Annotated in this window: 54 protein-coding genes (2 of these 54 running past the window's edge); 10 read left to right on the forward strand and 44 right to left on the reverse strand. The window is 62.3% G+C overall.

Going from position 1 to position 56,579, the window contains the following annotated elements:
- A protein-coding gene (gene tsaA, locus ONG87_RS15300; protein ID WP_264381572.1) for a tRNA (N6-threonylcarbamoyladenosine(37)-N6)-methyltransferase TrmO crosses the window boundary here: on the forward strand, window positions 1-691 show its 3' portion. It extends 2 nt beyond the left edge of the window; the window shows 691 of its 693 coding nt (coding positions 3-693); only part of the start codon is in view: it crosses the left edge, with 1 base visible at window position 1; its stop codon occupies window positions 689-691.
- Between the two features lie 63 nt (window positions 692-754).
- Here tsaA and fpr read toward each other — a convergent pair whose 3' ends face one another.
- Complete coding sequence (fpr, locus tag ONG87_RS15305) at window positions 755-1,534, reverse strand: ferredoxin-NADP reductase (protein ID WP_122476516.1); 780 nt, start codon at window positions 1,532-1,534, stop codon at window positions 755-757.
- A 118-nt stretch (window positions 1,535-1,652) separates the two neighbouring features.
- Between fpr and ONG87_RS15310 the strand changes: the two genes are divergently transcribed.
- Window positions 1,653-2,579, forward strand: coding sequence for a LysR family transcriptional regulator (locus tag ONG87_RS15310; RefSeq protein ID WP_122476517.1), 927 nt, complete (start codon window positions 1,653-1,655; stop codon window positions 2,577-2,579).
- A gap of 12 nt (window positions 2,580-2,591) precedes the next feature.
- On the opposite strand, the gene ONG87_RS15315 is transcribed toward ONG87_RS15310, so the two are convergent.
- The 3 genes from ONG87_RS15315 to ONG87_RS15325 form a co-directional block, all read right to left on the reverse strand.
- Window positions 2,592-2,954, reverse strand: coding sequence for a diacylglycerol kinase (locus ONG87_RS15315; protein WP_122476519.1), 363 nt, complete (start codon window positions 2,952-2,954; stop codon window positions 2,592-2,594).
- Window positions 2,955-3,025: 71 nt separating this feature from the next.
- Window positions 3,026-3,676 (reverse strand): response regulator transcription factor ErdR, encoded by a 651-nt coding sequence (gene erdR / locus ONG87_RS15320; RefSeq protein WP_122476520.1) that lies wholly within the window; start codon window positions 3,674-3,676, stop codon window positions 3,026-3,028.
- A 124-nt stretch (window positions 3,677-3,800) separates the two neighbouring features.
- A complete protein-coding gene (locus ONG87_RS15325; RefSeq protein WP_122476522.1) occupies window positions 3,801-4,511 on the reverse strand; it encodes a tRNA-uridine aminocarboxypropyltransferase in 711 nt (236 codons plus the stop codon).
- 181 nt (window positions 4,512-4,692) lie between these two features.
- Between ONG87_RS15325 and ONG87_RS15330 the strand changes: the two genes are divergently transcribed.
- Entirely contained in the window at window positions 4,693-5,097 is a 405-nt protein-coding gene (locus tag ONG87_RS15330) for a PA3611 family quorum-sensing-regulated virulence factor (RefSeq protein WP_122476523.1), read from the forward strand.
- Window positions 5,098-5,157: 60 nt separating this feature from the next.
- On the opposite strand, the gene recX is transcribed toward ONG87_RS15330, so the two are convergent.
- The 3 genes from recX to ONG87_RS15345 all read right to left on the reverse strand — a co-directional run bounded on the left by recX (window position 5,158) and on the right by ONG87_RS15345 (window position 7,287).
- Complete coding sequence (gene recX / locus ONG87_RS15335; protein ID WP_122476525.1) at window positions 5,158-5,625, reverse strand: recombination regulator RecX; 468 nt, start codon at window positions 5,623-5,625, stop codon at window positions 5,158-5,160.
- An 8-nt stretch (window positions 5,626-5,633) separates the two neighbouring features.
- Window positions 5,634-6,701, reverse strand: a complete 1,068-nt coding sequence (gene recA / locus ONG87_RS15340; protein WP_122476527.1) for a recombinase RecA — start codon at window positions 6,699-6,701, stop codon at window positions 5,634-5,636.
- 85 nt (window positions 6,702-6,786) lie between these two features.
- Window positions 6,787-7,287 carry a CinA family protein gene (locus ONG87_RS15345; RefSeq protein WP_122476529.1) on the reverse strand — a complete coding sequence of 167 codons (501 nt, stop codon included), beginning with the start codon at window positions 7,285-7,287 and terminating at the stop codon, window positions 6,787-6,789.
- A 204-nt stretch (window positions 7,288-7,491) separates the two neighbouring features.
- Here ONG87_RS15345 and mutS point away from each other — a divergent pair, with 204 nt between their 5' ends.
- Both mutS and fdxA read left to right on the forward strand, forming a co-directional pair.
- Window positions 7,492-10,059, forward strand: a complete 2,568-nt coding sequence (mutS, locus tag ONG87_RS15350; protein ID WP_264381573.1) for a DNA mismatch repair protein MutS — start codon at window positions 7,492-7,494, stop codon at window positions 10,057-10,059.
- 138 nt (window positions 10,060-10,197) lie between these two features.
- Window positions 10,198-10,521 (forward strand): ferredoxin FdxA, encoded by a 324-nt coding sequence (gene fdxA, locus ONG87_RS15355; RefSeq protein ID WP_122476533.1) that lies wholly within the window; start codon window positions 10,198-10,200, stop codon window positions 10,519-10,521.
- 519 nt (window positions 10,522-11,040) lie between these two features.
- On the opposite strand, the gene rpoS is transcribed toward fdxA, so the two are convergent.
- The 8 genes from rpoS to ONG87_RS15395 form a co-directional block, all read right to left on the reverse strand.
- Window positions 11,041-12,045: an RNA polymerase sigma factor RpoS gene (rpoS, locus tag ONG87_RS15360; RefSeq protein WP_122476535.1), complete on the reverse strand. Its 1,005-nt coding sequence runs from the start codon at window positions 12,043-12,045 to the stop codon at window positions 11,041-11,043.
- 107 nt (window positions 12,046-12,152) lie between these two features.
- A complete protein-coding gene (locus ONG87_RS15365; protein WP_122476536.1) occupies window positions 12,153-13,007 on the reverse strand; it encodes a peptidoglycan DD-metalloendopeptidase family protein in 855 nt (284 codons plus the stop codon).
- Window positions 13,008-13,157: 150 nt separating this feature from the next.
- Window positions 13,158-13,793, reverse strand: a complete 636-nt coding sequence (locus ONG87_RS15370) for a protein-L-isoaspartate(D-aspartate) O-methyltransferase (RefSeq protein WP_163007435.1) — start codon at window positions 13,791-13,793, stop codon at window positions 13,158-13,160.
- Window positions 13,794-13,828: 35 nt separating this feature from the next.
- Entirely contained in the window at window positions 13,829-14,578 is a 750-nt protein-coding gene (surE, locus tag ONG87_RS15375) for a 5'/3'-nucleotidase SurE (protein WP_122476538.1), read from the reverse strand.
- Complete coding sequence (gene truD / locus ONG87_RS15380; RefSeq protein ID WP_122476540.1) at window positions 14,566-15,624, reverse strand: tRNA pseudouridine(13) synthase TruD; 1,059 nt, start codon at window positions 15,622-15,624, stop codon at window positions 14,566-14,568. The genes surE and truD overlap by 13 nt, the downstream gene beginning before the upstream one ends.
- On the reverse strand, window positions 15,621-16,094 hold the full coding sequence (gene ispF, locus ONG87_RS15385) for a 2-C-methyl-D-erythritol 2,4-cyclodiphosphate synthase (protein WP_122476541.1): 474 nt from the start codon (window positions 16,092-16,094) through the stop codon (window positions 15,621-15,623). The genes truD and ispF overlap by 4 nt, the downstream gene beginning before the upstream one ends.
- A 121-nt stretch (window positions 16,095-16,215) precedes the next feature.
- Window positions 16,216-17,058: an S-formylglutathione hydrolase gene (gene fghA, locus ONG87_RS15390; protein ID WP_122476543.1), complete on the reverse strand. Its 843-nt coding sequence runs from the start codon at window positions 17,056-17,058 to the stop codon at window positions 16,216-16,218.
- An 8-nt stretch (window positions 17,059-17,066) separates the two neighbouring features.
- Window positions 17,067-18,179, reverse strand: a complete 1,113-nt coding sequence (locus ONG87_RS15395) for an S-(hydroxymethyl)glutathione dehydrogenase/class III alcohol dehydrogenase (protein ID WP_122476544.1) — start codon at window positions 18,177-18,179, stop codon at window positions 17,067-17,069.
- A gap of 107 nt (window positions 18,180-18,286) precedes the next feature.
- On the opposite strand from ONG87_RS15395, the gene ONG87_RS15400 reads away from it, so the two are divergent.
- Window positions 18,287-19,180 carry a LysR family transcriptional regulator gene (locus ONG87_RS15400; RefSeq protein ID WP_122476546.1) on the forward strand — a complete coding sequence of 298 codons (894 nt, stop codon included), beginning with the start codon at window positions 18,287-18,289 and terminating at the stop codon, window positions 19,178-19,180.
- A gap of 37 nt (window positions 19,181-19,217) precedes the next feature.
- On the opposite strand, the gene ispD is transcribed toward ONG87_RS15400, so the two are convergent.
- The 23 genes from ispD to rpsB all read right to left on the reverse strand — a co-directional run bounded on the left by ispD (window position 19,218) and on the right by rpsB (window position 45,195).
- Window positions 19,218-19,925 (reverse strand): 2-C-methyl-D-erythritol 4-phosphate cytidylyltransferase, encoded by a 708-nt coding sequence (ispD, locus tag ONG87_RS15405; protein ID WP_122476547.1) that lies wholly within the window; start codon window positions 19,923-19,925, stop codon window positions 19,218-19,220.
- Window positions 19,922-20,200 (reverse strand): cell division protein FtsB, encoded by a 279-nt coding sequence (gene ftsB / locus ONG87_RS15410; protein WP_043185120.1) that lies wholly within the window; start codon window positions 20,198-20,200, stop codon window positions 19,922-19,924. The genes ispD and ftsB overlap by 4 nt, the downstream gene beginning before the upstream one ends.
- A gap of 98 nt (window positions 20,201-20,298) precedes the next feature.
- Entirely contained in the window at window positions 20,299-21,588 is a 1,290-nt protein-coding gene (gene eno, locus ONG87_RS15415; RefSeq protein ID WP_185794270.1) for a phosphopyruvate hydratase, read from the reverse strand.
- Between the two features lie 153 nt (window positions 21,589-21,741).
- Window positions 21,742-22,587, reverse strand: a complete 846-nt coding sequence (kdsA, locus tag ONG87_RS15420; protein WP_122476550.1) for a 3-deoxy-8-phosphooctulonate synthase — start codon at window positions 22,585-22,587, stop codon at window positions 21,742-21,744.
- Window positions 22,588-22,592: 5 nt separating this feature from the next.
- Window positions 22,593-24,224, reverse strand: coding sequence for a CTP synthase (locus ONG87_RS15425; RefSeq protein WP_122476552.1), 1,632 nt, complete (start codon window positions 24,222-24,224; stop codon window positions 22,593-22,595).
- Between the two features lie 169 nt (window positions 24,225-24,393).
- Window positions 24,394-25,698, reverse strand: coding sequence for a tRNA lysidine(34) synthetase TilS (tilS, locus tag ONG87_RS15430; RefSeq protein WP_264381574.1), 1,305 nt, complete (start codon window positions 25,696-25,698; stop codon window positions 24,394-24,396).
- A gap of 210 nt (window positions 25,699-25,908) precedes the next feature.
- Complete coding sequence (locus tag ONG87_RS15435; protein ID WP_122476555.1) at window positions 25,909-26,856, reverse strand: acetyl-CoA carboxylase carboxyltransferase subunit alpha; 948 nt, start codon at window positions 26,854-26,856, stop codon at window positions 25,909-25,911.
- A gap of 127 nt (window positions 26,857-26,983) precedes the next feature.
- Window positions 26,984-30,505, reverse strand: a complete 3,522-nt coding sequence (gene dnaE / locus ONG87_RS15440) for a DNA polymerase III subunit alpha (protein ID WP_122476557.1) — start codon at window positions 30,503-30,505, stop codon at window positions 26,984-26,986.
- A gap of 71 nt (window positions 30,506-30,576) precedes the next feature.
- On the reverse strand, window positions 30,577-31,206 hold the full coding sequence (rnhB, locus tag ONG87_RS15445) for a ribonuclease HII (RefSeq protein WP_163007437.1): 630 nt from the start codon (window positions 31,204-31,206) through the stop codon (window positions 30,577-30,579).
- Window positions 31,207-31,228: 22 nt separating this feature from the next.
- A complete protein-coding gene (gene lpxB / locus ONG87_RS15450) occupies window positions 31,229-32,374 on the reverse strand; it encodes a lipid-A-disaccharide synthase (protein WP_264381575.1) in 1,146 nt (381 codons plus the stop codon).
- The gene (gene lpxA, locus ONG87_RS15455; RefSeq protein ID WP_122476561.1) at window positions 32,374-33,150 is read right to left on the reverse strand and encodes an acyl-ACP--UDP-N-acetylglucosamine O-acyltransferase; all 777 of its coding nucleotides are present in this window, start codon (window positions 33,148-33,150) and stop codon (window positions 32,374-32,376) included. Before lpxA ends, lpxB begins: the two co-directional genes overlap by 1 nt.
- On the reverse strand, window positions 33,147-33,587 hold the full coding sequence (gene fabZ, locus ONG87_RS15460; RefSeq protein WP_043185101.1) for a 3-hydroxyacyl-ACP dehydratase FabZ: 441 nt from the start codon (window positions 33,585-33,587) through the stop codon (window positions 33,147-33,149). The genes lpxA and fabZ overlap by 4 nt, the downstream gene beginning before the upstream one ends.
- Before the next feature lie 111 nt (window positions 33,588-33,698).
- Complete coding sequence (gene lpxD / locus ONG87_RS15465) at window positions 33,699-34,754, reverse strand: UDP-3-O-(3-hydroxymyristoyl)glucosamine N-acyltransferase (RefSeq protein WP_122476563.1); 1,056 nt, start codon at window positions 34,752-34,754, stop codon at window positions 33,699-33,701.
- A 1-nt stretch (window position 34,755) separates the two neighbouring features.
- On the reverse strand, window positions 34,756-35,271 hold the full coding sequence (locus ONG87_RS15470) for an OmpH family outer membrane protein (RefSeq protein WP_043185097.1): 516 nt from the start codon (window positions 35,269-35,271) through the stop codon (window positions 34,756-34,758).
- A 44-nt stretch (window positions 35,272-35,315) separates the two neighbouring features.
- A complete protein-coding gene (gene bamA / locus ONG87_RS15475; RefSeq protein ID WP_192057851.1) occupies window positions 35,316-37,685 on the reverse strand; it encodes an outer membrane protein assembly factor BamA in 2,370 nt (789 codons plus the stop codon).
- 73 nt (window positions 37,686-37,758) lie between these two features.
- Window positions 37,759-39,108: a sigma E protease regulator RseP gene (gene rseP / locus ONG87_RS15480; protein WP_264381576.1), complete on the reverse strand. Its 1,350-nt coding sequence runs from the start codon at window positions 39,106-39,108 to the stop codon at window positions 37,759-37,761.
- 30 nt (window positions 39,109-39,138) lie between these two features.
- Window positions 39,139-40,329, reverse strand: coding sequence for a 1-deoxy-D-xylulose-5-phosphate reductoisomerase (gene ispC / locus ONG87_RS15485; protein ID WP_264381577.1), 1,191 nt, complete (start codon window positions 40,327-40,329; stop codon window positions 39,139-39,141).
- Entirely contained in the window at window positions 40,326-41,141 is an 816-nt protein-coding gene (locus tag ONG87_RS15490) for a phosphatidate cytidylyltransferase (protein ID WP_264381578.1), read from the reverse strand. The genes ispC and ONG87_RS15490 overlap by 4 nt, the downstream gene beginning before the upstream one ends.
- The gene (gene uppS / locus ONG87_RS15495) at window positions 41,141-41,896 is read right to left on the reverse strand and encodes a polyprenyl diphosphate synthase (RefSeq protein ID WP_122476571.1); all 756 of its coding nucleotides are present in this window, start codon (window positions 41,894-41,896) and stop codon (window positions 41,141-41,143) included. Before uppS ends, ONG87_RS15490 begins: the two co-directional genes overlap by 1 nt.
- A 16-nt stretch (window positions 41,897-41,912) precedes the next feature.
- Complete coding sequence (frr, locus tag ONG87_RS15500) at window positions 41,913-42,470, reverse strand: ribosome recycling factor (protein ID WP_122476572.1); 558 nt, start codon at window positions 42,468-42,470, stop codon at window positions 41,913-41,915.
- A complete protein-coding gene (gene pyrH, locus ONG87_RS15505) occupies window positions 42,467-43,210 on the reverse strand; it encodes a UMP kinase (RefSeq protein ID WP_049862287.1) in 744 nt (247 codons plus the stop codon). The genes frr and pyrH overlap by 4 nt, the downstream gene beginning before the upstream one ends.
- A gap of 192 nt (window positions 43,211-43,402) precedes the next feature.
- The gene (gene tsf / locus ONG87_RS15510; protein WP_122476588.1) at window positions 43,403-44,275 is read right to left on the reverse strand and encodes a translation elongation factor Ts; all 873 of its coding nucleotides are present in this window, start codon (window positions 44,273-44,275) and stop codon (window positions 43,403-43,405) included.
- 179 nt (window positions 44,276-44,454) lie between these two features.
- Window positions 44,455-45,195, reverse strand: a complete 741-nt coding sequence (gene rpsB, locus ONG87_RS15515; RefSeq protein ID WP_049862289.1) for a 30S ribosomal protein S2 — start codon at window positions 45,193-45,195, stop codon at window positions 44,455-44,457.
- A gap of 346 nt (window positions 45,196-45,541) precedes the next feature.
- Between rpsB and map the strand changes: the two genes are divergently transcribed.
- The 4 genes from map (at window position 45,542) to ONG87_RS15535 (ending at window position 51,079) form a co-directional block, all read left to right on the forward strand.
- Window positions 45,542-46,324 (forward strand): type I methionyl aminopeptidase, encoded by a 783-nt coding sequence (map, locus tag ONG87_RS15520; protein ID WP_122476589.1) that lies wholly within the window; start codon window positions 45,542-45,544, stop codon window positions 46,322-46,324.
- Between the two features lie 53 nt (window positions 46,325-46,377).
- Window positions 46,378-49,080, forward strand: a complete 2,703-nt coding sequence (locus ONG87_RS15525; RefSeq protein ID WP_122476591.1) for a [protein-PII] uridylyltransferase — start codon at window positions 46,378-46,380, stop codon at window positions 49,078-49,080.
- 1 nt (window position 49,081) lies between these two features.
- Entirely contained in the window at window positions 49,082-50,278 is a 1,197-nt protein-coding gene (gene dapC, locus ONG87_RS15530) for a succinyldiaminopimelate transaminase (RefSeq protein WP_192057848.1), read from the forward strand.
- A 66-nt stretch (window positions 50,279-50,344) separates the two neighbouring features.
- Complete coding sequence (locus ONG87_RS15535) at window positions 50,345-51,079, forward strand: M12 family metallopeptidase (RefSeq protein ID WP_122476594.1); 735 nt, start codon at window positions 50,345-50,347, stop codon at window positions 51,077-51,079.
- Here the strand turns inward: ONG87_RS15535 and ONG87_RS15540 are convergent.
- From ONG87_RS15540 to ONG87_RS15565, 6 genes are all read right to left on the reverse strand, one after another.
- Window positions 51,076-51,405 (reverse strand): hypothetical protein, encoded by a 330-nt coding sequence (locus ONG87_RS15540; RefSeq protein ID WP_163007429.1) that lies wholly within the window; start codon window positions 51,403-51,405, stop codon window positions 51,076-51,078. The two genes, ONG87_RS15535 and ONG87_RS15540, sit on opposite strands and share 4 nt — an antisense overlap.
- 107 nt (window positions 51,406-51,512) lie before the next feature.
- Window positions 51,513-52,652 carry a TIGR03364 family FAD-dependent oxidoreductase gene (locus tag ONG87_RS15545; protein ID WP_264381579.1) on the reverse strand — a complete coding sequence of 380 codons (1,140 nt, stop codon included), beginning with the start codon at window positions 52,650-52,652 and terminating at the stop codon, window positions 51,513-51,515.
- A gap of 13 nt (window positions 52,653-52,665) precedes the next feature.
- Window positions 52,666-53,676 (reverse strand): putative 2-aminoethylphosphonate ABC transporter substrate-binding protein, encoded by a 1,011-nt coding sequence (locus ONG87_RS15550; protein ID WP_122476599.1) that lies wholly within the window; start codon window positions 53,674-53,676, stop codon window positions 52,666-52,668.
- Between the two features lie 55 nt (window positions 53,677-53,731).
- A complete protein-coding gene (phnX, locus tag ONG87_RS15555) occupies window positions 53,732-54,559 on the reverse strand; it encodes a phosphonoacetaldehyde hydrolase (protein WP_264381580.1) in 828 nt (275 codons plus the stop codon).
- 15 nt (window positions 54,560-54,574) lie between these two features.
- Window positions 54,575-56,299, reverse strand: coding sequence for a putative 2-aminoethylphosphonate ABC transporter permease subunit (locus ONG87_RS15560; protein WP_264381581.1), 1,725 nt, complete (start codon window positions 56,297-56,299; stop codon window positions 54,575-54,577).
- A gap of 1 nt (window position 56,300) precedes the next feature.
- Window positions 56,301-56,579, reverse strand: partial view of a putative 2-aminoethylphosphonate ABC transporter ATP-binding protein gene (locus ONG87_RS15565; RefSeq protein WP_192057842.1) — the 3' end only. 798 nt of this gene lie beyond the right edge of the window; only the last 279 of its 1,077 coding nucleotides appear in the window; the start codon falls outside the window, past its right edge; its stop codon occupies window positions 56,301-56,303.

Below are 56,579 nucleotides of genomic sequence, written 5' to 3' on the forward strand. Positions count from 1 at the left end.
GGCCTATAGCGTCGAACCCATCGGTTTTATCCGCTCCTGCTTCAAGGAAAAATTCGCCATTCCGCGCCAGCCGCAACTGGCGCCGGCCGCGCGCGGCGTGCTGGAGCTGCTGCCACCGTTCGATCAGGGCGAGGCCGTGCAGGGCCTGGAACAGGTCAGCCATGTGTGGCTGCTGTTCCTGTTCCATGAGGCACTGGAAGACAAGCCGCGTCTGAAGGTCCGTCCGCCGCGCCTGGGCGGTAACAAGTCGATCGGCGTTTTCGCCACGCGGGCCACCCATCGGCCCAATGGCATCGGTCAATCGGTGGTCCGCCTGGACAAGGTCGAAGGCGCGCGCCTGCACCTCTCCGGCATCGATTTGCTCGACGGCACGCCGGTGCTGGACATCAAACCCTACGTGCCCTATGCCGACAACGTGCCTGCTGCCGTCAACGCCATCGCCAGCGCCGCGCCTGAGCCCATTGCCGTGCAGTGGCTGGACGCGGGACTGGCGCAAGCCAGCGCGCACGCCATGCGCCTGGGTGAGCCGTTGGTGTCGTTGATCGAGCAATGCCTGGCCCAGGATCCGCGCCCGGCCTACCAGAAGCCTGCACCCGAGCGCGAATACGGCGCCCGGTTCTGGGATGTGGACGTACGCTGGCATTACCCGCGCCCCGACTGCATTTGCGTGCTGGAAGTGGTGCTCTCCTGAGCCTGCGCATCGCTCACAAAAAAACCGCCCGAGGGCGGTTTTTTCATGGTGCTGGCCAGCCGCTTACTTTTCGACGAAGGCGCGCTCGATCAGGTAGTCACCCGGCTCGCGCATGCGCGGCGAGACGGTCAGGCCGAAGCTGTTGAGCACTTCGCTGGTTTCGTCGAGCATGCTCGGGCTGCCGCACAGCATGGCACGGTCGTCCTGCGGGTTGATCGGCGGCAGGCCGATGTCGCTGAACAGCTTGCCGCTGCGCATCAGATCGGTCAGGCGGCCTTCGTTCTCGAACGGCTCGCGCGTCACGGTGGGGTAGTAGATCAGCTTGTCGCGCAGTGCCTCGCCGAAGAATTCGTTCTGCGGCAGGTGCTCGGTGATGAACTCGCGGTAGGCGACCTCGTTCACGTAGCGCACGCCATGGCAAAGAATGACCTTTTCGAAACGCTCGTAGGTTTCCGGGTCCTGGATAACGCTCATGAACGGCGCCAGGCCGGTGCCGGTGCTCAGCAGGTACAGGTGCTTGCCCGGCTTGAGGTCATCGAGAACCAGCGTGCCGGTGGGCTTCTTGCTGATGATGATCTCGTCGCCTTCCTTCAGGTGCTGCAGCTGCGAGGTCAGCGGGCCATCGGGCACCTTGATGCTGAAGAACTCCAGATGCTCTTCCCAGTTCGGGCTGGCGATCGAATAGGCGCGCATAAGCGGGCGGCCGGTGGGTTGTTGCAGGCCGATCATCACGAACTGCCCGTTCTCGAAGCGCAGGCCCGGATCGCGGGTGCACTTGAAGCTGAACAGGGTGTCATTCCAGTGATGAACACTGAGTACACGTTCGTGGTTCATGTTGCTCATGTACGGGGCTCCTAGAAAAAGCGTACGCCTGACAGGGGCGCGATTGCGCAATAGTTTACGGGGCTCAACAATATCTGTTAAATGGATTATTAAGATATGGGTAATCGGTTATATAGATATGCGATTCACACTTCGTCAATTGCAGGTATTTGTCGCCGTGGCCCAGCAGGAAAGCGTGTCACGCGCCGCCAACCTGCTGTCGCTGTCGCAGTCGGCGACCAGCACCTCGATCACCGAGCTCGAACGGCAATCGAGCTGTCAGTTGTTCGACCGCGCCGGCAAGCGCCTGAGTCTCAACGCCCTGGGTCATCAACTGCTGCCCCAGGCCGTGGCCCTGCTCGACCAGGCCAAGGAAATCGAAGACCTGCTCAACGGCAAGTCAGGATTCGGTTCATTGGCAGTAGGCGCGACTTTGACCATCGGCAACTATCTGGCCACTCTGCTGATCGGCCGTTTCATGCAGGTGCATCCGGAAAGCCAGGTCAAGCTGCATGTCCAGAACACTGCGAACATCGTTCAGCAGGTGGCGCACTATGAAATCGACCTGGGGCTGATCGAGGGTGACTGCAGCCATCCAGACATCGAGGTGCAACCCTGGGTCGAAGACGAGTTGGTGGTGTTCTGTGCGCCACGGCATCCATTGGCTTCGGTGCCCAGTGCCAGCCTGGCCTTGCTGACCCAGGAGGCGTGGATTCTGCGCGAACAGGGCTCGGGCACGCGCCTGACATTCGACCAGGCCATGCGTCACCATCGTCTGGCACTCAACATCCGCCTGGAACTGGAACACACCGAAGCGATCAAGCGCGCCGTGGAGTCCGGGCTGGGCATCGGGTGCATTTCCCGGCTGGCACTGCGCGATGCCTTTCGGCGCGGCAGCCTGGTGCCGGTGCACACGCCCGAGCTGGATCTGGCGCGGCAGTTCTATTTCATTTGGCACAAACGCAAGTACCAGACCTCGGCCATGCGCGAGTTTCTCGACCTGTGCCGCGCCTTCACCGCCGGCGCGCAGCGCAGTGACGAGATCGTCCTGCCCGACATCGCCTGAGCCAGGCATCGGTCAAAGCAGAATCACCGCCCACACCAGCACGATCATGCTCAAGGCAACGAACTGAGCTGCGCTGCCCATGTCCTTGGCATTCTTCGACAATGGGTGACGCTCCAGCGAGATGCGATCGATAGCCGCCTCGATCGCCGAGTTGAGCAATTCAACGATCAACGCCAGCAGGCACACCGCGATGAGCACCGCGCGCTCCACGCGGCTGACCTGCAACAAAAAGCTCAGCGGCACCAGCACGACGTTGAGCAACACCAACTGGCGAAACGCCGCTTCGCCAGTGAAGGCTGCACGCAGACCATCGAAGGAGTAACCCGTAGCATTGAGAATACGTTTGAGGCCGGTCTGGCCCTTGAAAGGTGACATGCGCGACGATCCAGGAAAGGAAGACGGCCGACGATGAAACGTTCGGCGTGAAAAAGGCGTGACGGTGCAGCTCAGTTGGCGGAGGTTGACTCTAATTGTTGCAACAGCAGGGCAGCCTGGGTGCGAGTACGCACGCCGAGCTTGCGAAAGATCGCTGTTACATGGGCCTTGATGGTGGCTTCCGACACGCTCAACTCGTAGGCGATCTGCTTGTTCAACAAACCTTCGCACACCATGGTCAGTACCCTGAACTGTTGGGGCGTCAGGCTGGCAAGCCCTTCGCTGGCCGCCTTGGCTTCCGCCGAAACGCTGACCGCCTCGAATGCCTGCGGCGGCCACCAGACTTCCCCATCCAGCACCTCGCGTACGGCCGCTTGAATGGTTTCGAGCGAACTGGACTTGGGAATGAAGCCACTGGCGCCGAATTCACGCGAGCGCACCATGACCCAGGCGTCTTCCTGAGCCGAAACCATCACCACGGGTATGTGCGGATACTGGCCGCGCAGCAATACCAATCCGGAAAAACCGTAGGCGCCGGGCATATTCAGGTCCAGCAGCACCAGGTCCCAGTCGGCCTTTTCGTCGAGGCGCCCTTCGAGCTCGGCAATACTCGCCACCTCTACCAGACGCACTTCTGCGCCCAGACCCATGGTCAAGGCTTGATGCAGCGCGCTGCGAAACAGCGGATGGTCGTCGGCGATCAGGATTTCGTAAGTGGCCATCGATCACAGGATTCCAGGAAATGAAGCCGTTCGGACAGTATCCGCCCGATTCGGCGCCAAGAATGCCGACCCCGGCCATGGTGGTCAAGCGACTCCATGGCCAGAGCCCGCGTCGCCGCCAGGATTATAGATAGTCGGCCAGAAACCGATGCGCCGCATCGGTCTCGTCCACTGGCTCCTGGAATTTCGCTGCCAAGTAATGCGCACTGAACACATCGAGGTAGGCATCCAGTACGCGCGCCGCCTGCTCGTCGCCGGCCAGCTCCAGACACAGCGCCGCCACCTCGGCGGTGCAGAAGTGATCGTCGCGCTTGGAGCGGCGCAAGGTGTAGCGCGACAGTTGTTCGGGCGCCAGGCTCAACACCGGCAGCGAGGCCAGGTACGGACTCTTGCGGAACATCTTTCGCGCTTCGGTCCAGGTAGCGTCCAACAGTATGAACAAAGGCCGTCGACCGAGCTGCGGCGCCACGCTGCTGGTTACCCGCTGCGGCTCGACGAACTCTCCGGGAAAGACCAGATAGGGCTGCCACTGCGGATCCGCCAAAAGTGCCAGCAACCGCGGGTCGACGGCTACGCGCGACCACATGAAGGCGTGGGTGTCGGCGATCACGTCGGCAATCAGCCAGCCGGTGTTGCTCGGCTTCATGGGTTCCACGTCATGCATCAGCAGGCACATGGCCGACCGTGCGTCGACGTTGGGACGCCACGCGCACAGGCAGTACTGCGGAATGACTCGGCAACGCGGGCATCGAGGCGCGCGTGAACCCCGTGCGGTAAATGGCTGGGTACTGCGCGCCAGGCGCTCGGCGCGCAGACGGGAAACGGCATGGCTCATTGCGGATCACGGTAGAGTCTGGGGGCGCGGATTCTAACAGAGCTGGCTCCGGAACGATGTCGATGGTGAGCCGACGTGCCGCGCCGTATAATCGGCTACCCTCAGAGGTGGGTGAACGCCTGCGCCATTGGCGGGTCTTACGCCCACTTGTCTTGCCCGGCTTTTTGCCCAGGAGTGTTTCATGCTGCGCTTTATCGCCCCGTCCCTCGCCTTGCTGCTTGCCTTGCCGCTGGCCGCCCACGCTGCATCGCTGAAGGAACTGGAGCTGTCGAAAAACCTGCAGAAAGTGGCTCAGCAAAGCAGTGTGGGTACACCGCGCGCAATCAATGAAGACATCCTCGATCAGGGTTTCACCGTCGAAGGCAACCAACTGGTCAATCACCTGAGCGTTCGCGAAAGCCAGGCCTACGAGATGCGCCGCGACCCCAAAACCGTTTACCTGCAACTGGGCGCAAGCGTATGTCGCAACAAGGGTTTTCGTGATCTGATGGCACAGGGCGCCGTGATGCGCTATGACTTCACCGAATACAAGACCAATCGCGCCATCGGCAGCCAGTCCTACACTGCCAAGGACTGCGGCAAGTAATACTCCAGGAAATGTGGCGGTGCTACTCGACGAACACCGCTGCCTCATCGGCAGAAGGGATCAGTCCAGATCCTTGCCGTTGAGCAGGCGAGAAATCAGCTCCATCGGGTAGCCCCGATAGGCCAGAAAACGCGTCTGCTGGGCGCGCTCCTTGAGTTCAACGGGAAGCCTGGCAGCGAATTTTCGCTCCCAGAGCTCGCGTAGCTGCACCGCCCAATCGAATCCGCTTTGACGAAGTGCCTGCTCGACATCGGCGCGCTGCAAACCGCGCTGGGTCAGGTCTTCGCGTATTCGTGCGGGCCCGTAGCCGGAGTTGGCCCGATAGCGAATGAAGCTTTCCAGGTAGCGTGCTTCCGACAACAAGCCTTCGTCGGTCAGACGATCAAGCTCGGTATCGATCATTTCGGGAGGGGCGCCGCGCTGACGCAATTTGCGCGTCAGCTCGACTCGACCATGCTCGCGACGTGCGAGCAGGTCCATGGCAGACCGTCGCACGGCGACGGGTGTATCCAATACGACAGGTGGCATGAGGCTGATCAGAAATCGGCTTCAGCTTCAGCCGTATCGGCAGCTGGTGCAGTGGCGGAAGCCTTGTCAGCTGCAGCCTTGTCGGTACCGCCAGTCAGCAGCTTGTCGCGGATCTGCTTTTCCAGGGTGGCCTTGATCTCGGGGTTGTCTTGCAGGAACTTGGCCGAGTTGGCCTTGCCCTGACCGATCTTGCTACCTTGATAGCTGTACCAGGCGCCCGATTTCTCCAACAGGCCGTTGGCCACACCCAGGTCGACGATTTCACCGTTGAGGTAGATGCCCTTGCCGTACAGGATCTGGAATTCAGCCTGACGGAATGGCGGTGCCACCTTGTTCTTGACGACCTTGACGCGGGTTTCGCTGCCCACCACTTCGTCGCCTTCCTTGACCGCGCCGGTCCGGCGAATGTCCAGACGAACCGATGCGTAGAACTTCAGCGCGTTACCACCGGTGGTGGTTTCCGGGCTGCCGAACATCACACCGATCTTCATGCGGATCTGGTTGATGAAGATGACCAGGCAGTTGGCGTTCTTGATGTTACCGGTGATCTTGCGCAGTGCCTGCGACATCAGGCGTGCCTGCAGACCCACGTGCATGTCGCCCATCTCGCCTTCGATCTCGGCCTTGGGTACCAGTGCAGCGACGGAGTCGACGATGATGACGTCAACCGCATTGGAGCGCACCAGCATGTCGGTGATTTCCAGCGCCTGCTCACCGGTGTCCGGCTGGGATACCAGCAGGTCATCGACATTGACGCCCAGCTTGCCGGCGTACTCGGGATCCAGCGCGTGCTCGGCGTCGACGAAGGCGCAGGTTGCACCGGCCTTCTGGGCCTGGGCGATGACCGACAGCGTCAACGTGGTTTTACCCGACGATTCCGGGCCATAGATCTCGACGATCCGGCCTTTTGGCAGACCACCGATACCCAGCGCGATATCCAGGCCGAGCGAACCGGTAGAGATGGCCGGGATCGCTTGACGCTCGTGGTCACCCATGCGCATGACAGCGCCTTTACCGAATTGACGTTCGATCTGACCCAGGGCCGCAGCCAAGGCACGCTTCTTGTTGTCGTCCATTGAAGTCCTCACGTAATCAATAAGGCCTGACGGCCATAACACCTGTATAAGTAGCCAGTATTATTCCACACACCATGCCCCTCGCCTACCCCTGAAATGGTTTTTCTCCAGTGGCAAGGTGTAACAAACCCTGCAGGGCTGCCACGACGGTTTGCCGGCGCACGGCCTCGCGATCGCCGGCAAACTGCTCGCGTCGACAAAACGTCTGCGCACCGTCAGCCCAGGCCAGCCATACCGTGCCGACAGGCTTTTCAGCGGAGCCGCCGCCGGGGCCGGCAACGCCGCTGACCGCCACCGCAAAGCGCGCTTTGCTGTGCCCCTGAGCACCGCGCACCATGGCTTCGACCACTTCGCGGCTGACCGCCCCGACCTGCTCGAACAGCTCGCTCGGAACCTGCAGCTGAGCGGTTTTCTGCGCGTTGGAATAAGTGACGTAGCCGGCCTCGAACCAGGCCGAACTGCCGGCGATGCGAGTGATCGCCTCGGCGATACCGCCGCCCGTGCAGGACTCCGCCGTGGTGGCTTGGGCGCCCAGGGCGAGCAGGCGCTGGCCGAGTTCGGCAGAGAGTGAGGTCGAGGCGTCCATAACAGCTTCTTGATCAGGCGGCCGATGAGGCTACGCCCTCCTGCCATGCAGGTCAAAGTCGCCATGGCATGCCTGGGTATGACCGGCCCAAAGGGCAATCGTGCCACCGCGTAACCGGTGCCAACGCCCTACATGGTGAAAAAAATCCCTGTACTATTGGCGCCTGCCTTACGTCCCCAAGACACCCGCGAGCTAAGTCCTTGAATGTCCGATTTTTCTAACCACACCCCGATGATGCAGCAGTACTGGAAGCTGAAGAATCAGCATCCCGACCAGTTGATGTTCTACCGCATGGGCGACTTCTACGAAATCTTCTACGAGGATGCGAAGAAGGCTGCCAAATTGCTCGACATCACCCTGACCGCCCGTGGACAGTCGGCGGGGCAGTCGATCCCCATGTGCGGTATTCCCTACCATGCAGCCGAGGGCTACCTGGCCAAACTGGTCAAGCTGGGCGAGTCGGTGGTGATCTGCGAGCAGATCGGCGACCCGGCCACCAGCAAGGGGCCGGTCGATCGGCAAGTGGTACGGATCATCACGCCCGGCACGGTCAGCGACGAAGCACTGCTCGACGAGCGCCGCGACAACCTGATCGCGGCCGTGCTGGGCGACGAGCGCCTGTTTGGCCTGGCGGTGCTGGACATCACCAGCGGCAGCTTCATGGTCATGGAGTTGGCGGGATGGGAAAACCTGCTGGCGGAGCTCGAGCGGATCAACCCGGTCGAACTGCTGATTCCCGATGACTGGCCGCAAGGGTTGCCGGCGGAAAAGCGCAAGGGCTCCCGCCGCCGGGCGCCTTGGGACTTCGAAAGGGACACTGCGCACAAGAGCCTGTGCCAGCAGTTCGCAACCCAGGACCTCAAGGGCTTCGGCTGCGAGAAGCTGACGCTGGCCATCGGCGCCGCGGGCTGCCTGCTCGGCTACGCCAAGGAAACCCAGCGCACTGCCCTGCCCCATCTGCGCAGCCTGCGTCACGAACGGCTGGACGACACGGTGGTGCTGGACGGCGCCAGTCGCCGCAACCTGGAGCTGGACACCAACCTTGCCGGCGGACGCGACAACACCCTGCAATCGGTCATCGACCGCTGCCAGACTGCCATGGGCAGCCGCCTGCTGACCCGCTGGCTCAATCGACCACTGCGTGACCTCAAGGTGTTGCAGGCGCGTCAGGGCTCCATCGGCTGCCTGCTCGAGGGCTACCGCTTCGAAAGCCTGCAACCGCAGCTCAAGGAAATCGGCGACATCGAGCGGATTCTCGCAAGGATCGGGCTGCGCAACGCCCGACCGCGGGACCTGGCGCGACTGCGCGATGCGCTGGCCGCCCTGCCCGAACTGCAGGTGGCAATGGCCGAACTCGAAGCGCCGCACCTGGCGCAGCTGGCGGCCATTGCCGGGACCTACCCGGAACTGGCCGATCTGCTGGCCAAGGCCATCGTCGACAATCCGCCCGCCGTCATCCGCGACGGCGGCGTACTGAAAACCGGCTACGACAGCGAGCTAGACGAATTGCTGTCGCTGAGCGAGAACGCCGGCCAGTTCCTGATCGACCTGGAAGCCCGGGAAAAAGCCCGTACGGGCCTGTCCCACTTGAAAGTGGGTTACAACCGCGTCCACGGCTACTTCATCGAACTGCCCAGCAAGCAGGCCGAACAAGCCCCGGCGGACTACATCCGGCGGCAGACGCTCAAAGGTGCCGAGCGCTTCATCACCCCTGAACTCAAGGCCTTCGAAGACAAGGCGCTGTCGGCCAAGAGCCGTGCCCTGGCCCGTGAGAAGTCGCTGTACGAAGCGTTGCTGGAAAACCTCATCGGCCATCTGCCGCCACTGCAGGACACCGCCGCGGCGCTGGCTGAACTGGACGTGCTGAGCAACCTCGCCGAGCGAGCGCTGAACCTGGACCTCAATTGCCCCCGCTTCGTCGACGAGCCGTGCCTGCGTATCAACCAGGGTCGCCACCCGGTCGTGGAACAAGTGCTCACCACACCCTTCGTGGCCAACGACCTGAGCCTGGACGACAGCACCCGCATGCTGGTGATCACCGGTCCGAACATGGGCGGTAAATCCACCTACATGCGCCAGACTGCCTTGATTGTGTTGCTGGCGCACATCGGCAGTTTCGTGCCAGCGGCCAGTTGCGAGTTGTCGCTGGTGGACCGTATTTTCACCCGAATCGGCTCCAGTGATGACCTGGCTGGCGGCCGCTCGACGTTCATGGTGGAGATGAGCGAGACCGCGAACATCCTGCACAATGCCACCGAGCGCAGCCTGGTGCTGATGGACGAAGTGGGCCGCGGCACCAGCACGTTCGATGGCCTGTCGCTGGCCTGGGCTGCCGCCGAATGCCTGGCCGGACTTCGCGCCTATACCTTGTTCGCCACTCACTACTTCGAGCTGACCGTGCTGCCGGAAAGCCAGCCACTGGTGGCCAACGTGCACCTGAGCGCCACCGAACACAACGAGCGCATCGTTTTTCTGCACCATGTGCTGGCTGGCCCTGCCAGCCAGAGCTACGGGTTGGCGGTCGCGCAATTGGCCGGGGTACCGGCCGCAGTCATCCTGCGCGCCAAGGAACACCTGAGCCGTCTGGAAACCACCAGCCTGCCCCATGAGGCGCCAACGCCCATGCCCGGCAAGACAGCGAAGCCCCATCAGGCTGACCTGTTTGCCAGCCTGCCGCACCCGGTGCTGGAACAGATTGCCAAGACCGACATCGATGGACTGACCCCGCGGCAAGCGATCGAATTGCTCTATGCACTGAAGAACCGGGTCTAACGCTTATTCCTACAAGCTGATAGAATCCCGCGCGGTTTGGGAATGCCAATGGCTTTTAGCCTGGTCTGCGGCTGACCTGCCCAAACCAAGCGGCCCTGTGAAGGGCTTCGCTGCCGCCGCCTGAGGAGAGAAATAGAAATGACCTTCGTCGTCACCGACAACTGCATCAAGTGCAAATACACCGACTGCGTGGAAGTCTGTCCGGTGGACTGCTTCTACGAAGGCCCGAACTTCCTGGTGATTCACCCGGATGAGTGCATCGACTGCGCACTGTGCGAGCCTGAATGCCCGGCCCAAGCCATCTTCTCTGAAGATGAAGTGCCCGAGGACATGCAGGAATTCATCCAGCTGAACGTGGACTTGGCCGAAGTCTGGCCTAACATTACCGAGAAGAAGGATGCGCTGCCCGAGGCTGAAGCGTTCGACGGCGTGAAAGGCAAGATCAAGGACCTGGAGCGCTAGGGCACGCTCGTTGCCTCGTGCCAGCTGATTGCGACCGTCACGCCTGCCGCGCAGGCGTGCGTGACACCGGACGGCGCTGCTGGCCACTCGCTCTCGACTTCAAAAAAAAGTCAAAAAAAAGTCAAAAAAAAGGGGCGGTAATGAGCCGCCCACCTTTCCCTGTCCCTTTTATCCCTGTCATCGTCCTGATGAATCGCGTCACTGCGATATCCCTTTTGGGCGCTCGATCCTGAGCACCTGTGTCGTCCCTGAACACGCCTTGATATTAACGCATCCTGTGCGCAGGACAACCGCGAATAATTCCCATCATAAACTGACTTGGGTGTCAGTTTATTCGATAATGTGTTCAAGAACGTGCAGTTAGATAGACAAGAGTTCCAACTTACAAAACTTTGACTGGATAAATAGCCAAAGGCTTACACAAGGTCACAGTGAACACTGACAACATCGCACTGCGCCTAGGCTAACAACAAAAACGCCCCTTGAAAAAGGGGCGTTCAAGTCGTGCGGTAACGGCGGCTATTGAAACAATGACTCGCTGGACAGCCCATTCTTTTCGAGTATCTCGCGTAGTCGCTTGAGGCCTTCCACCTGGATCTGTCGCACGCGCTCGCGGGTCAGGCCGATTTCCAGGCCAACGTCTTCCAGCGTGCTGCTCTCGTGGCCACGCAGGCCAAAGCGGCGTACCACCACCTCGCGCTGCTTGTCGGTCAGCTCGGACAGCCACTGGTCTATGCTCTGCGAGAGGTCGTCGTCCTGCAGCAGCTGCAAGGGGTCGGTGGGCCGGTCATCGGTCAGGGTGTCGAGCAAGGTCTTGTCCGAGTCCGGCCCGAGCGAGACATCCACCGAGGATACCCGCTCGTTGAGCCCAAGCATGCGCTTGACCTCGCCCACCGGCTTTTCGAGCAGGTTGGCGATTTCTTCGGGGGATGGTTCGTGATCCAGTTTCTGGGTCAGTTCGCGCGCGGCGCGCAGGTAGACGTTGAGCTCCTTGACCACGTGAATGGGCAGGCGAATGGTCCGGGTCTGATTCATGATCGCCCGTTCGATGGTCTGTCGGATCCACCAGGTGGCATAGGTTGAGAACCGGAAACCGCGCTCGGGATCGAATTTCTCGACCGCACGAATCAGCCCCAGGTTGCCCTCCTCAATGAGGTCGAGCAAGGACAGGCCGCGATTGACATACCGGCGGGCGATCTTGACCACCAGGCGCAGGTTGCTCTCGATCATGCGTTTGCGACCGGCCGGGCAGCCGCTCTGGGAAAGTCGTGCGAAGTGCACCTCTTCTTCGGGAGAAAGCAGAGGCGAAAAACCGATTTCATTCAAATACAGCTGGGTCGCATCGAGCGCCCGCGTGTAGTCGATGTATTTGTGCTGTTTGAGCGATGTGGAATTGCGTGCCTTGGTGCGAACCGCAGGTGCAGCAGGTTCTTCGTTCGACATCACATCCAATACGACGCCGGGTTCCATAAGGAGCACCTCATCGTCGATGTCAAACTCCGGCGCTTCTTTGCTGAGAGCCATTGTTATAGTCCTTTGCTGAGTTCGACCTCAAGCTCCAGCGGCGCCAATCTCCATGGCAGCGCGTGAGCCCGTCCCCACTACGTGGAGGAACAGGCTGGTAGTGCAAATCAACGACGTGGCAGGAATTGCAGCGGATCTACGGGCTTGCCTTGACGGCGAATCTCGAAGTGCAGCTTCACCCGGTCCGTCCCCGTTGAACCCATTTCGGCAATTGTCTGACCGACCTTGACCTGCTGACCCTCCCGAACCAACAACCTGCGGTTATGACCGTAGGCACTGACGTAGGTATCGCTGTGTTTGATGATGACCAATTCGCCGTAGCCCCTCAAACCACTCCCGGCGTAGACCACCGCACCATCAGACGCAGCAAAAACAGGCTGTCCCAAATCACCGGCGATATCAATTCCTTTATTCAAACTGCCGTTTGAAGCGAATTTCCCGATCAAAACACCGTTTGCCGGCCATGCCCAGCCGCCTTGGGTGCGCTCGCCCGCGGGTACCGGGGTAGGCGAAGGGACGGGAATGGCGACGCTGCTGGTGGCGGTCGGTGCCGGGGTGAGCGGACGGCGGGTGACTGTGGTGCGGCTCGAGGAAGACGCAGAGGCGCCGCTCTGGGTGGTCACCACGGTGGTGGCTGGCGCGCCCGAGTTGCCGTCGAAGCGGATCACCTGGCCTGGGCGGATGGTATAGGGCACGGGAATATTGTTGCGCGCAGCCAGGGCCTTGTAGTCCCAACCGTAGCGAAAGGCGATGGAGAACAGCGTGTCGCCTCGCCTGACTGCGTATTGGCCTGTGGTCACCGGCTGGCGCTGCGCCGCTTTGGCCGCGTTGTTGCGATCGACCACGCTGACCTGGCTGGAGGTGCTGGAACAGCCGGACAGAAAGGCTGCGATCGCAACCCCGAGCATCAGGAGCTTGACGCTCGAACTACCTGCACGCTGCCCAATGATTGTGAGGCTCACCCGCCGCTCCTTTGTTGTGGTGACAAGAAAATATCCAACTTCACTACTCGACTTCAAGGCGCATGGGTGCAAGCTGCGGCCGTACCTGCGCCACGACCCGCTGTCAGACAGACGGCGCCGCGCAGAATTCACTCTGCGAACTCACACCGGTCAAGCCAGCGGACCATTGAGCAACGGCACGAAGCGCACGGCTTCCAGAACATGCCGGGAGAACCCGTGCTCTTCGCGCACGATCAACATCAGTTGCTGGACGTCGCCGGCGCCCACCGGAATCACCAGTCGCCCACCGGGCGCAAGCTGATCAAGCAGGGCCTGGGGCACATCGGTCGCCACTGCGGTAACGATGATGCCGTTGTAGGGTGCCAGGGCCGGCCAGCCTTCCCAGCCATCGCCCCAGCGAAAGACCACGTTGCGCCGCTCGAGCGTCTGCAGGCGCTCCTTGGCGCGATCCTGCAGGACCTTGATCCGCTCGACCGAGAACACCCGCTCGACCAGCTGCGACAGCACGGCGGTCTGGTAGCCCGAGCCGGTGCCGATCTCCATGACCTTGTCCAGTGGCCCCGCCGCCAGCAGCAGCTCGCTCATGCGTGCAACCATGTAGGGCTGGGAAATGGTCTGGTTGTGGCCGATCGGCAGTGCGGTGTCTTCGTAGGCGCGGTGCGCCAGTGCTTCGTCGACGAACAGATGGCGCGGTGTGCGACGCAGTACCTCGAGCACCTGGGTATTGGCCAGGCCTTCGTCGCACAGGCGCTGAATCAAGCGTTCGCGCGTGCGCTGCGAAGTCATGCCGATGCCATGGTGCTGATTGTCTCTCTGGCGCATCAGCCAAGCTCCTCCAGCCAACCTTGAACGTGGCCGAAGGCCTCGTTGAAGGTGCGATCCAGTTGCAGTGGCGTGACCGACACGTAGCCCTGCATGACGGCATGGAAATCGGTGCCCGGGCCGCCATCTTCGGCGTCGCCGGCCACGGCGATCCAGTAGCCCGGCTTGCCCCGCGGGTCGACCATGCGGATCGGCGCCGCAGCCCGTGCCCGATGGCCCAGGCGAGTCAGCACCATGCCGCGGATACGCTCGATCGGCAGGTTGGGGATGTTCACGTTGAGCACGGTGCGAGGCGGCAGGTTCAACCGGTCTCGGGCCTCGATCAGCTTGCGCGCGTAGTAGGCTGCCGTCGGCAGGTGCTCGGGCTGGCGAGACAACAACGAGAACGCAAACGAGGTATGCCCCAGAAAACGCCCCTCGAGGGCAGCAGCCACCGTGCCCGAATACAGCACGTCGTCGCCCAGGTTGGCCCCCAGGTTGATACCTGAAACCACCAGGTCGGGCTCGAAAGGCAGCAGGCCGTTCAGGCCCAGGTGCACGCAGTCGGTGGGTGTGCCGTTGACGCTGATGAAGCCGTTGGGCAAGGTCTGCGGATGCAGCGGGCGGTCCAGCGTGAGCGAACTGCTGGCGCCGCTACGGTCCTGATCGGGGGCGATCACCGTGCACTGGGCATAGTCCTGCAACACGTCGTGAAGCGCGGCCAGGCCGGGGGCGGTGACCCCATCATCGTTGGAAATCAGAATACGCATGGACTTTCCGTCTGCCCTGTCGGCACCAGATCGACGAGTTCGCGCACCACGACAGTGGCGAAGCAACCGGCCGGCAGGACGAAGTGCAACTGCAGGATGTCAGGCTCGGGATAATGCCACGTCAGCTCGCCGATGGGCAGCCGCAGGATGCGTCGCTCCTGTGCCAGGCCCGCTTTTGCAAGCCAGGCACACAGCGCCGGGTGCTGGTCGCCGATGGCATTTTCCAGTTCGGCGCAGCGACCGGCGGCGACCGATGCGCCCTCGCCCCACAGCGCTCCGGTAGGGTGCAGGTCGAGGATGTCCAGGCGTGGATCACTGCATTCGGCTTCACCGGCGGGAAAGAAGCTGCGGCTGTCGGTGAACGCCAGCAGATCACCGATCCGGGCGCGGTTCCAGGTACCGTCGGCGACGCGCGCGGCAAGTATCTGGTTGAACAGGAAACTGCGCGCCGTGGAGAGCAGCCGCGAACGCACATTGCGCTGCTCGGGCAGCGCCTGGCGTTCGGCATACTGCTGAGCGTCGAACACATTGCCGCCCTGGAAACCGAAGCGCTGGGTGCCGAAATAATTCGGTACGCCGGTCTGCTGGATTTCTCCAAGGCGCGCATCGAGCGCGGCCCGGTCGGCCTTGAGCGCAGTCAGGCGCACGGTGAAGCCGTTGGCCGAGTGCGCACCGCGTTGCAGTTTGCGCGAGTGCCGGGCCTGCTTGAGGATGGCCAGGGTGTCGCCCTGCGCCGCGCTCAGGTCCGGATCGGCCTTGCCTGGCAGATGCAGGCTGAACCACTGCCGGGTCAGCGCCTGGCGGTCCTTGAGGCCTGCATAGCTGACCGTGCGCAACGGCACGCCAGCGGCCTTGGCCAGGCGGCGGGCTGCTTCTTCGGTATTGAGGTTGCGCTTCTCGACCCAGAGCCAGAGGTGCTCGCCCTGGCCGGCCAAGGGAATGTCCAGCACTTCGTCGACCTGGAAGTCTTCGGCGCTGGCCTTGAGTACGGCGCTGCCCAGGCTGTCGCCCGTGGCCCGCGGACCCAGCAATTCGAATTCGGTCATGCGCGCAGCAACAAGGCGACCGCATGCACGGCGATACCTTCCTCGCGCCCGGCGAACCCGAGCTTTTCGGTAGTGGTCGCCTTGACGTTGACTTGATCCAGCTCCACGCCCAGGTCGGCGGCGATCCGTTCACGCATGGTTTCTATGTGGGGCGCCATTTTCGGCGCCTGGGCGACGATGGTGGCGTCGACATTGCCGACCTTCCAGCCTTTGCTCGCCACGACCGCGAGCACGTGGCGCAACAGCACGCGGCTGTCCGCGCCCTTGAACTGCGGATCGGTGTCGGGAAAATGCTTGCCGATGTCGCCCAAGGCAGCTGCGCCGAGCAAGGCATCGCTCAAGGCATGCAGTACGACGTCGCCGTCGGAATGAGCCAGCAGGCCGAACTTGTGTGGGATTCGCACGCCACCCAGGGTAATGAAGTCACCCTCGGCGAAACGGTGCACGTCGTAGCCGTGGCCAATACGCATAGAAAAAAACGCCCCGATTGAGTCAGGGCGTGATTCTACCTGCTTTGGCGCAGGTTGGGCGGATCAAAACATCTGCAGGTGACTGTGCTGGCGCCTTCGCGGGTAGAGGGCGCCAGATCAGTCACTTCAAGGCCTTGGCATGATGGCGCAAATGGTCATCGATGAAGCTGGCGATGAAGTAATAGCTGTGGTCATAGCCCGGTTGCATGCGCAGCGTCAGTTCATAGCCGGCCGACTTGGCCGCCTGACTCAGAGCCTGGGGCTTGAGCTGGCTCTCGAGGAAATCATCGCGATCGCCTTGATCCACCAGCAGCGGCAGATGTTCCGCCGCATCGGCGATGAGCACGCTGGCATCCCATTCGCGCCAACGCGAGCGCTCCTCGCCCAGGTAATGGGAAAACGCTTTCTGGCCCCAGGGGCAATCCATCGGATTACTGATGGGCGAGAACGCCGAGATCGACCGATACCGCCCCGGATTGCGCAGCGCGCAGACCAGCGCTCCGTGGCCACCCATGGAATGGCCACTGATGGAGCGCTTGTCCGACGCGGGGAAATGCGCTTCCACGATGGCTGGCAATTCATGCACCACGTAGTCATGCATGCGGTAATGCTGCGCCCACGGCTGCTCGGTGGCGTTCAGATAAAACCCGGCACCCAGACCGAAATCCCATGCCTGGTCCGGATCATCCGGCACTCCCGCCCCGCGCGGGCTGGTGTCGGGCGCAACGATGATCAAGCCCAACTCGGCAGCCAGCTCCAGGCCGCCGGCCTTCTGCATGAAGTTCTCGTCGGTACAGGTCAGCCCCGACAGCCAGTACAGCACCGGCAACTTGCCGCCCTGCTCCGCTTGCGGCGGCAGGTACACGGCGAAGGTCATGTCGCAACCCAGCTCCTTGGAGCGGTGCTTGTAGCGTTTGTGCCAGCCGCCGAAGCTCTTCTGGCAGGACAGGTTTTCCAGGCTCATGGCAGACCTCAGAAGTGGATGACCGAACGAATGCTCTTGCCTTCATGCATCAGGTCGAACGCTTTGTTGATGTCTTCCAGGCCCATGGTGTGGGTGATGAAGGTATCCAGCGGAATCTCCCCGCTCTCGGCCATTTCGACGTAGCTGGGCAACTCGGTACGCCCGCGCACGCCACCGAATGCCGAACCGCGCCAGACCCGCCCGGTAACCAGTTGGAACGGGCGCGTGGCAATTTCCTGGCCGGCACCGGCCACGCCGATGATCACCGACTCACCCCAACCCTTGTGGCAGCATTCGAGGGCTGCACGCATCAGTTGCACGTTGCCGATGCACTCGAACGAGAAGTCCACGCCGCCATCGGTAAGGTCGACGATGACTTCCTGGATCGGCCGGTCATATTCCTTGGGATTGATGCAGTCGGTTGCACCCAGCTGGCGGGCGATCTCGAATTTGCTTGGGTTGATGTCGACGGCGATGATGCGACCGGCCTTGGCCTTGACCGCACCGATGATGGCCGACAGACCGATACCGCCCAGGCCGAACACGGCCACGGTATCGCCCGGCTTGACCTTGGCCGTGTTGAGCACGGCGCCGATACCGGTGGTGACGCCACAACCCAACAGGCAGACCTTTTCCAGCGGCGCCTGCTTGTCGATCTTCGCTACCGAGATCTCCGGCAACACGGTGTACTCGGAGAACGTCGAGGTGCCCATGTAATGGAACAGTTCCTTGCCGTTGTACGAGAACCGCGTAGTGCCGTCCGGCATCAAGCCCTTGCCCTGAGTGGCGCGAATGGCCTGGCACAGGTTGGTCTTGCCCGATTTGCAGAACTTGCACTGGCGGCATTCGGGCGTGTACAGCGGAATGACGTGATCGCCCACCGCAACCGAAGTGACCCCCTCACCCACCGCTTCGACGATGGCGCCGCCTTCGTGGCCCAGTACCGACGGGAAGATGCCTTCAGGATCCGCACCCGACAGGGTGTAGGCATCGGTATGGCAGACCCCGGAAGCGACCACGCGCAACAGGACTTCGCCTGCCTTGGGCATGGCCACGTCGATCTCGACGATTTCCAATGGCTTGTTGGCTTCGAATGCAACCGCGGCGCGGGACTTGATCATCAATGCTTGCTCCTGAAATGAACGGGACTGCCAACAGTGTAATTCATGGGCGGATGCGGAATAATCGCCCCTTGCGCAAAACATTGATGCCGTACAGGGATAATCGATTGAATGAAAACCGCTGGGAGGGTATCGACGAGTTCGTCGCAGTCGCCGAGTGCGCGCACTTCACGGCCGCAGCGCAGCGGCTGGGCGTGTCGTCGTCCCACGTCAGTCGCCAGATCGCCCGATTGGAAGAGCGCCTGCAGACCCGCCTGCTCTATCGCAGCACGCGACGGGTAGCGCTGACCGAGGCAGGGCAGACATTCCTCCAGCATTGCCAACGCCTGCAGGACGGTCGCGACGAAGCCTGGCGAGCCATGAGCGACCTGACCGGTGAACCCAAGGGGCTGCTGCGCCTGACCTGCGCCGTGGCCTATGGCGAGCGCTTCATCGTGCCGCTGGTCACGCGCTTCATGGGGCTGTACCCGCAACTGCGCGTGGAGATCGAGCTGAGCAACCGCACCCTCGACCTGCTTCACGAAGGCCTGGACCTGGCCATCCGCCTGGGACGCCTGCAGGACTCGCGACTGGTGGCAACCAGGCTGGCGCCGCGGCGGATGTTCCTGTGTGCTTCACCGCACTACCTGGCGCGCTATGGCCGGCCCCACAGTGTGTCGGAATTGACGCGGCACAACTGCCTGGTGGGCAGTTCGGATATCTGGCCGCTGCAGGTCGATGGCAAGGAACAGGCGCAACGCGTGCAGGGCAACTGGCGCTGCAACAGTGGCCAGGCGGTCCTCGACGCGGCGTTGCAGGGCGTCGGGCTGTGTCAGCTGCCTGATTACTACGTGCTGGAACACTTGCGCAGCGGCGCACTGGTGTCGCTGCTGGAGGCGCACCAGCCGCCCAACACGGCGGTGTGGGGGCTTTATCCGCAACAGCGGCACTTGTCGCCGAAGATCAGGAAGCTAGTCGATTATCTCAGAGAAGGGTTGGCCGAGAGGCCAGAGTATCTGTAGGAGCGGTCATCGGCCGCGAACGACGCCACCGCCCCCCTCAGCCACGCATCGCCCAACGCTGGCGCAGCCACTCCAGATCTTCAGGCCGGGTCACCTTGAGGTTGTCCGCCCGGCCCTCCACCAGCTTCGGCGCGAAACCGGCCCACTCGATGGCCGAGGCCTCGTCGGTAATCGCCACTCCGGCCACCAGGCTGTCGGCCAGAGCCCGATGCAGGGCGCCCAGACGAAACATCTGTGGCGTGAACGCCTGCCAGATCGTGCTGCGATCCACCGTATGCTGAACCCGCCCAGTCGCATCGGCACGCTTGAGCGTGTCGCGCGCGGGCACGGCCAACAGACCGCCGACGCTGTCATCAGCCAGCTCGGCAAGCAGTTTGTCGAGGTCGGTGCGAGAAAGGTTGGGCCGCGCCGCATCGTGCACCAGCACCCAATCACTGCCGTCGGCGCCCTGGGCGTGTAAATGCAGCAAGGCGTTGAGCACCGAGTCGGCACGCTCGCGACCACCGGCAACGCGCTGGATCAGCTCGTTGCTGGCACTGGGCAGGTCGGGCCAGAACGGGTCATCGGCGGCGATGCTGACGACCACGCCCTTGAGCTGTGGATGGCCGAGGAAACAGTCGATGCTGTGTTCCAGGATCGTGCGACCACCCAAGGTCAGGTACTGCTTGGGGCGGTCCGCTGCCATGCGCGCACCTACGCCCGCAGCGGGAATCACTGCCCAGAAGGCTGGCAGCGAGGTATTCATTGGGCCAACTGGTAGAGGGTTTCACCCTCCTTGACCATGCCCAGTTCATGGCGAGCGCGTTCTTCGACGGTCTCCATGCCCTTTTTCAATTCGAGTACTTCGGCGTCCATCACGCGATTGCGCTCCAGCAGCCGTTCGTTCTCAGCATGCTGTTCGGCGATCTGCTGTTTCAGCTCGGCTACCTGCTTGAGACTTCCGTTTCCGACCCACAGGCGATACTGCAAACCACCCAGGAGCAGAAGCAAGACAAGAAACAACCAATAAGGACTGCGCATCACGTTACCCAGTGGTAAAAAACTTCAACTCTGCGACCAGATAGCACGAAGCCTGGCATCCGCCAGGCTCCGCATGTCGTCTTTCTACCATCTATTGCTTAGCCGCGAAACTCGTCGCGACCACGATAGATCGCCTTGGAACCCAACTGCTCTTCGATACGCAGCAGTTGGTTGTACTTGGAAACACGGTCCGAGCGGCACAGCGAGCCGGTCTTGATCTGGCCTGCAGCGGTGCCCACGGCCAGGTCGGCAATGGTCGAATCTTCGGTTTCACCGGAACGGTGCGAGATCACCGCGGTGTAGCCGGCAGCCTTGGCCATCTGGATGGCTTCCAGGGTTTCGGTCAAGGTACCGATCTGGTTGAACTTGATCAGGATGGAGTTGGCGATCTTCTTGTCGATGCCTTCCTTGAGGATCTTGGTATTGGTCACGAACAGGTCGTCACCCACCAGCTGGACTTTTTCGCCGATCTTGTCGGTGAGAATCTTCCAGCCAGCCCAGTCGGATTCGTCCAGGCCGTCTTCGATCGAGATGATCGGGTAGCGCTCGGTCAGGCCCTTGAGGTATTCGGCAAAACCTTCGGCGTCGAACTTGTGGCCTTCACCGGCCAGGTCGTAGGTGCCGTTTTCGAAGAATTCGCTGGCAGCGCAGTCCAGTGCCAGGGTCACGTCGGTGCCCAGTTTGTAGCCGGCTTTCTCGACGGCTTCGGCAATGGCGCTCAAGGCATCTTCGTTGGACGCCAGGTCCGGCGCGAAACCACCTTCGTCACCGACAGCAGTGCTCAGGCCGCGAGCCTTCAATACCGCCTTGAGGTGGTGGAAGATCTCGGTGCCCATGCGCAGGGCGTCGGAAAAGGTCTTGGCGCCAACCGGCTGGACCATGAATTCCTGAATGTCGACGTTGTTGTCGGCGTGCTCGCCACCGTTGATGATGTTCATCATCGGCACAGGCATGGAGTAGACGCCCGGCGTGCCGTTGAGGTTGGCGATGTGCGCGTACAGCGGCAGGTCCTGATCCTGCGCGGCGGCCTTGGCAGCGGCCAGGGACACGGCGAGGATGGCGTTGGCGCCCAGCGAAGCCTTGTTCTCGGTACCGTCCAGGGCAATCATGGCGTGATCCAGACCCTTCTGGTCGACCGGATCCTTGCCCAGCAGCGCATCGCGAATCGGGCCATTGATGTTGGCCACCGCCTTCAGAACACCCTTGCCCATATAGCGGCTCTTGTCGCCGTCACGCAGCTCCAGCGCTTCGCGCGAGCCGGTGGAAGCGCCCGACGGTGCACAGGCGCTGCCGATGATGCCGTTTTCCAGAAGCACGTCGGCTTCTACGGTAGGGTTGCCACGGGAGTCGAGAACTTCACGACCTTTGATGTCGACGATTTTTGCCATTGTTATGAACACTCCAAAGTAGACGAGACGACGCAGCTTGGGCTTTAGCGATCCCCTCGCGGGCATAGACCCGCTCCCACTGGGCTCGATGTGGGAGCGGGTCTCTGCCCGCGAAAGGGTCACCGCAACAAATCGGGCACTACTTTACCGCAATCAGGCCGTTTCGATCGCCGGGAAACCTTTGACCAATTCATCCAGCGCCTTGAGCTGGGCAAGAAACGGTTCCAGCTTGTCCAGGCGCAGCGCGCAGGGGCCGTCGCACTTGGCGTTGTCCGGGTCCGGGTGGGCTTCCAGAAACAGACCGGCCAGGCCCTGGCTCAGGCCAGCCTTGGCCAGGTCGGTGACCTGGGCGCGGCGGCCACCGGCCGAGTCGCTGCGACCGCCCGGCATCTGCAGGGCGTGGGTCACGTCGAAGAACACCGGGTACTCGAACGACTTCATGATGCCGAAGCCGAGCATGTCCACTACCAGGTTGTTGTAGCCGAAGCTCGAACCGCGCTCGCAGAGGATCAACTGGTCGTTACCGGCTTCCTCGCACTTGGTCAGGATGTGTTTCATTTCCTGCGGCGCAAGGAACTGGGCTTTCTTGATGTTGATGACCGCGCCGGTCTTGGCCATGGCCACCACCAGGTCGGTCTGGCGCGACAGGAAGGCGGGCAGCTGAATGATGTCGCAGACTTCGGCGACCACGGCAGCTTGTTCAGGCTCGTGCACGTCGGTGATCAGCGGCACGTTGAAGGTCTTCTTGATCTCTTCGAAGATGCGCATGCCCTCCTCCAGGCCGGGGCCGCGGTAGGAGGTCACCGAAGAACGGTTGGCCTTGTCGAAGCTGGCCTTGAACACGTAGGGGATGCCGAGCTTGTCGGTCACCCGCACGTATTCTTCACAGACCTTGAGGGCCATGTCGCGTGATTCCAGCACGTTCATGCCACCGAACAACACGAACGGCTTGTCGTTGGCGATCTCTATATCGCCAACGCGGATGATCTTCTGCGCCATGGTGATCAGGCCTTCTTCTGATGTTGAGCCAATGCGGCCTTGACGAAGCCGGTGAACAACGGATGACCGTCACGCGGCGTCGAGGTGAACTCGGGGTGGAACTGGCAGGCCACGAACCATGGATGGTCCTTGGACTCGACCACTTCGACCAGCGCGCCGTCACCCGAGCGCCCGGAGACGACCAGCCCAGCTTCGACCAGTTGCGGCAGCAGGTTGTTGTTCACTTCGTAGCGATGACGATGACGCTCGACGATCACGTCGCGGGCGTAGCAGTCGTGGACCTTGGAGCCGCCGACCAGCTGGCAGTCCTGCGCGCCCAGACGCATGGTGCCGCCCAGGTCGGAGGCTTCGGTGCGGGTTTCCACGGCGCCGGTGGCGTCTTCCCACTCGGTGATCAGACCGACGACCGGATGGCCGCTGGCGCGATCGAATTCGGTGGAGTTGGCGTCTTTCCAGCCCATGACGTTACGGGCGAACTCGATGACCGCCACCTGCATGCCCAGGCAGATACCCAGGTACGGCACCTTGTTCTCGCGAGCGTACTGCACGGCGGTGATCTTGCCTTCCACGCCACGCAGGCCAAAGCCGCCGGGGACCAGAATGGCGTCGACGCCTTCGAGCAGGGCGGTGCCCTGGTTCTCGATGTCTTCGGAATCGATGTAGCGCAGGTTGACCTTGGTGCGGTTGCTGATGCCGGCATGGCTCATCGCTTCGATCAGCGACTTGTAGGCATCGAGCAGCTCCATGTACTTGCCGACCATGGCGATGGTCACTTCGTGTTCGGGGTTCAGCTTGGCATCGACCACCGCTTCCCATTCGGACAGGTCGGCGCCGCCGCACTGCAGACCGAAGCGCTCGACGACGAAATCGTCGAGCCCCTGGGAGTGCAGGATGCCCGGGATCTTGTAGATGGTGTCGGCGTCTTCCAGGGCAATCACCGCACGCTCTTCGACGTTGGTGAACTGAGCGATCTTGCGACGCGACGACGTGTCGATCGGGTGATCGGAACGGCACACCAGCACGTCAGGCTGCAAGCCGATGGAGCGCAGTTCCTTGACCGAATGCTGGGTCGGCTTGGTCTTGGTCTCACCCGCGGTGGCGATGTAGGGGACCAGCGTCAGGTGCATCAGCATGGCGCGCTTGGCACCGACCTCGAAACGCAGCTGGCGGATCGCTTCCAGGAACGGCTGGGATTCGATGTCGCCAACGGTGCCGCCGATTTCGACCATGGCCACGTCGGCATCGCCGGCGCCCTTGATGATGCGCCGCTTGATCTCGTCGGTGATGTGCGGGATGACCTGGATGGTCGCGCCCAGGTAATCACCACGGCGCTCCTTGCGCAGCACGTGCTCGTACACCCGGCCGGTGGTGAAGTTGTTGTTCTGGGTCATGGTCGTGCGGATGAACCGCTCGTAGTGCCCCAGGTCCAGGTCGGTCTCGGCGCCGTCGTGGGTGACGAACACTTCCCCGTGCTGGAACGGGCTCATGGTGCCCGGGTCGACGTTGATGTACGGGTCCAGCTTGAGCATGGTGACTTTGAGCCCCCGCGCCTCCAGGATGGCCGCCAATGAAGCCGAGGCAATGCCTTTCCCCAATGAAGAAACAACACCGCCCGTGACGAAGATGTAGCGCGTCATGAAAAACCCTAGAAGTCTGCGTTAAAGCGGCAGAAGCCGCCGGGGAAAGCGAAGGAAGGCCGAAGCCCCCGACGGCCAAAAACGGTTTGGCAATCGGCAACGTCCGTGAATCCGGTGGGTTCACAGAAGTTGTATCAAGAAGGGAGCGTAGTCTACCGGATTCCCCCTTTCATCTCAAACTCTGCTCGCCGGTTGTCGGCGACCAGAGCAGTCGCCCTTCGATGGCAGACAGCGGCAGGTTGGCTACGGCAACCAAGCGGTCGTGGATGAACAGCAGCGGCAAACGATCGCGCACGAACCCTGGCAGCCGGCTTTCATTGAGCAAGCGCTTGAGGTCACGCTCGCCGCGAACGGGCAGGCGCAGGCGCTCGCCGCCCTGGCGGTAGCGGATCTGCGCGTGCCCCGGCAACGGGCCGCCCTGCCAATGCACCTCGCCGTTGCCGACCAACTGCAAGGCTTGTCGGGTGTCTGGCCAATCCTGAGACGGGGGCTGGGCCTGCGACCATTGGCCACTGACCCACCAGATCCGCCCGTGGGCCCTGTGCAGCTCGCCGTCGGCCAGGCGCCAGACGGGCGTAGCGGCGGGATCCGCGTCGCGCAGGGACGTCCAGCCAACCCAGTGCTGGGTATCGGGCAAGCGCGTCAGGGGCGCAAGCCAGTATTGCAGGGCATTGCGCTGACGGCTTTCGGACAGGGTACGAAGCTGCGCCAGGGTCAGGCTGGGCAATGCCAGCCAGGAAGGTTCGCCAGCCGTGTGCGCAGGCGCAAGGTCCGCGGCGGCCAGTTCATCCAGCAGCTGCGCCGCCTCGCCTAGGTGCGCGGCGGCCCTGCCGATACTGCCGGCAGCCTGGGGCCAGCGCGCCGTGATCACGGGCAGGACCTCGCCACGCAGATAGTTGCGAGAGAAACGCGTGTCGGTGTTCGAGGGGTCTTCGATCCACTGCAGGCCATGGTTGCGAGCGTAGGCAAGCAACTCGGCGCGAGGCTCGTCGAGCAACGGCCTCACCAGTATCCCCTGCCCTTGCGGCCGCTGCCTGGGCATTGCTGCAAGCCCTCGCACACCGGCGCCGCGCAGCAGACGAAACAGTACGGTTTCGGCCTGATCGTCCTGATGCTGGGCTGCGAACAGCACATCAGCGGCGCCGAGCAGCGCATCGAAAGCGAGATAGCGCGCCTGGCGTGCGGCCTGCTCCAGGCTGGCACCGTCCTGCACCCGAACCTTGATCACCTGCAAGGGCACATCGAGCTGATCGCAGAGTGCCTGGCAATGGGCAGGCCAGGTGTCGGCAACCGCTTGCAGGCCGTGATGGATATGAATGGCGGTCAGCGCTGGACGGTTGGGCACGCTGGCCAACAGGTGCAGCAGGACGGTGGAATCGAGGCCACCGGAGAGGGCGAGGTGCCAGGCGGGGGCTTGCAGATAAGGCTGCAGCCTGTTGCTCAGGCGCTGGGCCAGGGCGGAGGGTTCACGCATGGGGCGACCCCTTTCTGGTGCATGAATCAGGATCGGCGGTGCTGCCTTCGCGGGTAGAACCCGCTCCCACAAGGAACGAAGTACGTTTCAGGCATATGAGAGCGCGGTGCTGCCTTCGCGGGCAGAGGGCTCAGCCGCCCGCCCCGCTCCCACAATGGACGAAGGTGGGAGCGGGCTCTGCCCGCGAAGGGCGCGCCGCGGTCTCGGCCCTTACAACCCGTAGCTCATCAACCGGTCATAGCGGCGGCCGAGCAAGGTCTCGGTGTCGAAACCCTTGAGCATGTCCAGCTGGCTGGTCAGCTCGGCGCGAATAAGGGCCGAGGCAGCGGCCGGATCGCGATGGGCGCCACCCAGGGGCTCATCGATCACCTTGTCGACGATGCCCAGGTGATTCAAGCGTTCGGCGGTGATGCCCATGGCTTCCGCAGCGTCCGGCGCCTTCTCGGCAGTCTTCCACAGAATCGACGCGCAGCCTTCGGGCGAAATCACCGCATAGGTCGAATACTGCAACATGTTCAGCTGGTCGCAGACGCCGATGGCCAGCGCACCACCGGAACCCCCTTCGCCGATGACGGTGGCGATGATCGGCGTCTTCAGCCGCGCCATCACCCGCAGGTTCCAGGCGATCGCTTCGCTCTGGTTGCGCTCTTCGGCATCGATGCCCGGATAGGCGCCCGGTGTGTCGATGAAGGTGAGGATCGGCATCTTGAAGCGCTCGGCCATTTCCATCAGGCGGCAGGCCTTGCGATAGCCTTCAGGGCGCGGCATGCCGAAGTTGCGACGGACCTTCTCGCGCACTTCACGGCCTTTCTGGTGGCCAATGATCATCACCGGCTGGTCGTCGAGGCGGGCGACACCACCGACGATGGCGGCGTCGTCGGAGAAATGCCGATCACCGTGCAGTTCATCGAATTCGGTAAAGATGTGCTGGATGTAGTCCAGGGTGTACGGGCGGCGCGGGTGACGCGCGAGCCGGGCAATCTGCCAACTGGTCAGGTTGCCGAAGATGCTTTCGGTCAGCGTGCGGCTTTTGTCTTGCAGACGAGAGATCTCGTCGCCGATGTTCAACGAATTGTCGTTGCCTACCAGGCGCAGCTCTTCGATCTTGGCTTGCAGGTCAGCGATCGGCTGTTCGAAATCAAGAAAATTCGGGTTCATAGGCATCCGTCTTGGGTCGACGGCCAAGCGGCCGGCCGGTTGATCCGTTTGGCGCCATACCTTAAAGGAAACGGCGCGTTCAGGTCGAGTTTATTAATTGTGGTCGAACCCGCCCCGCAGGGCCAGTTCAACGATATTGCAGAAAGACGTTCTCGCGGCCGAACTGGTCACGCAGCGCTTGAATCAAGCTGTCGGCCGGGTCGATCCGCCAGCCTTCGCCAAACTGCAGCGTGGCCTTGGCATCGCTGCTGGTGTATTCCATGGTGATCGGGCAGGCGCCACGGTGCTGGCGACACAATTCACCGAGCCAGCCCAGCCGGTCGCCGCCCAGCCCGTCGGCGTGCACCTTGAGGCGCAGGCTTTCGGCCAGGTTGGTGCGCGCATCCTCCATGCTCATCACGCGCTTGACGCGCAGGCGCAGCCCCCCGGAAAAATCGTCGTTGCTGACCTCCCCTTCCACCACCACCATCGCATCGGTCTGCAGCAGCGACTGAGCGGACATGAAGGCATCGGCGAACAACGACGCCTCGATACGGGCCGAACGGTCGTCGAGGGTAATGAAACCCATCTTGTCGCCCTTCTTGTTCTTCATCACCCGCAGGGCGATGACCATGCCCGCCACCGTCTGGGTTTCGCGCGAAGGCTTGAGGTCGATGATGCGCTGGCGTGCGAAGCGGCGGATCTCGCCTTCGTATTCGTCGATCGGGTGCCCGGTCAGGTACAGCCCCAGGGTTTCCTTCTCGCCGCGCAGCCGCTCCTTGAGCGTGAGTTCCTTGGCCTTGCGGTGGCTGGCATAGACATCGGCATCGGCTTCGACGAACACCCCGCCAAACAGGTCGTCGTGGCCGCTGTCGTGGGTGCGTGCAGTCTGTTCCGCCGCCTTGATCGCCCCTTCCATGGCTGACAGCAAGACTGCGCGGTTGCGATCGATGTTGGCCTGGTAGGCCTTGGTTTCATCATGGAAATGCGGGCCCAGCCGGTCGATTGCGCCACTGCGGATCAGGCCGTCGAGGGTGCGCTTGTTGATGCGCTTGAGGTCGACGCGCTCGCAGAAATCGAACAGGTCCTTGAACGGGCCGGCCTGACGCGCCTCGATGATCGCCTCCACCGGGCCTTCGCCGACACCCTTGATCGCGCCCAGCCCATAGACGATGCGACCGTCGTCGTTGACCGTGAACTTGAACTCGGAATTGTTCACGTCCGGCGCGTCCAGGCGCAGCTTCATGGTGCGCACTTCTTCGATCAGGGTCACGACCTTGTCGGTGTTGTGCATGTCTGCCGAGAGCACCGCAGCCATGAACGGCGCCGGGTAGTGGGTCTTGAGCCAGGCGGTCTGGTAGGACACCAGGCCATAGGCGGCAGAGTGGGACTTGTTGAAACCGTAGCCGGCGAATTTTTCCACCAGGTCAAAAATGTTCCCGGCCAGGTCCGGGTCGATATTATTGCTCGCGCAGCCTTCGATGAAGCCACCGCGCTGCTTGGCCATCTCCTCGGGTTTCTTCTTGCCCATGGCGCGGCGCAGCATGTCGGCGCCACCCAGGGTGTAGCCCGCCATGACCTGCGCGATCTGCATCACCTGCTCTTGATACAGGATGATGCCGTAGGTCGGCGCCAGCACCGGCTTCAGGCCTTCGTACTGGTAATCCGAGTGCGGATAGGCCAGTTCGGCGCGGCCGTGCTTGCGGTTGATGAAGTCGTCCACCATGCCCGACTGCAGTGGCCCCGGTCGAAACAGGGCCACCAGGGCGATGAGGTCTTCCAGGCAGTCGGGCTTGAGCTTCTTGATCAGCTCTTTCATGCCGCGCGACTCCAGCTGGAACACCGCCGTGGTCTCGGCCTTCTGCAGCAGCTGGTAGGTCGGTTTGTCGTCGAGCGGAATGAACGCGATGTCCAGCGGCGCTTCGTTGACCTTGGCACGGTCGCGGTTGATGGTCTTCAACGCCCAGTCGATGATGGTCAGGGTGCGCAGGCCGAGGAAGTCGAACTTGACCAGGCCGGCGGCTTCCACGTCATCCTTGTCGAACTGGGTCACCAGGCCGTCGCCGGCCTCGTCGCAGTAGATCGGCGCGAAGTCGGTCAGTTTGGTCGGCGCGATCACCACACCACCGGCGTGCTTGCCGACGTTACGCACCACGCCCTCGAGCTTGCGCGCCATGTCCCAGATTTCTGCGGCTTCTTCGTCGACCTTGATGAAGTCGCGGAGAATTTCTTCCTGTTCGTAGGCTTTTTCCAGGGTCATGCCGACTTCGAACGGAATCATCTTGGACAGCCGGTCGGCCAGGCCATAGGACTTGCCCTGCACCCGCGCCACGTCGCGCACCACCGCCTTGGCCGCCATGGAACCGAAGGTGATGATCTGGCTCACCGCATTGCGGCCATATTTGTCGGCCACGTAGTCGATGACCCGGTCGCGGCCATCCATGCAGAAGTCGACGTCGAAGTCGGGCATGGAGACCCGCTCGGGGTTGAGAAAGCGCTCGAACAGCAGGTCGTATTCCAGCGGATCGAGGTCGGTGATCTTCTGCACGTAGGCCACCAGCGAACCTGCGCCCGAACCGCGGCCCGGACCGACCGGCACGCCGTTGCTCTTGGCCCACTGGATGAAGTCCATCACGATCAGGAAGTAGCCGGGAAAGCCCATCTGGATGATGATATCGAGCTCGAAATTCAGCCGGTCGACATAGACCTGGCGGCGCGCCTCGTAATCCTCGGTGGTGTCCCTGGGCAGCAGCACGGCAAGGCGTTCTTCCAGGCCGTCGAACGAGACCTTGCGGAAATACTCGTCAATGGTCATGCCATCGGGAATCGGATAATCGGGCAGGAAATGCTTGCCCAGCTTGACGTCGATGTTGCAACGCCTGGCGATCTCGACCGTGTTTTCCAGCGCCTCGGGCAAGTCGCTGAACAGTTCGGCCATTTCCTCGGCGCTCTTGAGGTACTGCTGGTCGCTGTAGTTCTTGTTGCGGCGCGGGTCGTCCAGCGCCCGGCCTTCACCGATGCATACGCGGGTTTCGTGGGCTTCGAAGTCTTCCTGCTTGATGAAGCGCACGTCGTTGGTGGCCACCAGTGGCGCGCCCAGACGGTCGGCCAGGGCCACGGCCGCGTGCAGGTACTCTTCGTCGTTGGTACGATTGGTGCGCTGCACCTCGACATAGAAGCGCTCGGGGAAAATCGCCATCCATTCGCGCAACAGGTTGTCGGCATCGCCCGGGTAACCGCCCAGCAGCGCCATGCCGATCTCGCCCTCCTTGCCCGCCGACAGGCAGATCACCCCTTCACTGGCTTCGGCCACCCACTGCCGTTCGACGATCACCTGGCCATTGCGCTGGCCCTCGATGAAGCCACGGGAAATCAGTTCGGTAATGTTGCGATAGCCGACTGCGTTCATCGCCAGCAGGCTGATGCGGCTCAACTGTCCATCGGGGTCGCGGTTGGCCAGCCACAGGTCGGCACCGCAGATCGGCTTGATGCCGGCGCCCATGGCCGCCTTGTAGAACTTCACCAGCGAACACATGTTGTTCTGGTCGGTCACCGCCACCGCCGGCATGTTCATGCCGGCCAGCGCCTTGACCAGCGGCTTGATCCGCACCAGGCCGTCGACCAGCGAGTATTCGGTGTGCAGGCGAAGATGAACGAAGGAAACCGACATGTTGATCCTATGGGTTGCGGTAGAACGACAAGGCCCGGATTGTACCGGGCCTTGATCAAAACATCAGCCTGCTAGACCCAGGCGGGCGCTTGATCGCTGCTTTCGCGCGCCTGCCATGCGGCACGAACCGGTGCGAACGATCGCCGGTGAATGGGCGTCGGGCCCAGCCGGGCCAAGGCTTCCAGGTGCACCGGTGTAGGGTAGCCCTTGTGCCCGCCCATGCCATAGCCGGGGTAGATCAATTCGAATGCAGACATTTCCCGGTCGCGGCTGACCTTGGCCAGGATCGAAGCGGCGGCGATCGCCGGGACCTTGGCATCACCCTGGATCACCGGAGCGCTGGGCACGTCCAGTTGCGGACAGCGATTGCCGTCGATCAGTGCAAGCCTTGGCGTGATGCTCAGGCCCTGCACCGCCCGCTGCATGGCGAGCATGGTTGCGTGCAGAATGTTCAGGCGGTCGATCTCTTCGACTTCGGCGCGCGCGATGCACCAGGCCAGGGCTTTCTCGCAGATCTCTTCGTAAAGCAGTTCACGACGCGCTTCGGTGAGCTTTTTCGAATCGTTGAGCCCGAGGATCGGCCGTCGCGGATCGAGAATCACCGCTGCCGTCACCACCGCGCCGCACAGCGGCCCGCGGCCGACTTCGTCGACACCGGCAACCAGCTCTTCGACCAGATCGAAATCCAGCCCCATCTGCAGTTGCCTGCTTGTCTGTGGAGGCTTAGCCATCGTTCCTGCCTATCAGTTGCAGCACGGCCTCGGCCGCCTGGTTGGACGCATCACGGCGCAGCGTGCGGTGAATCGCATCGAAGCCGCTGGTCTGTTCTTCACCGCTCGCCAGCAGGGGCAGCAGCCGGTCGGCCAGGGCCTGGGGCGTGGCCTCATCCTGCAGCAGCTCGGGGACCAGCATGCGCTGGGCGAGCAGGTTGGGCAACGACACGTAGGGGCTTTTGACCATACGCTTGAGAATCCAGTACGTCAGGGGCGCCAGCCGGTAGGCGACGACCATCGGGCGCTTGTACAACAAGGCTTCGAGGGTGGCCGTGCCGGAGGCGATGAGTACCGCATCACAGGCGGCCAGCGCGGTGTGCGAGTCACCGTCGAGCAAGGTCACCGGCAACGTCCGCCCGACGAGCATCTGCTCCAGTTGCGCGCGGCGCTGTGGGTTGGCGCAGGGAATGACGAAACGCATCTGCGGGTGCGCCTGCAACAGCAACTGGGCACTGTCGAGGAACAACTCGCCCAGGCGCCCGACTTCGCCGCCGCGGCTGCCCGGCATCAGCGCCACGACCGGAAAATCATCCGCCAGGCCCAGCTGTGCGCGGGCCTGACCGCGATCGGCGTGCAGCGCAATGGTGTCGGCCAAGGGATGGCCAACGAAGCGCACCGGCACGCCCTGCTCCTCGTAGAACCTGGCCTCGAAGGGCAGCAGCGTCAGCATCAGGTCGCAGCCCTGGCGAATCTTCAGCACCCGCTTCTGCCGCCACGCCCACACCGAAGGGCTGACGTAGTGCACGGTCTTGATCCCGGCCTGGCGCAGCTTGAGCTCGATGTTGAGGGTAAAGTCAGGAGCGTCGATGCCGATGAACACGTCCGGCTTGCACGCGATCAGCTCGGCAACCAGCTGCTTGCGCCGGGCCAGCAGTTCGCGCAGGCGACCCAGCACCTCGACTAGGCCCATGACCGACAGACGCTCCATGGGGAAGCGACTGACCAGCCCTTGGGCTTCCATCAGCGGACCCCCGACGCCGATGAACTGGATGTGCGGATGGCGTGCCTTGAGCGCGCGCATCAGCCCCGAACCCAGGATATCGCCGCTGGCTTCACCTGCCACCAATGCCACGGTCAGCGCTGCGGGGTGAGACATCAGCGGGTGATGCCGCGGGTCGAGGACTGGATCGACTTGAGGAAGACGTCGACCTCGGGGTACAGACGCGCTGGCTCGGCCAGATCGAGCAATGCCTGCTCGACGGTCAAGCCTCGGCGATAGACCGTCTTGTAGGCACGGCGCAGGGCGTGGATGGCGTCGTCGCTGAAGCCGCGGCGGCGCATGCCTTCGAAATTCATGCTGCGGGCTTCGGCCGGGTTGCCGAACACCGTGACATAGGCCGGCACGTCCTTGCCGATGGCCGTGCCCATGCCCGAAAAGCTGTGGGCACCGATGTGGCAATACTGGTGCACCAGGGTAAAGCCGGAAAGGATCGCCCAGTCGTGCACGTGCACATGGCCGGCCAGTGCCGTGTTGTTGACCAGGATGCAGTGGTTGCCGATCACGCTGTCGTGCCCGATGTGGGCGTACGCCATGATCAGGTTGTGATCGCCCAGCGTGGTTTCGGCGCGGTCCTGCACGGTGCCACGGTGAATGGTCACGCCTTCGCGGATGACGTTGTGGTCACCGATGACCAGGCGGGTTTCTTCGCCCTTGTACTTGAGGTCCGGCGTGTCTTCCCCGATGGAGGAAAACTGGTAGATGCGGTTGTGCCTGCCGATGCGGGTCGGCCCCTTGAGGATGACATGGGGACCGATCACGGTGCCCTCGCCGATTTCCACGCCCGCACCAACGATCGACCAAGGGCCGACTTCGACGCCATCTGCCAGAACGGCGGACGGGTCGATGATGGCGCGAGGGTCAATCAAACTCATAGCTTGCGTTCCGCACAGATGATCTCGGCCGAGCAGACCGGCTTGCCGTCGACCGAAGCCTTGCAGTCGAACTTCCAGATCTGCCGCTTGCAGCTGATGAACTTGGCTTCCAGGATCAGTTGGTCGCCGGGCAGCACGGGCTGGCGGAAACGCAGCTTGTCCGAACCCACGAAGTAGTAGAGCGTACCGTCGGCCGGTTTGACATCGAGCATCTTGAAACCAAGGATGCCGGCGGCCTGGGCCATGGCTTCGATGATCAACACGCCCGGCATGATCGGGTGCGCGGGAAAGTGACCATTGAAGAACGGCTCGTTGATGCTGACATTCTTGTAGGCGCGAATGCTCTGGCTTTCGACGTCCAGCTCCACTACGCGATCCACCAGCAGAAAGGGATAGCGGTGCGGCAGGTATTCGCGAATCTCGTTGATGTCCATCATTTCGGGGGGAAGCCTGTAGTAAAGATAGGGAGCGCGCGGCTGACGCGCGACACTCCTATTGCAAATCAAGGGGCAGTCTAGCGGCTGGGCACACTTGATATGGAAAGGGTATCAGCCATCAGATGACGCTTTACCGCCTTGGGTCACTGCCTCGACACGCTTTTCCACCTGCTTGAGGCGGCGCGCCATGTCGTCCAACTGCCGCAGTCGCGCGGCGCTCTTGCGCCACTCGGCCGCTGGCTGCATCGCCGTACCCGAGGAATAGGCACCGGGTTCGGTGATCGAATGGGTCACCATGGTCATGCCGGTGATGAATACCCCATCGCAGATCTCGATGTGCCCGACCAGGCCTACACCGCCTGCGAGCATGCAATTCTTGCCGATCTTGCTGCTTCCCGAAATGCCGACACAGGCGGCCATCGCGGTGTTGTCGCCAATCTGCACGTTGTGGGCAATCTGGATCTGATTGTCGAGCTTCACACCGTTGCCGATCAGGGTATCGGCCAACGCGCCGCGGTCCACGGCAGTGTTCACGCCGATCTCGCAGTCGTCACCGATGCTGACCCCGCCGATCTGGGCGATCTTCTGCCAGACGCCCTTCTCGTTGGCGAAACCAAAGCCCTCGCCACCCAGCACCGCACCGGACTGTATGACCACGCGCTTGCCGATGCGCACGTCGTGATAGAGGGTCACGCGCGGCGCCAACCAGCCACCTTCACCGATCTCGCACCGCGCACCGATGAAGCAATGCGCGCCGACGGTCACCCCGGCAGCGATCCTGGCACCGCTTTCGATCACGGCAAACGGCCCGACACTGGCGGCGGCATCGACCTGTGCGTCGTCTGCAATGACGGCCGTCGGATGAACACCGGCGCTGGCGCGAGGCTTGGGATCGAACAGGTGGGAGATGCGCGCATAGGCAAGGTAGGGATCGGGGACGATCAGTGCATCGCCCTGAAAGCCTTCGGCATCGGCGGCCTTGAGCAGTACGGCGCCGGCATGGCTGTCGGGGAGAAACTTGCGGTACTGCGGGTTGGCCAGAAAGCTCAGCTGAGCTGGGCCGGCCTCCTGCAAGGTGGCCAGCCCAGTGATGATCTTCTCCGGGTCGCCACTGACCGTGGCCCCCAGGAACTCGGCCAACTGGCCGAGCTTCATGGTCGCTGTCATATCAGCGCGACTGATTCATGCGCTCGATGACCTGGCGAGTGATGTCGAACTGAGGTTTGACATCAATCACCGCACCGCGCTCCAGCACCAGGTCGAATGCACCTTTCTTGATGACTTCTTCAACGGCGCCGTCGAGCTTGGGCTTGAGCTGCTTGAGCATTTCGCGGTCGGCAACGGCCTTGGCTTCGTTCAGTTCCTTGGACTGGAACTGGAAGTCACGCGCTTTCTGCTTGAATTCAAGCTCCAGACGCTCGCGCTCGGGCTGGGCCATCTTGTCGCCACCGGCAACCAGACGGTCCTGAATGCTCTTGGCGCTGCTTTCCAGGGTTTTCAGCTTGCTCAACTGCGGGCCGAATTTCTTCTCGGCGTCTACCGCGTATTTCTTGGCAGCGTCGGACTCGAGCAAGGCCATCTGATAGTTCAGAACGGCGATTTTCATGTCGGCGAAGGCCGGAGCAGCACCCAACGAGGCGGCGAGCGTCGCTGCCAGAACAACCATTTGAGTCAACTTGCGCACGATAAACTCCTACAAAATCCGTTGTTGTTGCCAAGGAACAGACCTTAGAAGGTCTGGCCCAGAGAGAATTGGAAGACTTGGGTTTCGGCATTGTCAGGCTTCTTGACCGGCATCGCCAGGCTGAAGCTCAACGGGCCCAGGGCGGTGATCCAGGTCACGCCCAAGCCCGCGGAAACGGCCATGTTGGCGATGTCGATGTCGTTGCAGCGAACCTTTTCACCAGCTTCCGTGGTCGTGTCATTACAGTTGGTGTCGAACACGTTACCTACGTCAACGAACAAGGAAGTCCGCAGCGAGCGCTGGTCCTTAACGAACGGCAGCGGAAACAGAACTTCTGCACCACCAGTAATCTGCACGTTGCCACCGAATGCCAAAGGATCTTGATCCGGATCCTCAAGAGTGCCTGGACGCTTGCCTCTGCTCGGTGTACTACGCGGACCTAGCGTACTGTCTTTGAAACCGCGTACCGAGTTGAAGCCACCGGCGTAGTAATTCTCGTAGAACGGCAAGCCGTCGGTAGAGCCATAGCCGTCACCGTAACCCAGCTCGGTGTGGAAGCGCATGGTGTAGTTTTCAGTGATCGGCACGAATGCCTGGTTGCGGTAGTCGACCTTGAAGAACGATAGATCGCTGCCCGGAATGGTCACTTCGCCGGTCAAGCTTTGCGAAGCGCCACGGGTTGGCAGCACGCCCTTGTTCAAGGTAGACGAAGACCAACCTGCCGAAGCCTTGAAGTTGGTGAAGTTCTCGCCTTCCTTCTCGATGAAATCGAAGATCTCTTCAACGGTGTATTTACCAGTCTTGATCTTGTCATTCTGCACGCTCAAGCCGAAGGTCAAACGCGAGGTTTCGCTGATCGGGTAGCCGAAGTTCATGCCGGCGCCGAGGCTGTCCACGGCATAGCTGGCCACGTCGACGTCGAGGTCGTCGTAGTCGGTGGAGCGGTAGAAAGCGTTGTAGCCCAGGCTGACGCCGTCCGGCGTGTAGTACGGATCGGTGTAGCTGAAGTTGTAACGGCTCTGGTATTCACTGCGGGTCAGGCCGATGGACACACGGTTACCGGTACCCAGGAAGTTGTTCTGGCTGATCGAACCACCGAGGATCAGGCCGGCGCTCTGGGCGAAGCCGACGCTGGCGGTGATCGAACCGGAGGCTTGCTCTTCCACGGCGTAGTTGACGTCGACCTGGTCGTCGGTGCCCGGTACGGCCGGCGTCTCGACGTTCACTTCCTTGAAGAAACCAAGGCGCTCGAGGCGGGTCTTGGATTGGTCGATCAGGTAGGTCGACGCCCAGCCGCCTTCCATCTGGCGCATTTCACGACGCAGCACTTCGTCTTCCGACTTGGTGTTGCCACGGAAGTTGATGCGGTTGACGTAGGCACGCTTGCCCGGATCGACCACGAAGGTGATATCGACCGTGTGGTCCTCGTCGTGCGGCTGAGGCACGCCGTTGACGTTGGCAAAGGTGTAGCCGTCGTTACCCAGGCGGCGGGTGATCAGCTCGGACGTGGAGGTCATGACCTTGCGCGAGAACACCTGGCCCTTCTTCACCAGCATCAGCTGCTGGACCTGGTCTTCGGGGACCTTGAGGTCGCCGCTGAGCTTGACGTCGCGAACCGTGTACTTTTCGCCTTCGTTGACGTTGACGGTGATGTAGACGTGCTTCTTGTCCGGGGTGATCGACACCTGGGTGGAGGCGATGTCCATGTTGATGTAGCCGCGGTCCAGGTAGTAGGAACGCAGACGCTCCAGGTCACCGGACAGCTTTTCCCGTGCGTACTTGTCATCGTTGCGGAAGAACGACAGCCAGTTGGACGTCTTGAGTTCGAACAGGTCGGTCAGGTCTTCTTCGGGGAATACCGAGTTGCCCACCACGTTGATGTGCTGGATGGCCGCAACCGTACCTTCGTTGATGTTGATCTTCAGGGCCACGCGGTTGCGTGGCTGGGTGACCACTTCGGTATCGACCGACGCCGAATAGCGACCCTGAGCCACGTACTGGCGCTGCAGTTCGTTGCGCACGCCCTCGAGGGTGGCACGCTGGAAGATCTCGCCTTCAGCCAGGCCGGACTGCTTGAGGCCCTTCATCAGGTCTTCGGTGGAGATGGCCTTGTTGCCTTCGATGTCGATACTGGCCACCGAGGGTCGTTCGACCACGGTGATCACCAGGACGTTACCGTCCCGGCCCAGCTGGATATCCTGGAAGAACCCGGTTTTAAAGAGTGCACGGGTCGATTCCACCAGGCGACCGTCGTCGGCCTGGTCACCTACGTTCAACGGCAACGCGCCAAACACGCTGCCGGCGGAAACCCGCTGCAGCCCGTTGACACGGATATCGGAGATGGTGAAGGACGCGGCGTGAACTTCAGCGATCATCAGTACGGCAAGAACCGCAGTTAGCAGCAGACGTTTCATGAAGTCCTTTCTTATTCCAACTGGCAATAAACAAACTGCCGCAGAAGCGGCAGGTTCGCAAACGAGCGAAGCGTTACAGTCGACCCAGATCGTTTATCAGGGCAAGCAGCATGACCCCAACCACCAGACTGATGCCGATCTGGATTCCCCAACCCTGTACCCGATCGGAGACTGGGCGACCACGCACCCACTCGATCAGGTAGAACAACAGATGCCCCCCATCCAGTACTGGAATGGGCAGCAAATTGAGAACTCCGAGGCTTATGCTCAGGTAGGCGAGGAAATTCAGGAAATCCCCAAAACCCGACTGGGCCGAAGCGCCCGCCACTTTAGCAATGGTTATCGGTCCACTCAAGTTTTTTACCGAGAGCTCGCCGAACAGCATTTTCTTCAGGGAATCAAGGGTCAGCACGCTCATGGTCCAGGTACGCCTGGCGCCCTCGACCACGGCATCGAGCGGCCCGTAGCTGACTTCACGCAGCATCTGCGGTGGCCACTCGACCGGTTTCACCCCGGCGCCGAGGTACCCGGCGGCCTTGCCTTCACCTTTGGAAACCAGGTTGACCGGGACATCCAGTGGCGCGTTGTCGCGCTCCACGCGCAGCACGATTCGGCTGTCCGGACGTTCGCGGACCAGGTCCACGACCTGCTGCCAATCGCCCAGGGGCCGGCCGTCCAGCGCCAGCAGACGGTCCCCGGTACGCAAACCGGCGGCCTGCGCCGGACCGTTGGGATCAAGCTCGGCGAGTATCGGCGCCAGCGCCGGACGCCATGGCCGAATGCCCAGCGAGCGAATCGGATCAGGCTCGTCGGAACCTTGCAACCACTGGTTCAGGGCCAGCGAGCGAGTGGCTTCGTTGCTGGAGCCAGGTTCGCGCACGGTCAACTGCAAGGCACCGGTTTCGCCCAGGCGCCGTACCATTTGCAGGTTCACCGCAGCCCAACCGGCGGTGCTTTCGCCATCCACCGCAACGATTTCCTCACCTGCCATCAGACCGGCGGTTGCCGCGATGCTGCCCGGCTCGACCGAACCGACCACCGGCTTGAGCTGCTGGGTGCCCAGCATCGCCAGCAGCCAGAAGAACACCAGGGCGAGCAGAAAGTTGGCCGCAGGCCCGGCGGCGACGATGGCGATGCGCTGACGCACGCTCTTGCGATTGAACGACTGCTCGACCTGATCGGCCGGCACGTCGCCCTCGCGCTCGTCGAGCATCTTGACGTAGCCACCCAGCGGAATCGCCGCCACCACGAACTCCGTGCCCTGACGGTCATGCCAGCGCAACAGGGGCGTGCCGAAGCCCACGGAAAAACGCAGCACCTTGACGCCACAACGCCGTGCGACCCAGAAATGGCCGAACTCGTGAAAGGTAACCAGCACACCCAATGCCACCAGGGTGCCGATAATCATGTAGAGCGCACTCATAACTCTCTCCGAACTACGGCCATGCAGGGGTCAGCACCCGTGCTGGTTCAACCATTGCTGGGCCAGGTCCCGCGCGCGAGCATCCGCGGCGAAGACCGTGTCGAGCGTATCCAGCGCCACCACCGGTTCCCGACTGAGGACGTCCTCGATCATACGCGGGATCTGCGGGTAGCGTATGCGACGCTCGAGGAACGCCGCTACCGCGATTTCGTTCGCCGCGTTGAGCATGGCCGGGGCGCTGTCGCCCGCCTCCGCGGCCTGCCGAGCCAGGCGCAGGCAAGGAAAGCGTTGTTCATCGGGCGCTTCGAAATCGAGCCGCGCAATGGCGAACAGGTCCAGGGGTGCCACACCCGAATCGACACGCTGCGGCCAGGCCATGGCATGGGCGATCGGCGTGCGCATATCAGGGTTGCCCAGCTGAGCCAGCACCGAGCCGTCGACATAGTCGACCAGGGAATGGATCACGCTCTGCGGATGCACGACCACTTCGATCTGCGCGGGTCGCGCGTCGAACAGCCAGCACGCCTCGATCAGCTCCAGGCCCTTGTTCATCATGCTGGCCGAGTCGACGGAAATCTTGCGTCCCATCGACCAGTTGGGATGAGCGCACGCCTGCTCCGGCGTGACCTGTTCCAACTCTTCCAGCGGCGTCTGCCGAAACGGACCACCCGATGCAGTCAGCAATATGCGCCGCACGCCGACATTGCCCAGGCCGCGCTCGAAATCACCGGGCATGCACTGGAAAATCGCGTTGTGTTCGCTGTCGATAGGCAGCACCACGGCCCCGCTGTCGCGCACGGCCTGCATGAACAGTGCCCCGGACATGACCAGCGCTTCCTTGTTGGCGAGCAGCACTTTCTTGCCGGCATGGACCGCGGCCAGGGTCGGGCGCAGCCCGGCTGCGCCGACGATGGCCGCCATCACCGCATCCACTTCCGGCGCAGCGGCCACCTGGCACAGCCCTTCTTCACCCACCAGCACTTCGGTGCGCGAGCCGGCCTGGCGCAATGCCTGCTGCAAGGCGCTGGCACGCTCCTGGCTGGGCACCACGGCAAACACCGGGCGATGCACGAGGCACAGTGCCAACAGTTCGTCCATGCGCGAGAAGCCGCTCAGGGCAAATGCGCTGTAGCGGTCCGGATGCCGGGCGATGACGTCGAGTGTGCTCAGGCCGATGGAGCCGGTCGCGCCCAGCACGGTAATGCGCTGCACGCCGCTCACATCACGCCCCAGCCGGCAGCCCACAGCAGCACGGCAAACACCGGTACCGCCGCGGTCAGACTGTCGATGCGATCGAGCACACCGCCATGGCCCGGCAACAGATTGCTGCTGTCCTTGATGCCGGAGCGACGCTTGAACATGCTTTCGGTCAGGTCACCGACGACCGAGAGGGCCACCACGATCGCCGCGCCGATCAGGCCCGCGAGCATCTGGCCGATTCCCCAGTCGCGCACCAGGCCGATCGCCAGGGTGATCAGCAGGCTGGTCACCAGCCCGCCGTAGAAACCTTCCCAGCTCTTGCCGGGGCTGACCTGGGGCGCCAGCTTGCGCTTGCCCAGGGCCTTGCCGGTGAAGTAGGCGCCGATGTCGGCACCCCATACCAGCACCATGACGGTCATGATCAGCCAGTTGCCCAGCGGCCAGCCCTTGAGCAGCACCAGCCCTTGCCAGGCCGGCAGCAGGATCAGCAGGCCAATGAGCAGCTTGCAGGCAAGGCTGGCCCAATGTTCGCTGGTGCGCGGGTAGGTCAGCACCAGGAACGTGGCCAGGCACCACCACAGCACCGCCGCGCCGAGCACGAACGGCGCCAGGCCCGGCGTCAGGTAGAGGAAGAACAACAGACCCGCTACCACGGCGGCGAAGGCAATGCGCGCCGACTGTTTTTCGAAGCCGGCCAGACGCGCCCACTCCCAGGCGCCCAGAGTGACCACCAGGCCGATGAACAGGGCGAACCCTGCGCCTTCGAGCAGGAAGAAGCCGCACAGGGCAACCGGCAGCAGGATCAGCGCAGTGATGATGCGTTGTTTAAGCATTAAGCACGGGCTCCGGCTTCGACCTGCTCGCTCGTTTTACCGAACCTGCGCTGGCGCGAAGCGAAATCGGCCAGCGCCGTGCGCATGGCCTCGTGTTTGAAATCCGGCCAGAACAGGTCGGAAAAATACAGCTCGGCGTAGGCCAGTTGCCACAGCAGGAAGTTGCTGATGCGATGCTCGCCGCCGGTTCGGATGCACAAATCCGGCAAAGGCAGGTCACCGGTGGCCAGGCAGGTCTGCAGCAGATCGGGAGTGATCTCCTCCGGCTTGAGGTGACCGGCCTGGACTTCCCGGGCAAGACGCTGCGCCGCCTGGGCAATGTCCCACTGGCCACCGTAGTTGGCGGCGATTTGCAGCACAAAGCGGTCGTTACCGGCGGTGGCCGCTTCGGCTTCGCGCATGGCGGCCTGCAGGTCGGGGTGGAACCGCGAGCGATCACCGATGATCCGCAGGCTGATGCGGTTGTCGTTCAGCCGCCGCGCCTCGCGGCGCAGTGCACTGAAGAACAGCTCCATCAATGCCCCGACCTCGTCGGCCGGGCGCTGCCAGTTCTCGCTGGAAAAGGCGAACAAGGTCAGTACCTCGACCTTGGCCTCGGCACACACCTCGATGACCGCGCGCACAGCATCCACACCGGCCTTGTGCCCAGCGACACCGGGCAGCAAACGTTTCTTGGCCCAGCGATTGTTGCCATCCATGATGATCGCAACATGCCGCGGTACCGTGGAAGGTACAGCCAACTTGGTCTTTTCCATGAGACGGACTAATTCCTTAAACGGCCATCAGGTCCGCTTCTTTCTGCTTCACGGCCGTTTCGATGTCCGCGACGAACTTGTCGGTCAGCTTCTGGATGTCATCGGCGGCGCGACGTTCTTCGTCTTCGCTGATTTCCTTTTCCTTGACCAGATCCTTGTACTGGCTCAGTGCGTCACGGCGAATGTTGCGCACAGCCACGCGGGCGTCTTCGGCAGCGTCACGCGCCTGCTTGGTGAAGCCCTTGCGGGTTTCTTCGGTCAGCGCAGGCATGGAGATCAGCAGCAGCTCGCCCAGGTTGGTCGGGTTGAGGTTGAGACCGGCGGCACCGATGGCCTTGTCTACCGCGCCGAGCATGTTGCGCTCGAACGCGACAACCTGCAGGGTGCGCGAATCCTTCACGCTGATGCTGGCGACCTGGTTGATAGGGGTGTCGGCACCGTAGTAAGGGACCTGAACGCCTTCCAGAATGCTGGGGTGCGCCTTGCCGGTACGGATACGACCGAACGCGTGCTGCAGCGACTCCAGGGATTTCTGCATGCGCGCCTGTGCATCTTTCTTGATTTCGTTGATCATACTTCGCCTTCCTCGATCAGAGTTCCTTCGGCGCCGCCCACTACGATGTTCAGCAGAGCGCCAGGCTTGTTCATGTTGAATACCCGCAACGGCATCTTGTGATCGCGGCACAGGCAGATGGCGGTCAGGTCCATCACGCCCAGCTTGCGATCCAGTACTTCATCGTACGTCAGGCGATCGAATTTCTCAGCATGGGGATCCTTGAACGGATCGGCCGTGTAGACACCGTCGACCTTGGTCGCCTTGAGCACCACGTCGGCATCGATCTCGATGGCGCGCAGGCAGGCTGCGGAGTCGGTGGTGAAGAACGGGTTGCCGGTGCCGGCGGCGAAAATTACCACATCGCCGGAATTGAGGTGACGAATACCCTTGCGGCGATCGTAATGGTCGGTCACGCCGACCATCGAGATGGCCGACATGACGATCGCGGCGATGTTGGAGCGCTCCAGCGCATCGCGCATGGCCAGGGCGTTCATCACGGTTGCCAGCATGCCCATGTGGTCGCCGGTGACACGGTCCATGCCGGCAGCGCTCAGGGCGGCACCGCGGAACAGATTGCCACCGCCAATGACCAGGCCCACCTGGACGCCGATGCCTACCAACTGGCCCACTTCGAGGGCCATGCGGTCCAGCACTTTCGGGTCGATCCCGAAATCTTCGGACCCCATCAGGGCCTCGCCGCTAAGTTTGAGCAAAATGCGTTTATAGCGAGGTTGACGACCACTCACCTGCTGAGCCATTGCGTGTCTCTCCTGCGGCGTTTAATAAATTCTGGACGGGCCGGTGTACGGCGCGCCTAACTCTAGCTTGCGGCACTGCGACAGTACCACCGGACCTGCGCCTTGTAAGCGGCTAAATCCGGGTGCCAACTTTGAAAAAGAGGCTGCGCGCGTAAGCGGGCAGCCTCTTTGGGGCAACAGGACGAATCCGTCTTATTGCTTGCTGGCAGCGGCCACTTGTGCGGCAACTTCGTCAGCGAAGTTGTCGACAGGCTTCTCGATGCCTTCGCCTACCTTGAAGTAGGTGAACGAAACGATTTCGGCACCGGCTTTCTTGGCCAGGTCACCGACCTTGACTTCAGGGTTCTTGACGAACGCCTGCTCGACCAGGCTGGCTTCGGCAAGGAACTTGCTGATGCGACCGGCAACCATCTTCTCGACGATCTCGGCTGGCTTGCCCTTGATCTTGTCTTCGTTGAGGCTCATGAAGACGCCCTTCTCGCGCTCGATGGCCTCGGCCGAAACCTGCGATGGCAGCAGGAATTCCGGGTTGCTGGCTGCAACGTGCATGGCGATGTCGCGAGCCAGTTCGGCGTTGCCGCCGTTCAGGGCAACGATGACACCGATCTTGTTGCCGTGCAGGTAGGCATCGACAACGTCGCCTTCCACACGCACCAGGCGGCGGATGTTGACGTTTTCGCCAACCTTGCCGACCAGGGCTTCACGCGCTGGCTCTTGAGCGGCGATCAGCGGAGCGGCGTCGGTCAGCTGGTCGGCGAAAGCCTTTTCCACGCTGGCGGCGACGAAGTTCTTGAAGTCGTCCTGCAGAGCCAGGAAGTCGGTCTGCGAGTTGACTTCCAGGATGACTGCGGACTTGTTGTCGGCAGCAACCTTGACGGCGATGGCGCCTTCGGCAGCAACGTTGCCTGCTTTCTTGGCGGCCTTGATGGCGCCGGAAGCACGCATGTCGTCGATGGCTTTTTCGATGTCGCCGCCGGCCTTGGTCAAGGCCTTTTTGCAATCCATCATGCCTTCGCCGGTACGCTCGCGCAGTTCTTTGACCAACGCTGCAGTAATCTCTGCCATTTCAAATTCCTCTTGGATAGGTGTCTAACCATTCCACCCGTTAACGGGCGCTCAATTCTTGACCTTGCCAGCGGCTCTTTACAATTGGAGCGATGACGATGCCGGCAATGGTTCTCGAGGTGGCAAAAAGGGGGCCTAGCCCCCTTTTTGCGTACCGAGTAAACGCTGGGCGTCTAGACTCAGCCTTCTACCGCTGCGGCAGGTGCGTCCTGAACGTATTCTTCAGTACCGCCAGCCACGTGGTTGCGACCACGGATGACCGCGTCGGCCATCGAACCCATGTACAGCTGGATGGCGCGAATGGCGTCATCGTTGCCTGGGATGATGTAGTCGACGCCTTCAGGGCTGCTGTTGGTGTCGACGACGCCGATGACCGGGATACCCAGCTTGTTGGCTTCGGTGATCGCGATGCGCTCGTGGTCGACGTCGATGACGAACAGTGCGTCAGGCAGGCCGCCCATGTCCTTGATACCACCCAGGCTGCGATCCAGTTTTTCCAGATCACGGGTGCGCATCAGCGCTTCTTTCTTGGTCAGCTTGGTGAACGTGCCATCTTCGGCCTGGGTTTCCAGGTCGCGCAGACGCTTGATCGAAGCGCGGATGGTCTTGAAGTTGGTCAGCATGCCGCCCAACCAGCGATGGTCGACGTACGGCGAGCCGCAACGTGCTGCTTCCTCGGCCACGATCTTGCCGGCGGAACGCTTGGTGCCGACGAACAGGATCTTGTTCTTGCCCTGGGCCAGGCGTTCTACGAAGGTCAGTGCTTCGTTGAACATCGGCAGGGTTTTTTCGAGGTTGATGATGTGGATCTTGTTACGCGCGCCGAAAATGTACTTACCCATTTTCGGATTCCAGTAACGGGTTTGGTGACCGAAGTGCACACCGGCCTTCAGCATATCGCGCATGTTGACTTGGGACATGATAGTTCCTTGATAAGTCGGGTTAAGCCTCCACGTATCCCAATGACCAACCGGCGGCATAACCTCCGGCACCCAGGTCATCGTGTCGACACGTGTGTGGGTTTGGTTGCTTCCAGGGCATCCCCGGAAAGCGGCGCATTTTATACCATAGCCGCCCCGATATAGAAACCTGAAATAGCGTCGATGCACAACGGCTTTTGCGCCGCTGCCTGATTCGCGCGACAATGCACGCCATCGCCTCTTATATAGAGGCGCCGCCAGCGCCGCGCGGCAGTCCGCGGCGGCTCTGGTAGAATCGCCTCGATTTCCAGCCTGCGAACGCGCGCAAGCGCTCAGAGAGCCCCGAATGACCGTTACCATCAAGACCCCCGAAGACATCGAGAAGATGCGAATTGCCGGCCGCCTGGCGGCCGATGTGCTGGAGATGATCGCGCCTCACGTCAAGCCCGGTGTCACTACCGAAGAGCTCGACCGCCTGTGCCACGACTACATCGTCAACGAGCAACAGGCCATCCCTGCCCCGCTCAACTACAAGGGTTACCCCAAGTCGATCTGCACCTCGATCAACCATGTGGTCTGCCACGGCATTCCCAACGACAAGCCGCTGAAGAATGGCGACGTGCTGAACATCGACGTCACCGTGATCAAGGACGGCTACCACGGCGACACCAGCCGCATGTTCCACGTCGGCAGCGTGCCGGTATGGGCCGAGCGCCTGTCGCAGGTGACCCAGGAATGCTTGTACAAGGCCATCGAGCTGGTCAAGCCCGGATGCCGCCTGGGCGACATCGGCGAAGTCATCCAGAAGCACGCCGAGAAGAACGGTTTTTCCGTGGTACGCGAATTCTGCGGCCACGGCATCGGCAAGGTGTTTCACGAAGAACCGCAGGTGCTGCACTACGGGCGTGCCGGCACTGGCATGGAGCTCAAGGAAGGCATGACCTTCACCATCGAGCCGATGATCAACCAGGGCAAGGCCGACACCAAGGTGCTGGGCGATGGCTGGACGGCCATTACCAAGGACCGCAAGCTGTCCGCGCAGTGGGAGCACACCCTGGTGGTGACCGCCAGCGGCTACGAAATCTTCACCTTGCGCAGCGACGACACCATTCCCCGCGTCTCGGCGTGAAGCCACGCGTGCGGGCGACCCGTTCAGGCCACTAATCTCTTCAGGAATACGACATGCCGCAGGTGGATCCGGAGTTGTTCGATCGCGGCCAGTTCCAGGCCGAACTGGCGCTCAAGGCCAGCCCTATCGCAGCCTTCAAGAAGGCGATTCGCCAGGCACACGATGTGCTCGACGAGCGTTTTCGCAACGGCCGTGACATTCGCCGGTTGATCGAAGACCGTGCCTGGTTCGTCGACAACATTCTGGAGCGGGCGTGGAGCCAGTTCGACTGGGACGAGGATGCCGACATCGCCCTGGTCGCCGTGGGCGGCTACGGTCGCGGCGAACTGCACCCCTACTCCGACATCGACCTGATGATCCTGCTCGAGAGCGCCGACTACGAGGTGTTCCGCGATTCGATCGAGCGCTTTCTCACGCTGCTGTGGGACATCGGCCTGGAAGTGGGCCAGAGCGTGCGCTCCATAGATGAATGCGCCGAGCAGGCGCGCGCCGACATCACGGTCATCACCAACCTGATGGAAAGCCGCACCATCGCCGGCCCGGAACGGCTGCGCAAGCGCATGCTCGAGGTCACCAGCACCGAGCGGATGTGGCCCAGCCGCGAGTTCTTCCTGGCCAAGCGCGCCGAGCAGAACGCCCGCCACCACAAGTACAACGACACCGAGTACAACCTGGAACCCAACGTCAAGGGCTCGCCCGGTGGCCTGCGCGACATCCAGACCCTGCTGTGGGTGGCGCGCCGTCAGTTCGGCACGCTGAACCTGCACGCGCTGGCCGGGGAAGGCTTCCTGGTAGAGAGCGAGAACAACCTGCTGGCCTCTTCCCAGGAATTCCTCTGGAAGGTGCGCTACGCCCTGCACATGCTTGCCGGTCGTGCGGAAGATCGCCTGCTGTTCGATCACCAACGCTCCATCGCCGGCTTGCTGGGCTACAAGGACAGCGATGCGAAACTGGCCATCGAGCGGTTCATGCAGAAGTACTACCGCGTGGTGATGAGCATCGCCGAACTCAGCGACCTGATCATCCAGCATTTCGAGGAAGTGATTCTCGGCGACCCCGAAGCCGGCTCCACGGTGCCGATCAATTCGCGCTTCCAGCTGCACGATGGCTACATCGAGGCCACCCACACCCAGGTCTTCAAGCGCACACCGTTCGCCATGCTGGAAATCTTCGTGCTGATGGCGCAGAACCCGGAGATCAAGGGCGTGCGCGCGGACACCATCCGCCTGCTGCGCGAGCATCGCCACCTGATCGACGACAGCTTCCGCAACGATATCCGCAACACCAGCCTGTTCATCGAGCTGTTCAAGTGCGAAGTCGGCATTCACCGCAACCTGCGCCGCATGAATCGCTACGGCATCCTGGGCCGCTACCTGCCCGAGTTCGGCGATATCATCGGCCAGATGCAACACGACCTGTTCCACATCTATACAGTGGATGCGCACACGCTCAACCTGATCAAGCACCTGCGCAAGCTGCAGTACACCCAGGTTTCGGAGAAATTCCCGCTGGCCAGCAAGGTCATGGAGCGCCTGCCCAAGCCGGAGCTGATCTACCTCGCCGGGCTGTACCATGACATCGGCAAAGGCCGCAACGGCGACCATTCCGAGCTCGGCGCAGTGGATGCCGCGCAGTTCTGCCAGCGCCACCAGTTGCCCGCCTGGGACAGCCGCCTGATCGTCTGGCTGGTGCAGAACCATCTGGTGATGTCGACCACCGCGCAGCGCAAGGATCTGTCCGACCCGCAGGTCATCCATGACTTCGCCCAGCAGGTGGGCGACGAGGTGCACCTGGACTACCTCTACGTGCTCACCGTGGCCGACATCAACGCGACCAATCCCAGCCTGTGGAACTCCTGGCGTGCCAGCTTGCTGCGCCAGTTGTACACCGAAACCAAGCGCGCCTTGCGTCGCGGCCTGGAGAACCCGCTGGATCGCGAAGAACAGATCCGCCGCACGCAGAGCGCGGCGCTGGAGATACTGGTACGCGGCGGCACCGATCAGGACGACATCGAGCAGCTCTGGTCGCAGCTGGGCGACGACTATTTTCTGCGCCACAACGCCGGCGACGTGGCCTGGCATACCGATGCCATCCTGCAGCAGCCCGCCAATGGCGATCCGCTGGTGCTGATCAAGGAAACCACCCAGCGCGACTTCGAGGGCGGCACGCAGATCTTCATCTACGCGCCCGACCAGCACGATTTCTTCGCGGTGACGGTGGCGGCCATGGACCAGCTCAACCTGAACATCCACGACGCCCGCATCATCACCTCCAGCAGCCAGTTCACGCTCGATACCTACATCGTGCTGGACAACGACGGCGGCTCGATCGGCAACGACCCGCGCCGCATCGCGCAGATTCGCCAGGGCCTCAGCGATGCGCTGCGCAATCCCGATGACTACCCCAACATCATTCATCGCCGCGTGCCGCGTCAGCTCAAGCATTTCGCGTTCCCCCCGCAGGTCACCATCCAGAACGATGCCCAGCGTCCGGTCACCATCCTGGAGCTGAGCGCGCCCGACAGGCCCGGCCTGCTGGCACGCATCGGCAAGATCTTCCTGGAGTTCGACCTGTCGTTGCAGAACGCCAAGGTTTCCACGCTGGGCGAACGCGTGGAAGACGTGTTCTTCATTACCGATGCGAACAATCTGCCCCTGTCCGACCCGCAACTGTGCAGTCGGCTGCAGGCCACCATCATCGACCAACTCAGTGTCAGCCAGGCGCCCGGCGTCGAGCTGTCCCGTTTGAGCATTTGATATGAACCACGCGTTGAACCAGCTGCAGCCCTACCCTTTCGAGAAATTGCGCGCCTTGCTGGCGGGCGTCACGGCCGCTGCGGACAAACGTCCGATCGCCCTGTCCATTGGCGAACCCAAGCACGCCTCGCCAGCCTTCGTGAAGCAGGCACTGGCCGACAACCTCGACCAGATGGCGGTGTACCCGACCACCCAGGGCATTCCAGCACTGCGCGAAGCCATCGCCGCGTGGTGCGAACGACGCTTCCAGGTCCCGGCGGGCTGGCTGGATCCGGCGCGCCACGTATTGCCGGTCAACGGCACCCGCGAAGCGCTGTTTGCCTTCACCCAGACCGTTGCACAGCGTGACGTCGACGGGCTGGTGGTCAGCCCCAACCCGTTCTACCAGATCTACGAAGGCGCCGCCCTGCTCGCCGGTACCACACCGCACTACCTGCCTTGCCTGGACCAGAACGGCTTCAACCCGGATTTCGACGCGGTACCGGCCGAGGTCTGGCAGCGCTGCCAGATCCTGTTCCTGTGCTCGCCCGGCAATCCAACCGGTGCCCTGGTGCCGATGCCGACCTTGAAGAAACTCATCGCCCTGGCCGACGAGCATGACTTCGTGATCGCTGCGGACGAGTGCTACAGCGAGCTGTACTTCGACGAAGACGCGCCACCGCCCGGCCTGCTGACCGCCTGTGCCGAGCTGGGGCGCAGCGATTTCAAGCGGTGCGTGGTGTTCCACAGCCTGTCCAAGCGCTCCAACCTGCCGGGTTTGCGCTCGGGCTTCGTGGCCGGCGACGCCGACATTCTCAAGGCCTTCCTGCTGTACCGCACCTATCACGGCTGTGCGATGCCCGTGCAGACCCAACTGGCCAGCATCGCCGCCTGGGAAGACGAAGCCCACGTACTGGCCAACCGCGACCTGTACCGGGAGAAATTCGATGCCGTGCTGGATATCCTCACGCCGGTAATGGACGTCAAGCGCCCCGACGGCAGCTTCTACCTGTGGGCCAAGGTGCCCATGGACGACGCGCAGTTCTGCCGCGAGCTGTTCGAGCAGGAGCACGTCACCGTGGTGCCCGGCTCCTACCTGTCGCGCGACGTCGATGGGCTCAACCCAGGCGCCGGCCGCGTGCGCATGGCGCTGGTCGCACCACTGAGCGAGTGTGTCGAAGCCGCCCAGCGCATCCGGCGCTTTCTCGAGCGTCGATAACACATAGCTACGCTTTTGCATGGCGTTTGAACGACATCATCGGTGGCTCTTTTCAAGGAGTCATCGATGATGTGCAATCCCCTGTTCTGCAAGACCCTTCCTGAACTGGATGTCGAGGCATCACGCCGCGTCGCCATGGCCGAACGCCCGACCAATGCGCTGAGTGCCTCGGCGAACGGACGCTCAAAGCGCGCCCTGGGCCAGTTCTCGAAATTCTGGGCGCCCGGCCGCACGCTGACCATTGGTTTCTTCAACGACACCCCTATTGCGCACAAGGCGGCCATCGAGAAAGTGGCGCGGCAGTGGCTGCGGTCGGCCAACCTGAAATTCGATTTCGTCGACGGCATGCTTGCCGATATCCGTATCTATACCGACGGCGACGACAACTACAGTCAGGTCGGCACCGATGCGCTGCTGGCCAGCCCGATGGATGCAACCATGGCCCTGGGCGTCAAACCGGACGATCCGCTGTTCGGGCGTACCGTGTTGCACGAGTTCGGCCACGTGCTGGGGCTATTGCACGAGCATCAGCACCCCAAGGCAAACATCCCTTGGGACATCCCCAAGCTGTATGCGTACTTCGCCGCCAAGGGCGTTGATCAACAGACCGTCGACATCAACCTGCTGGACAAGACCGACAAGGCACTTGCCAAGGGCACGGCCTATGACCGCGCGTCGATCATGCATTACTCGGTGCTGCAGGAGCAGACGGTGGGCGACTGGGAAGTGGGCATCAATCACACCTTGAGCCGCCGCGACCGGATGTTCGCTCGGCGCATCTACCCCAAGGTCGTGGCCTAGCGCGCGTGGCCGAGGCTGGCTTGGTTGATGTCGAACTCGGCCAGCGGCTCATTCATGGCCGCACTGTCCATCAGCCGATGTCGACGCACTACCGGGCGCACCGTATAACGCGGTAGATGCGCGAACTCCTCTTGCGCCCACGCCTGCTGGTGGCCGGTGCGCTGGAAATCAGGCCACTCGCCAATCACCAGAAAAACCACCTGCGGTACCAGCGCGATAGCCAGCAGGGTATTGAAGTCAACCAGGCCCAGCCCGCCCAGCGCCGAGCCAACGACCACGGGTACAGCGCTACCAACGGCAGTCCACAGTTTGGATAATCGGCGCATGGGATGTGACCTCGCATGAGTTACTGTATGCATATACAGTACACAGAACCGGCCGCGTGTTCAATCCCTGAAAGCGCATCGATAACCCGTCCAACGCCTGCATCAGATCAAGCGAACGCCCCAAACATGTCCGCCACCGCCTGCTCGCCCAGGGCCGGTCCGACGCTCATGCCCACTCCGCTGTGCATCAGCGTCGCACTCAAGCCTGGCGCGATGTTCAAGCGGGAAAACGGCTGGGGCCCCTTGGCACCATAGACACCTTGCCAGCGCTCCATTACCTGAATGTTGCAGCCCAGGGTGTCCTGTGCCAGCTCCAGCATCCACTGGTCGACCTGCTCGGCATTGAACGGCGAAGCGTCCACACCGTATTCATGGGAATCGCCGATGATCAGGTCACCGTAGGGTGTCGGACTGATCAGCAAGTGAATGCCGTGCGTTTCGAGGTGCGGACTGTCGCGCTCGATCTCGCGACGGATGGCAGCCGCTTCGGGCAGATCGGCGAAAGCCCCGTAGTGAACGCAACTCAAACCGGTAAGTACCGAGTGCTGCAGGTTCAGGTTCGACACGGGGCGAGCGCGGAGCATCTGTAGACGGCACACCTGGGGCTTCAGCGCAGCCATGGCTTCGGCGAGCAGCGTCAGGTAATCGTGACCGGAGCACACCACGACCTGCTGGCCACGAAAGGGGCCAGCGGTGCTCTGCAGCTTTCCCGGCTCGACGCCATTGACCAACGTCGAGAAGTGAAACTCCACGCCCAGCTCGCGCTGCAGATAGTCAACCAGCTTGGGTACGGCTTCGCGCGAATAGAGCTGCTGGTCGTCGATGCCGTGCAAGGCCGCTCGGTGGTGGCTGAATCGGCCGCCGTACAAGTCGTCCAGCGGCTTGCCGCGCAACAGCTCGACCCGGTAGCCGTGCTCCGTGGCGCGTCCTGTAGTGAAGGCGGCCAACAGGTTCTCCTCAGCTTCGGTACGGGCGAACAACAGCGAGCCGTTACGCTTGAGTTCGAAGCCCGCTCGAGCGCTCCAGTTCGCCCAGATACCGCGGCTGGCTTTGGCCAGGTCGAGCATGATGCCCGGTGGCTGACCGGTCACCAGGGCTTGACCGAAGTTGCGCACCGACGCGCCGATCGGACTCGCCGAACGCTCGAACACCCGCACTTTCAAGCCACGCCTGGCCGCCGCATAGGCGTGGGAAAGCCCGAGAATACCCGCACCCACCACCAGCAAATCACTTTCATACCGATTCATTTAAACCCACTCCCTACGGCTTGGCCGATTTGCCGTCATAGCGTTTGCGCCATTCGGCCAGAATGTTGTCGCGCTCTTTCGAGGCCCAGGCGAAGTCATTCTTGATCAGGCGCTGCTCGTAGTCGGCAGGCAGCTCGGTGGGAGGCTTGGCCAAGCCTTCCTGGGCCAGCACCGCGAAGTTTTGCTTGTACAGTTCCATGCCCGCCGCGCTGGCGGAGAAATCAGCCAGGCGCTTGGCGGCCTCGGGATGGGCGGTGCCCTTGATCACGGCAGTGGCCTCGATCTCCCAGCCAAGGCCTTCCTTTGGCAGGATGATGTCCAGTGGCGCACCTTGACGTTTGAGCTGTACCGCCGGGTATTCGAATGAAATGCCGATAGGGAACTCACCCGCTGCGGCCATCTTGCAGGGCTTCGAACCGGAGTGGACGTACTGGCCGATGTTCTGGTGCAGCGCGTCCATGTAGGTCCAGCCTTGTGCCTCGCCAAAGGTTTGCAGCCAGGCGCTGACGTCTAGAAAGCCCGTACCGGACGAGGCCGGGTTGGGCATCACGATCTTGCCGCGATAGACCGGATTGGTCAGATCTTGCCAGCTCACCGGGCGCGGCAGGTTCTGCTTCTCGGCTTCGATGGTGTTGAAGCAGATGGTGGCGGCCCAGACATCCATGCCAACCCAAGCCGGCGGATTGGCCGGGTCGCGGTACTTGGCGCCGATCTTGGGCAGATCCTTGGGGGCATAGGCTTCGAGCATGCCTTGCTGATCGAGGATTGCCAGGCTCGAGGCGGCCAGACCCCACACTGCGTCGGCTTGCGGGCGAGCTTTTTCGGCCAGCAGTTTGGCCGTGATGATGCCGGTCGAATCCCTCACCCATTTGATGTCGATATCCGGGTTGGCTTTCTCGAACGCTTTTTCATAGGTCTGCAGCTGCTCGGCTTCCAGTGCGGTGTACACAGTGAGCTCGGTGGCGGCACTGGCGTGAAGGCTGAAGCCTGCGAACACTGCAGCGAAGGCAAGGGGCTTGAACATGGTTTGATCCTGAGTGAAGTAGACAAGGCGGTATCGGTTGGCCGAACAGGTTCTATCAATGGCTGCCGGGGGTTTCACCACGAGCCATGCGTGCGTTGATCCGATCGATGATCGCTGGCAGATCGGCAATGGTGTCGGCCAGGTAATCGGGCTGTACCGGGGCGAACAGGGCATCGATGCGCAGCCTGTGCCGATCGAGCTCGGAGGGCGTGAGCGCCTGGAAGGCCGGGTAATCCAGGCCGAGAAAATTGCCGGAAAAGCGCAGCCCGACCGTCCACATCCCTGCGCTGCGGCCTTCGAGAATGCCCGGCAAGGTGTCGTCGACTTTCACGCAGGCAGCGACGTCACCGATGCTCAGGGCGATGACGTTGGCCAACGCCTGGGCGGGGCCGGGGCGGCCGGTTGGCAGATCGTCGGCAGCCACCACATGATCGGGCTGATAGCCCGCCACTGCGGCCAGTGCCACGACGTGGTCCATGACCTGCCGAGGGTATCCGGAGGTGGTGCCGATCTTGAGCCCGGCCTGACGCATGTGCTCGATGGCCGGCAGCGCACCGGGGATGAGCGCGCTGTGCTTGCCGACATTGGCAATCTGCAGCGGCATGAAGCGCTCGTAGATGGCCGTCACGTCCGCGTCGCTCGGTGGCCTGGCAAAACGCTGCTCGAAGCGCGCCGCGATCTGCGGCTGGTCGCACAGGCTGCGAATGTGGTCCCACTTGCCCATGCCCATGGGGCCACGAGCTTCATCCAGGCTCAGTTCGATATCGAACGTGGCGAAGGCTTCGACGAAGATTCGGGTGGGTGCGAAAGAGCCGAAATCGACGACGGTGCCGGCCCAGTCGAGAATGACCGCTTGCAGTTGGGCAGGGGCTTGATAGTGCATGGTGTTCTCCGAAAATCAGCAGGTAGGCGTGCTCTGGCGCCAGGCTTGTGAACGTCGCAGCAAGCCGCGTGAAACCCAGGCGAGCAAAAGGGAAACGGCTGCCGAGGTGAACAGGATCAGTGTCGACATGGCGGCGGCGCCGCCGACATTGCCCGCGTCGTCCATGTTCAGTACGGCCACAGCCGCGAGGATGCTGTCTGGCGAGTACAAAAAGATGGCAGCGGAAACGGTGGTCATTGCCGAGACGAACAAGTAGCGAATGATGTCCAGCAGCGCGGGCAGGCAAATCGGCAATGTGACGCGCAGGTAGTGCCGATACAGGGGAGCCTTGAGCGATCGCGCGGCCGCCTCGAATTCGCTGTCCAATTGGCGCAGAGCGGTAGTTGCCGTCATGTGCGCGGTGGTCAGGTAATGAGCGATGGTGCAGATCACCAGCAGCGCCATGCTTCCATAGAGGCTGTGCAATGGGTTGTCCGGCAGGTTGAAGAAGAAGACGTAGCCCAGGCCAAGCACCAGGCCCGGCACGGCCATGGGTATGAAGGTAAGTATGCGCAGGGCCAGGTTGAGGGCGGGTTGCCCGTGGGTTTTCTCCATCAGATAGGCACCGGTGAAGATCAGCGCGCTCCCCACCACCGCGCTACAGCTCGCCAGCACCAGGCTGTTGCGATAGGCCAGCCATCCCCCGCCTGCGGTTTCACTGAACAGGTAGTGCTTGAACGACAACGAAAGGTTGTAGGGCCAGAACTTCACCAGGGAAGAAAACACCGCCATGCCCAGCACCGCCAGCAGGCAGCCGCAGATGAGCACCACGATCAACAGGTAGCAACCGTCCCGCCCTCGCGAGGGCTGGGGCGTGAGTACCTGCGCCCGGCCACTCATGGACGAACGTTGGCGGCGGCGCAACCAGGCATCCATCGAAAAGCTGATCAGTGCGGGCACCAGGAGCACCATGCCGATCAGCGCCCCACGGCCGAACTGTTGCTGACCCACCACTGCCTTGTAGGCTTCGATGGCCAGGACCTGATAGTCACCGCCGACGATCACGGGCACGCCGAAGTCAGTGATGGTCAGGGTGAACACCAGGCAGAACGCGGCGAACACTGCTTGTCGCGTCGCGGGCCAGGTGATGCTGTGGAATGACCGCCAGGTGCTGGCGCCCATGCTCGAGGCCGCGTCGAACAGGCGTGCATCGCTCATCGAGAGCGCTGAGAGCAGAATCATCAGGGCGTGGGGAAACGTGTAGATCACCTCGCCGATGACGATGCCCCAGAACCCGTAGATGTTGTCGGTGAACAGGCCGCGCAGCAGCCCCTGGTTACCGAAAAGGTAGATCAGCGCGATGGCGGGCAGCATCGATGGCGCCAGCAGTGGCAGCAGGGATATTCCGCGCCACAAGCCCTTGGCAGGAATCAGGGTGCGTTGCAGCGCGTAGGCGAACAGGTAGGCCAGGGGGACGACGATGAGCGCAACGCTGACCGAAACGCGCAGGCTGTTACCCAGCAACCAGTGAAAGTTGTCGCTGCCCAGCAGCTCCCGCGCTGCGATCAGCCCACCGCCCTGCCCTGCATCGCCGCTGAAACCGCGCCAGAAGATCGCCAGCAACGGCAACAGCAGCGCCATCACCAGGAGCAGCAAGAACAGCACTTTGCCACCGACGACAAATACCTGGTCGTCCTGGTCGGCGCGCTGAGCCCGGCGTGCATGACCTTTGCCGCTCACTGACAGCTTGGCGGTAAGCATCTCAGGCAAACACCTGCAAGCTGTGTGGCGGCAAGGCCACCTGGATATGCCGTGTGCCCGAAGGGGGCAGCTGACGCGCGCTGATTTCGGCGGTCAGCGATTGGCCCGGCAGTTCGTCGAATTCGAAGCTCATCCGGCATCGATTGCCGAGGAAGGTCACGTCCTGCATCTGCGCCGCGAACAGATTTTCCTCCGAGTGCCGAGGGTTCACGCAGATCGACTCGGGACGGCAGAACAAGCGCCCGACGCAGCGGGGCGCGACGGCATCGGCCAGTCGCAA

Source organism: Pseudomonas sp. MM227 (genome assembly GCF_947090715.1).
Lineage (GTDB): Bacteria > Pseudomonadota > Gammaproteobacteria > Pseudomonadales > Pseudomonadaceae > Aquipseudomonas > Aquipseudomonas baltica.

What these genes read in the sequence shown, in the direction of transcription:
- ONG87_RS15535 (WP_122476594.1), top strand. Translation starts at nt 50,345, where the DNA reads ATGATGTGCAATCCCCTGTTCTGCAAGACCCTTCCTGAACTGGATGTC.
- uppS (WP_122476571.1), bottom strand. Translation starts at nt 41,896, where the DNA reads ATGGAAAAGACCAAGTTGGCTGTACCTTCCACGGTACCGCGGCATGTT.
- kdsA (WP_122476550.1), bottom strand. Translation starts at nt 22,587, where the DNA reads ATGGCGCAGAAGATCATCCGCGTTGGCGATATAGAGATCGCCAACGAC.
- ONG87_RS15395 (WP_122476544.1), bottom strand. Translation starts at nt 18,179, where the DNA reads ATGATCAAGTCCCGCGCCGCGGTTGCATTCGAAGCCAACAAGCCATTG.
- eno (WP_185794270.1), bottom strand. Translation starts at nt 21,588, where the DNA reads ATGGCAAAAATCGTCGACATCAAAGGTCGTGAAGTTCTCGACTCCCGT.
- fpr (WP_122476516.1), bottom strand. Translation starts at nt 1,534, where the DNA reads ATGAGCAACATGAACCACGAACGTGTACTCAGTGTTCATCACTGGAAT.
- ONG87_RS15540 (WP_163007429.1), bottom strand. Translation starts at nt 51,405, where the DNA reads ATGCGCCGATTATCCAAACTGTGGACTGCCGTTGGTAGCGCTGTACCC.
- ONG87_RS15525 (WP_122476591.1), top strand. Translation starts at nt 46,378, where the DNA reads ATGCCGCAGGTGGATCCGGAGTTGTTCGATCGCGGCCAGTTCCAGGCC.
- dapC (WP_192057848.1), top strand. Translation starts at nt 49,082, where the DNA reads ATGAACCACGCGTTGAACCAGCTGCAGCCCTACCCTTTCGAGAAATTG.
- ONG87_RS15425 (WP_122476552.1), bottom strand. Translation starts at nt 24,224, where the DNA reads ATGACGCGCTACATCTTCGTCACGGGCGGTGTTGTTTCTTCATTGGGG.
- bamA (WP_192057851.1), bottom strand. Translation starts at nt 37,685, where the DNA reads ATGAAACGTCTGCTGCTAACTGCGGTTCTTGCCGTACTGATGATCGCT.
- fghA (WP_122476543.1), bottom strand. Translation starts at nt 17,058, where the DNA reads ATGAGCCTGGAAAACCTGTCCTGCCAGAAGAGCTTCGGCGGCTGGCAC.
- ONG87_RS15490 (WP_264381578.1), bottom strand. Translation starts at nt 41,141, where the DNA reads ATGCTTAAACAACGCATCATCACTGCGCTGATCCTGCTGCCGGTTGCC.
- ONG87_RS15345 (WP_122476529.1), bottom strand. Translation starts at nt 7,287, where the DNA reads ATGGACGCCTCGACCTCACTCTCTGCCGAACTCGGCCAGCGCCTGCTC.
- ONG87_RS15370 (WP_163007435.1), bottom strand. Translation starts at nt 13,793, where the DNA reads ATGACTTCGCAGCGCACGCGCGAACGCTTGATTCAGCGCCTGTGCGAC.
- fabZ (WP_043185101.1), bottom strand. Translation starts at nt 33,587, where the DNA reads ATGATGGACATCAACGAGATTCGCGAATACCTGCCGCACCGCTATCCC.
- ONG87_RS15545 (WP_264381579.1), bottom strand. Translation starts at nt 52,652, where the DNA reads ATGAATCGGTATGAAAGTGATTTGCTGGTGGTGGGTGCGGGTATTCTC.
- map (WP_122476589.1), top strand. Translation starts at nt 45,542, where the DNA reads ATGACCGTTACCATCAAGACCCCCGAAGACATCGAGAAGATGCGAATT.
- ispD (WP_122476547.1), bottom strand. Translation starts at nt 19,925, where the DNA reads ATGAATACCTCGCTGCCAGCCTTCTGGGCAGTGATTCCCGCTGCGGGC.
- dnaE (WP_122476557.1), bottom strand. Translation starts at nt 30,505, where the DNA reads ATGTCGGTTTCCTTCGTTCATCTTCGCCTGCACACCGAATACTCGCTG.
- ONG87_RS15325 (WP_122476522.1), bottom strand. Translation starts at nt 4,511, where the DNA reads ATGAGCCATGCCGTTTCCCGTCTGCGCGCCGAGCGCCTGGCGCGCAGT.
- surE (WP_122476538.1), bottom strand. Translation starts at nt 14,578, where the DNA reads ATGCGTATTCTGATTTCCAACGATGATGGGGTCACCGCCCCCGGCCTG.
- ONG87_RS15310 (WP_122476517.1), top strand. Translation starts at nt 1,653, where the DNA reads ATGCGATTCACACTTCGTCAATTGCAGGTATTTGTCGCCGTGGCCCAG.
- ftsB (WP_043185120.1), bottom strand. Translation starts at nt 20,200, where the DNA reads ATGCGCAGTCCTTATTGGTTGTTTCTTGTCTTGCTTCTGCTCCTGGGT.
- ONG87_RS15315 (WP_122476519.1), bottom strand. Translation starts at nt 2,954, where the DNA reads ATGTCACCTTTCAAGGGCCAGACCGGCCTCAAACGTATTCTCAATGCT.
- fdxA (WP_122476533.1), top strand. Translation starts at nt 10,198, where the DNA reads ATGACCTTCGTCGTCACCGACAACTGCATCAAGTGCAAATACACCGAC.
- erdR (WP_122476520.1), bottom strand. Translation starts at nt 3,676, where the DNA reads ATGGCCACTTACGAAATCCTGATCGCCGACGACCATCCGCTGTTTCGC.
- rpoS (WP_122476535.1), bottom strand. Translation starts at nt 12,045, where the DNA reads ATGGCTCTCAGCAAAGAAGCGCCGGAGTTTGACATCGACGATGAGGTG.
- frr (WP_122476572.1), bottom strand. Translation starts at nt 42,470, where the DNA reads ATGATCAACGAAATCAAGAAAGATGCACAGGCGCGCATGCAGAAATCC.
- ONG87_RS15550 (WP_122476599.1), bottom strand. Translation starts at nt 53,676, where the DNA reads ATGTTCAAGCCCCTTGCCTTCGCTGCAGTGTTCGCAGGCTTCAGCCTT.
- mutS (WP_264381573.1), top strand. Translation starts at nt 7,492, where the DNA reads ATGTCCGATTTTTCTAACCACACCCCGATGATGCAGCAGTACTGGAAG.
- ONG87_RS15330 (WP_122476523.1), top strand. Translation starts at nt 4,693, where the DNA reads ATGCTGCGCTTTATCGCCCCGTCCCTCGCCTTGCTGCTTGCCTTGCCG.
- ONG87_RS15560 (WP_264381581.1), bottom strand. Translation starts at nt 56,299, where the DNA reads ATGCTTACCGCCAAGCTGTCAGTGAGCGGCAAAGGTCATGCACGCCGG.
- rpsB (WP_049862289.1), bottom strand. Translation starts at nt 45,195, where the DNA reads ATGTCCCAAGTCAACATGCGCGATATGCTGAAGGCCGGTGTGCACTTC.
- lpxB (WP_264381575.1), bottom strand. Translation starts at nt 32,374, where the DNA reads ATGTCTCACCCCGCAGCGCTGACCGTGGCATTGGTGGCAGGTGAAGCC.
- ONG87_RS15435 (WP_122476555.1), bottom strand. Translation starts at nt 26,856, where the DNA reads ATGAACCCGAATTTTCTTGATTTCGAACAGCCGATCGCTGACCTGCAA.
- rseP (WP_264381576.1), bottom strand. Translation starts at nt 39,108, where the DNA reads ATGAGTGCGCTCTACATGATTATCGGCACCCTGGTGGCATTGGGTGTG.
- tsf (WP_122476588.1), bottom strand. Translation starts at nt 44,275, where the DNA reads ATGGCAGAGATTACTGCAGCGTTGGTCAAAGAACTGCGCGAGCGTACC.
- truD (WP_122476540.1), bottom strand. Translation starts at nt 15,624, where the DNA reads ATGACCGAATTCGAATTGCTGGGTCCGCGGGCCACGGGCGACAGCCTG.
- recA (WP_122476527.1), bottom strand. Translation starts at nt 6,701, where the DNA reads ATGGACGACAACAAGAAGCGTGCCTTGGCTGCGGCCCTGGGTCAGATC.
- lpxD (WP_122476563.1), bottom strand. Translation starts at nt 34,754, where the DNA reads ATGACAGCGACCATGAAGCTCGGCCAGTTGGCCGAGTTCCTGGGGGCC.
- recX (WP_122476525.1), bottom strand. Translation starts at nt 5,625, where the DNA reads ATGCCACCTGTCGTATTGGATACACCCGTCGCCGTGCGACGGTCTGCC.
- tilS (WP_264381574.1), bottom strand. Translation starts at nt 25,698, where the DNA reads ATGCGTGAACCCTCCGCCCTGGCCCAGCGCCTGAGCAACAGGCTGCAG.
- lpxA (WP_122476561.1), bottom strand. Translation starts at nt 33,150, where the DNA reads ATGAGTTTGATTGACCCTCGCGCCATCATCGACCCGTCCGCCGTTCTG.
- ispF (WP_122476541.1), bottom strand. Translation starts at nt 16,094, where the DNA reads ATGCGTATTGGCCACGGCTACGACGTGCACCGTTTCGCCGAGGGTGAC.
- pyrH (WP_049862287.1), bottom strand. Translation starts at nt 43,210, where the DNA reads ATGGCTCAGCAGGTGAGTGGTCGTCAACCTCGCTATAAACGCATTTTG.
- phnX (WP_264381580.1), bottom strand. Translation starts at nt 54,559, where the DNA reads ATGCACTATCAAGCCCCTGCCCAACTGCAAGCGGTCATTCTCGACTGG.